This window comes from Kribbella yunnanensis (genome assembly GCF_039529655.1).
In the GTDB taxonomy this organism is placed as follows: Bacteria; Actinomycetota; Actinomycetes; order Propionibacteriales; family Kribbellaceae; genus Kribbella; species Kribbella yunnanensis.
The window spans coordinates 57,672-102,614 of sequence record NZ_BAAANF010000011.1 but is presented as its reverse complement, the minus strand read 5'-3'; the positions used below and the strand labels follow the sequence as shown (position 1 = coordinate 102,614).

The following is a 44,943-nucleotide window of genomic DNA, read 5'->3' as shown; positions in this document are numbered from 1 at the left end:
CACCACCCCCCAACCCGCCACGAAGCCCCCATAGGCCCCGACGACGTCTACGACCAAGAAGCAGACGAAGCCGCCTACAACGAGGCCATGTACCAACCAGCCACCCCACCAGACGACCGCCCCAACAAAAAGGAGCACGTCGCATGAGGTGGCAGCGCCGTGCTCGAACGGCGCTGACCGTCCTGGCCATCTCCACCATCATCAGCAGCCAACTCGCCCTGGCCGCCGACCCCAACCAGGGCCCCACCAACCCCACCGGCTTCGCAGACCTACTACCAACCCCCGACCTGACCCACGGCGACACCCGAACCCTCTTCGAGCAGTACAGCCCGATGGACTACGGGCTCGACTTCGACACCGGGTTGTCGGACACGTTCAACATGATCTTCAACGGTTACGCGTCGATCATCATGATGTACATCCTGGCGATCACACGCGCCGCGATCTCGGTGGGTTGGTGGCTGTTCTCGTTCACCGACGTGAAGCCACTCACTGATGCAACGGCGTCGACGATCGGCGCCACGGGAACGCAGTTGGTTGGTTGGCTGCTGCCTTCGGCGCTCGCCTTCGGTGCGGTCGTGGCTTACACGCAGCGCCGGGCGACGGGAAGCGCCATGGGGCAACTCGTCTGGGTCTTCGTGGCGGGACTGCTGAGCGTCAGCTTTGCTGTGGCCCCGGCGACGTGGCTGCGGGGCGTGGATGGCGCTCGCCAGTTGGGAGCCGGTGCGGTGATGACGGCGTCCTCGGACGCATTGGGCCCGACGATTCAAAGTCCGATTCCATGGCCCGAGCCTGGGTTCACGGGCTCGCCTCGGGACACATTGCTGCGTAAGTCTGCCGATGCGAGCTGGCGAGGCTTCGCCGTCACTCCGTGGTGCATCGCGGAGTTCGGATCCATCTCGGCTTGCGAGCGATATGGCAAGGGCATGCTCACTGCCGGTGTGAGTCACTCGGCAAGGGACGACTACGTCGACAAGGTCATCGCGCCGGCTGAAGGCGGGGCCGATGCGCCGACGGTCAAATGGATCAAGGGCGACAACCCGTTCGGCCGGGTGGCCGTTGTCATGCTGGCAGCCATCGCAGCGACATTGTTCGGCTTCCTCAACATCGGCCTGGCATTCACGGCCTTGATGGCATTCATCGGGGCACTGCTCCTGCTGGTCGTTGGTGTCTTTTTCGCGTGCCTGTGGATCATTCCTGGTCGTCCGCGGCAATGGGGCATGAATTGGTTCGAAGCCTTGGTAGGACTAGTGCTGCAGTCGTTCCTGGCGATGCTTGTTTTCGGTACTGCGCTGACGCTGGTGACGGCAGTCTTCACCCTGACGGGGCCGGTGGGATGGCTACCGGTGACAGGGCTTGCGATTGTCGTGCTCATCGTCGGATTCAGGCTCCGCCGCCTGTTGGACAACCTCACCACGATGATGCGTCCAGGCACGGGCAGCATCATGCTCGGCGGAATGGCTCGCCGAGGGGCGACAACTGCAATCAGAAGGCTTGCTGGCGCTCTGGGCAGTCGCGGTGCGGCTCCGGCTCCGGCCGAACGCACGCGGGATCGAAGCCGAGAAACTGACGCGAGTCCGCAACGAGTCTCATCTGTTCGCATCTACCGGCAGGCTCCAGTAGTCGGGTCGCTGGGGCGCGGCGGGGCGAGTTCGCCGTTCGAGCTCACGGCTGGATCGGAGCGGCGGCCTGATGCGAGCCAAAGCGCCGGTGGCAGTGCTTCAGGCGGACAGGGGGCTGGTGGCCGGCTTGCGGCAAATGCAGCGCCGAGCTCCAGCACGTCCGCATTGAACCTTGCGCGAGCCCGGTCCCAGGCCAATACCGAGAACCGAAGGACGATCTCTGTCTCGGCCGCAGGAGTCGCGACCACCGGAGCCTCGGGCGGCAGTTCGCGGAGTTCAGCCGAGGCTCCGAAGGCACGTCATTCGCGGCGTCCCGCGTCTGCTCCAGCCAGTGAGAGCCGGTTCGAGCCGCGAAACCACTCACAGTCGGCGAGTCTCCGTGAAGGACCGCCGAAGGCTCAGCGGGTTCGACGTAAGTCCACACCGGCGCAGCAGCGGAGCTTTCGTGACTACTCGGCCGTCACCAAAGACGGCGTGACCGTCCACGTCCCGACGCGCAGGTGATGCCGCATGGCTCGAAAGTCCAGATCACCTGACGGCCGTCGCGAAGGCGGCTCTCAGGCTCGGCATCGCGGCGAGGATCAGAGCCGGTACGACGCCGACGCTGAGTCTTACTCAGATCGTCCGCGTCCGGACGCTCCGGATGGCTGGCGGTCGATGATGAGCAATGACTACGACTATCCGGACGAGCTCGACGAGCTCAATGGCAGACAGCGTCGACGGGCCAAGCGCAATTGGCGACGTGAAGACCACGCGCAACGTATGGCGTGGCTGCGTAATCAGCGGCAGGCTGAGCCGACGAGCCCGGCAATTATCGTTGCGTTGGTTGTGATCGTTGCGATTGTCATTCTCGGACTGGGCGGCGGGCTGCCGCGCTTGTTTGGTGGGAAGAGTTCTGACGACAACGCTCCGATCAGTCTTTTGACGCCGGGGCAGTCGGTTGTGCTTCCAACGGCACCGTCCAGTTCTGGGCAGCCGAGCGCTCCGACGAGTTCCACGCAGCTCACCACGCCGCCACTGCAGACACAGCGTCCGTCTGAGGGGGCGGTGACCGCAGCCGGCGACGTTGTTGGTGCTTGGGCTCGGGCTTTCTACACGCGAGACCCCGCCGCTGAGACCTACGCGGCATTGGTCGCGAAATGTTCGAAGTACATGACACCGGAGGTGGCTTCGAGCTTCACTGCCGCGGGTGATCCGACGTACGACGCCTTGAAGACCGACGGTGGTAAGTCGACGGTCATCGCGGCTCCGGTCAGTGCTCCGCCGGCCAACGCGGAGGCGCCGGTCGACACTCCAGAAAGAGTTACCCGGTTCGTCAAGATCACGATCGATGTGACCGGCAAGAATGCTCAGCGCTTTGACGTACCCCTGCTCATCACTCTGTCCAGCCTGAACAACCAGTGGCTCGTCAGCGACGTCTCTGGCGGAACCGGACCATGACAGTAGGGGGTTGCGATGTTCGACGAGCGTGATCTCGGGCGCGGGCTCATGTCGGTGGCGAGCAGGGGCACTCTCGCGAAGGGCGCTGCCGCGTTGGCAATACTCGGGCTGTCGAGCCTCTTGATGCTTGCGCCGTTCGGTGGAGCCAACAAGTCGCAGGCGGCCTGTCTGCCTGGCATTCCGGGCCAGCCTGGTTTGCCGTTCCAGTCAGGGGAGCTGCGCCAGACACAGATCGAGTTCGCCAAGCTGATCGACCAGGTCGCGGTAGCGCGGGGGCTCCCGGGCAGAGCGACTTTGATTGCGCTCATGACTGGTCTGGTGGAGTCGAATCTTCAGAACCTGGACTACGGCGATGCCGACTCCGTAGGGCTCTTTCAGCAGCGGCCGGACGCGGGATGGGGCTCCAAGGAGCAAATCACGGCCACGCCGCCGATCTACGCGATCGAGGCGTTCTTCGGTGGGAAGGACGCGCCGGATCCGCCGGGTCTCGTGGATATCAACGGCTGGCCGTCGATGGCACTCGGAGACGCGGCTCAGCGAGTGCAGGTCTCAGCGTTTCCTGATCGCTATGCCACACGCGAGCGCGAGGCACGCCAGATTGCGTCGGCGGCGGGCATCGATCTCGAACGCCGAGGCAATCCGTACGCGGGCCGCGACGGCCTCCCACCGGGTGCCTCGGGCGGTGATGGGACACCGGACGACGACAACTGTGACAGCGGCGGAGGCTTGGAGAGCGGACAGCCGGTGGACGGCGTTTGGCCGGAGCAGGCCCAGTCTGTCACCGACCCAACGGGAACCGGAGGGCTGCTGACTCCGCGGACTGCGGCATGGGTCGGAGAGGCGCGCAAGAACCTAGGCACCCTCAGCATGAGTTGCTGGGACGCGCATGTCTGGAATCCGACCAGTGACCATCCTCGCGGCAAAGCCTGCGACGTGATGGTCGGCGCCGACGCCAGACGCTCGGCACCTGCACGCGCCCGCGGCGATGAGATCGCCAACTGGACCGTGAAGACCGCAGGCCAAACCGGCGTGCACTACGTGATCTGGTACGGCAAGATCTGGTCCGCCCGCCGAGGCACCTGGATCCCGTACAACGGCGGCGGCGTCTACAGCCCGACCGACGCCACCGGCGGCCATTTCGACCACGTACACGTGTCCATGTGGTGAGTCTGATCATCGTCCGCCATCCCACAGGAGGAGCCCCGAATGACCGGCCCCGGTGACCCCGACAACCAGCACGGTGCCGAGGGGCCGAATCCCGGGTGGGGACCAGAGCCGCCAGGCTATTCGGGGGCCCAACCGAGCATTCCTCCGCAGCAGCCGTGGGGGCAGTTGCCGGTTCCAGCAGGTCAGCCACGTGATGCAGGTGGTAGTCACACACTGCCCGACCCGTCGGCCTGGACGGCTTTGCTGTCGGCTGTGCCCTGGTTCTTCTGGAGCCTTGTTCTCGTTGTCTGGGTCGCGGGCGCTATCGGCTTTCCTTGGGGATGGATCGTTGTCGCGCTCTGGATCTTGTCCGGAGCCTTGATTTTTCTGCCGGCGACCGAGGATCTCCTGGCCAGATACCTCTTTCGGTTGCGTAGACCGACGCTGGTGGAGATGCAGCGCTTAGGGCCCGCATGGCAGCAGTTGCTCCGACGCGCATCGACGCCAGAGGGACGATTCGTCCTGTGGATCCAAGACTCTGATGAGGTCAGCGCGACAGCGACCCCGGGACACACCGTCGCAGTGACGAGGTGGGCGCTTTACACACTTCCACCTCAACACCTTGAGGCGGCACTGGCCCATGAGCTGAGTCATCACCTCGGCGGTCGGGCTTGGTTGAGCCTCATCAACTTCTGGTACGCGATACCGGCGAGGGGCGGCCTGATCGTCGCTCGCGCTGTTGCGCGGTTGATGCGACGTGTGCCCGCACTTGGCTGCTTGATCGGTGGCTTTCTCGTGTTGGCCTATGCAGGTATCGCCCTGGTCGTCATCACCTTTGGGCACGGCTACATCTGGCCGCTGTTGTTCTTGACGCCGTTTGTAGCGCCGCCACTCCTTGCATGGCTCAATCGGTGGCACGTGAAAGAAGCCGACCGCAAGGCAGCGATGCTTGGCTATGGCGCGACGCTGGTTCAGGTCCTCTACGGCTGGCAGATGCAGCATCAGGACTCGTTGGGGCGGGAGACGAGCCGCCGCGCCCAAGTCATGTCGAACACGCCGTCGCTGATTGACCGTGTCCATACCCTTGAACAAGCTGGCGGCATACCTCCGCAGGCCTGGAGCTGAACAAGGCTCCGCGGCCGAAGCCTGATCCGCGTGGTCCGGCCGACGCGGTTCAACCTGTCTGTTGTTCGGTCTGCAGGTTCGTGCAAAATGCGGTGGGGTGGCTTACTTTCGTGGGGGATTGGCCGCAGGCTTGGGGTTCTGCCCAAATGCTGCGGCCCTGAGGGGCCGGTCGTGGAGGAACTGTGCGCCGCGGATTCCGCCTGTTGTTGTTGCCGCTTCTGTTGTCTTTGTTGGTTCCTGGCCTGCTGCCGGAGTGGGTGAGTGCGAGCACTGCGTCGGTCGCTGCGGCGGCTGGGGTTGGGGATCCGGGGGGTGGGGGTGGGCTGTATGTGCCGCTTGCGGCGCAGGTTCGGTTGCTTGATACCGGTACGACGCCTGTTACGGCCAACCCGACTCCGGTGACCTCGACGTTCACCGGGCGTGGGGGGATTCCGGCGACTGGGGTTGCGGCGGTTTCGGTGAATGTGACTGTGGTGAACCCTACTGTTGCTGGGAATCTGGTGGCTTGGCCTGCCGGGCAGGTTCGGCCTTCGGTTTCGGGGATCTTGTTTGCGGCTGGCCAGACTTATGCCAGTGGGTCTTCGGTGTTGCGGCTCAATGCGAGTGGGCAGGCGGCTTTCTTCAACACGAGTGCCGGTACGGTGCGGATCATTGTCGACGTGGCCGGGTACTACACGACCGATGATGCGACCGTGGGCGGGTCTCGGTATGTGCCGGTGAAGCAGACTCGGATTCTTGATACGCGTAACAAGATCGGGGTGCCGACGAACACGGCTGTGCCGGCGAAGACGGCGATCAGCTTTCCGGTTGCGGGGGTTGGTGGGCTGCCGGCGGCGAGTGCGATGACGTCGGTCGCGATCACGCTGACTGGGCTCGTGCCGGCTTCGCCGGCGGGGCCTGCTGGCGGAATGGTTGTGTACCCGGCGGGCGCGACTGCGCCTGGGGTGGCGCATGGCAGTTGGAGTGCGGGGCGGTCCAAGAGCAGCACGGTGGTGACTCGGGTTGCGGCGAATGGCCAGGTGACGTTGACGAATACGTCGGCGGGCGCTGTGCATTTCCTTGCCGAGGTCACTGGGTACTACACCACCCCGACGAACAGTGCCGCGGCGTCGTCGCGGATCAGCATCCTTCCGGTGGCGGCGCGCGTGCTGGACACCGGCGGTACGACGTTGGTCGCGGCGGGTTTCGGTCACACGTTCAAGGTGGCGGGTCTTGGCGGTCTGCCCGCAACGGGGTTGGCGGCCGTCAGCGCGAACCTGATCGTGGCCACCAAGGCGACCAGTGGTGACGTCGTTGCCTATCCGGCCGGCGAAACCGCTCCGGTTGCGACTGATGCGATTGCGCTGCCGACGCATTACTCGTTCAACCAGATTCTCGTGCGTCCCAACGCGGCTGGCGAGATCACGATCTTGAACCGCGGTAACGCCGGAGCCCGGTTCTATCTGGATGTGTCCGGCTATGCGCTCAAACCGAAGGCGCCTGCCGCGCCGACCGACGTACAGGCGACTCCGGCTGACAAGAGCGTGAAGTTGTCGTGGACCGCTCCGCAGGACACGGGCGACCAGACGCTTAAGAGCTATGAGGTGACCAGGTCGCCGGGCAACGTGCTCACCACCGTGACCGGCACGAGTACGACGATCACGGGGCTCGTCAACGACACGACGTACACGTTCAAGGTTGTTGCGGTGAATGCCGCCGGGCGTTCGCCCGCCGCCTTCAGTACGGCGGTGAGCCCTGCGCCGCCCGCTCCGCCGGGGCAGCCGTTCATCACCGCAGTGACGTCTCGCGACAGCGCTGCTGCTGTGTCGTGGGATGCACCAGCGGGGCTACCTGAGGTGATCACCAGCTACGTCGTGACGGCGATGCCCGGGGGCGTCACGATGACGGTGCCTGGTACGGCGCGTGACGCGCTGCTGAAGGGGCTCACGAACGACACGACGTACGCCATCACCGTGAAGGCGACCAACGCGTTCGGTTCGGGAACGTCCGACCCGCGTCCGGCGTACCCAGTCCTCGCGAAGGTGCCGCTGGCGCCACCGATCAATGCGGTGACAGCGTTGGACGAGCGCGTCGACGTGCAGTGGGTTCGGCCCGCGGACGGCGGTGCGGAGGTCGACAACTACGAGGTGACCGCTGATCCGGGCGGCATCACGCAGACCATCGCGGCCGACACCACGATCACGGCGTTGACCGGCTTGACCAACGGGCAGAAGTACACGATCAAGGTGCGCGCTCACAACAAGGCCGGGTACGGCGAAGCTTCCACCACCTCGAGTACGCCGGCGGCCGCGCGCGCACCTGGTGTGCCCGATGACGTCAAGGCGGCTCCGTCGGCCAGCGGCGTCGTACAACTCAGCTGGAAGGCTCCGATCGACATCGGGACCTCCGCGGTCACTGGCTATCGCGTGACCGTGACGCCGGGCGGCCAGGTCCTCGACGTCACTGCGCCGTCGGCGACCGTGAGCGGTTTGGATCCGGCGACCGAGTATCAGTTCACGATCGCGGCGAAGAACGCGGCCGGGACTGGAACTGCCACTGTCCCAACAACCGGCATCAAGCCCGCGTTGACTCTCAAGGTGGCGCCGATCGTCCTGAGTGCGGAGTCCCTGCAGCAGGTCAGCTCGCTGACTCCGACGGCGATCGTGGTCGCGACACCGACCAGTCAGCTGTCCGGTGTGCAGGCGGGCCAGACTGTCATCGCCGACGCCAGTCCGACGACACCGCAGGGCTTCCTGCGCAAGATCACCAAGGTGCAGACCGTCGGCGGCCTGCTGGTTTTCAACACCGAGGACGCTGCACTGACTGACGTGTACGGCGACATGGCGCTGGCCACGCAGTTCAAGGCCACCGCCGACGACGTCGCCGCGTTCGTCCCGGCCGGGCCGGGGATCCGATTGGCCGCACCCACGGCCGGCGGCAAGACCCGGCAGCAGGGTGGATTCACCAAGTCGGTGAATCCGGACGAAGGCAAGTTGTACATCAAGGACGGCAAGCTCGTTGTCGAGGTGGAGAAGGAGATCAAGACCGGCTCGCGGATCACCGGCTCGGCCACTTTCGATCCGAGGTTCGATCTCACGGTCGAGAACGATCTGCTGGCCACCTCGCATTTCCGGATCGCCTTCGACACGGAGTCGTCGTTCCGGGTCGATCTGGCGCTCGGTGGGGCGATGGAGCCGAAGCGGTTCCGGCTGGGGCAGCTGCGGCTGCGGTGCATCACCGTCGGGATCGGCGGCGCTCCGGTCGTCATCTGCCCGGTCGGCGAGCTGGAGCTGGTCATCGAGGCGGACGGCCGGGCGGGGATCGCGTTCGAGGTCACGTACAAACGCAGGCTCGGGATCGAGCTCGAGGTCACCGGTCCGGTGGTGACTGCCGAGCCCATCAACGAGCAGATCGCCGATAACGAGTTGTCGTTCAAGTACCCCCAGGTGTTCGGTAACGCCGCGGCGTCGGCCGGGATCGCGGGCAAGTTCATCGTCGCCTTCTACGGCCAGGGCGGTCCCGAGGTCGAGGTGACTCCCTACCTCGAGGGCGAGATCGACACCGCCGCGGACCCGGCGATCAAACTGGTCTTCGGGGTTCAGATCGGCGGCGGCCTGGAGTTCAACTTCCTGCAGCGGAAGGTCGTCCGCTGGGTCAAACCCGACGTCCTCAAGTTCGAGAAGGTTCTGTGGGACTCGGGCGGCCCGTACTCGGGAGTGGTGATCGATCCCGGTTCGGCCGAGATCGGCACCACCGGTTCGCAGCAGTTCGATGCCAGTCTGGTCGGGTTCCCGGACAGCGAGCCGTTCGCCTGGCGGGTGGTCAAGGGTCCCGGCACCATCAACTCCGTCGGCCTGTACCAGGCGACGGGCGACGGCCTGGTCCAGATCGAGGCGAAGGTCGACCCCAACATCTTGCACGGCGAACTGAAGAACACGGCCAACATCAAGGTGAGTGGCTTCCTGCCGTCGGAGCCACGCAATGTACGGGCGACGGCCGGTATCCGTACCGCTGAGGTCACGTGGGATCCGCAGGAGTTCTCCGGACGGGTGCCGGTCACGCATTACGTCGTCAGCACCTCGCCGGCGACCGGCGCGGTCAAGGTGCCGGTTGCCGCCGGCAACCGGGTGACGCTTCGGAATCTGACGCCTAACACCGACTACACGGTCACTGTGTCGGCTGTGAACGCGGACGGCGTCGGCCTGCCCGGGAGCTCGGGCAGGTTCACACCCCGTACGACGACGTTGGCCGATCCAGGCGGTGGCGACATCACGGACGGGGTCGATGGGGACGAGCCGGGGATCGACGGTGTCGTGTTCTCGGACTCCGGCCGCTATGCGTTCTTCGGCGTCAAGAAGCCCGCCGACCGGCACTTCTATCTGATCCGGCGTGATCTGGCGGACCGCTCGGACCAGATTGTGTCCGTCAAGCCGGACGGTACGACGCCTGAGCCGATCGCGTCGGACTTTCCCGAGGTGGGCAGCCAACTGACTGCCCCGAACTACGCCGTCTCCGGCGAAGGACGGTACGTCGCCTATCGCACGGCAGCCGGCTCGGTGAACACGAACGACCAGATCGCCGTCCGCGATGTGCAGACCGGGGAACACTGGACCTCACCGGTGACCCCGTTCAAGGTGTCGACCTTCAAGCTTTCGGCCGACGGCACGAAGCTCACCTACATCACCGGTAGCGGGGGCACCGCGAACCGCAGAGTCTGGCAGGTCACCAAGGGGCAGGCGAATGCTGTCTGGCTCGACGGCTGCATCGATACGAAGTCGTGCGGCGCGGGTTCACCGCTCAACCTCGGAGTGACGCCTGACGGCAACACCGTGATGTACGACTTCGAGAGCGAGGATCCGGCGAGCCCGTACTACACCGCGACCAACCGCGTGATGGTGCTGGATGTCCGCACCGGTCAGAAGACCACGCCGTACCTGAACAAGGGGTTGCCGTTCCTCGATCCGGTCTACAGCGCCGACGCGTCCTGGATGATCGCCCAGGTCAAACTCGGCGACGACTTCGATCCCCAGTACACGCTCGCCGCGCGGAAGTTCGGCACCGGACCGTTCGTGGTCGCCGACGTCCTCTTCCGAGGTACTTCGGACGGGTTCGACATCAGCAACGACGGCGAACGAATCGCCTGGCGCGACGGCTGGAACACCGGTACCTACCCGGATCCCAAGCGCCTGTACGTGTTCTCACGCTCCACCAAGACCAACTGGACCGCGCCTTCCGTGCCGAATGCCGGCTACTACCGGGACGACCTCGTCGACCTGGCCCCGTCAGGTGCCGCGGTCTCCTGGCGGGCTGTCGACGAGAACAACACTCTCGTTGGCAAACCCTGGGGAGCTGCGGTGGGCTGACCGGCGGCGCTGCCGCTCAGGGCGTCAGGAACTGTAGTTCGTGGGCGGCGGTGGGGTTGGTGAAGGTGAGGAGGGCTTGGGCTTCGGGTTCGATGAGGGCTTGGGTTTTCTTGGACAGCTTTTCCAGGGGTTTGATTTCTAGGGTGATTTGGGACTTGGTGTTTTTGGGGAGGCGCCAGGTGGCGGTGGGGTGGCCGTTGTGGAGGAGGGTGCCTTGGACGTAGAGGGATTGGAGGCGGGTGGTGGGGGTGGGGAGCCAGCGGGAGCGGTCGGCGTGGGAGAGGTAGAGGTTGTCGAATTCGGGGAGGAAGCGGGTGGGGGGCTCGGTGTCTGGGTCGGGGAGGGTTTGGGCGGGGAGGTCGTAGAGGGTGCGGCCGGAGTTGGCGTCGGTGTAGGTGCGGAGGTCCAGGCGGTCGAAGATTTCGGTGAGGTGGGTCAGGCCTGACCAGGATTGGGCGTCCATGACGGAGGCTGGGCCGTAGGCGGCCAGGTAGCGGAGGACCAGGGACTCGGGGTTGGGGGTGGGGTCCAGGTCGGCGTTGAGCCAGAGGTGGGGGAGGGACATGGCGGGGTTGCCGCCTTTGCCCCAGATGCCTCGGGGTGGGGTTTGGATGGTGGGGAGTAGGCAGCGGACGGCGTGGGCCAGGGCTGCGGGGTCGCGGTCGGGCCAGAGGGGGCCCAGGTGTTCGCGGAGTTGTACGGCGGTGGCGTGGCCTTCGGTGATGCGGTCGGTGCCGGCTTGGAGGACGGCGGGCATGTCGAGGCCTTCTAGGCGGTGCCGGCCGTAGGTCATGTTCTGGAAGACCTCGCGGTCCAGCCGGGGCTGGATGAGGGGGCGGAAGGCGAGGAAGTCGGGGCTCGTCATGAGGTGGATGGTGGCGCGCATCATCGAGCCGCGGACGGCTTCGCGGCCTTCGATGAGTTTGACGAGGTCGTCGGGCTGGAACGCGGTGAGGCGGGTCCAGAGGCCGACGTACGGCGCGAGGGGGATCTGGGCCTGCATGCCGACCAGGTGCTCGATGGCTTCCAGGGCGGTGGCGTCGTGGCGTTCGAGCAGCCACTGACGCTGGAGGGTGGCGCGGTTCTGGGCTTGCAAGCTCAACTTCGACATGGCCGATCTTCTCCCGGCCAACGGTTCATTCGCCAGCAGATCGCGATGCGCTGAAGGTGGTCACACGCTCCGTGTACGACGAACGGGCGGTGGGGTCGGCGTGGAGTCCGCGGTCGTCGCCGGCTAGGCGGCGGCCTAGGGACATGAGGCGGGTTGGGACCAGGCCGTCGAGGGTTTTCCAGCCGCCTAGCCAGCGGGGGACGGCTAGCTCGGGTTGGCGGGTTCGGCAGGTGCGGAGGACGGCGGCGGCTACGTCGGTGGGGTCGACGGTGGGAAGCATGCCGCCTAGGCGGACGCCGGAGGAGAGGGAGGTTCGGACGGCGGAGGGGAGGACTGCGCTGGCCGTTACGCCGGTGCCGTGGAGTTCGCGGCGGACGGCGGCGGTGAGGCCGACGGCGGCGTACTTGGAGGCGTTGTAGACGGCCATGCCGGGGAAGGGGATCTTGCCGGCCATCGAGGCGATGTTGACGATGTGGCCGTGGTGGCGGTCGATCATGCCGGGGAGGACGAGACGCATGCCGTGGATGAGGCCCCAGACATTGACGTCCATGGTCGCTCGGCTGATCTCGTTGGGTTCGTCGAGGAAGCTGCCCAGGGGCATCACGCCGGCGTTGTTCACCAGTACGTCGATCCGTCCGGACGAGGTGACGACGGTGTCGATGAAGGCGGCGAACGAATCGCGGGAGGTGACGTCGAGAGGGTGGACCGTGGGATCGCCGGCGGGGTCGAGGTCGCCGCGGTGGACCGTGGCACCGGCGGCGGTGAAGGCCTCGGCGGTGGCTTGGCCGATGCCGCGGGCGGCGCCGGTGACTACTACGACGGCGCCGGTGAGGTCGAGGGGTTTCATCGGACTACCTCCAGGGTCTTGGTGATGGTGTAGTCGGAGGGGGAGAAGCGGCCGACGTCGCGTTGTAGGCGGGCGCTGGACCAGGGCCAGCTGAAGGAGTTGCGGCCGTTGGTGTCGTGGTAGTAGCTGGCGCAGCCGCCGGCCTCGTAGACCGTGCCGGTCAGGGCGGACTGGACCGAGGTGACGAAGGCTTCCTGGACTTCGGGGCGTACGTCGAGACTGGACCAGCCCCGGTTCAGGAGGGTCGAGACAGCCTGCAGGACGTGGTCGAGTTGGGCTTCGAGAATCATGAAGGCCGAGGTGTGGCCGGTGCCCAGATTCGGGCCGAGGAGGTTGAAGGCGTTGGGGAAGCCGCTGACAGCGGTACCGAGGTAGGCCTGGGGTGAGCCTTTCCAGACGTCGTCGAGCGACTCGCCGGCGGCGTTGTGGACTCGGGAGGCGATCGGGAGATCGAGGATCTTGAAGCCGGTGCCGAGGATGACGACGTCGGCCTCGATGCGGGAGCCGTCGGTGCCGATCACCGTGGAGCCGTCGAAGCCGGCGACTGCGGTCGGGTGGACCGAGACGTTGCTCGAGGCAAGCGCCGGGTAGTAGGTGTTCGACATCAGGATGCGCTTGCAGCCGAGCGTGTACGTCGGGGTGAGAACAGAGCGCAAGACTGCAGAGGGGACTGAGCGGCGGAGATGGAGGCGACCGACGGCCTCGACGAAGCGCATCAGCCGCGGATGCCGGAAGCCGAGTCCGAGCGCCTCCATACCGGCGTACTCGACCCGCCGGAGCAAGCGTTGTGCGACTGGGAACCGACGGAACAGCCAGCGCTCGATGGTCGGCACGTAATGGTCCGGCTTCGGCAGAACCCATTGCGCAGTCCGCTGGAAGACATGCATCGAGGCCACTGATGGCTGGATGGCGGGAATGAACTGCACGGCCGACGCGCCCGTCCCGATCACCGCAACCCGCTTACCAGCAAGGGAAACCGAGTGGCCCCAGCGTGACGAGTGAAAGACCGGACCATCAAACACGCCCGGGATCGACGGCATCAGAGGTTCATGCCAAGGCCCGGTCGCGGTGATCAACACTCGGGCTTCGAGCGGTCCGGTCGAGGTCTCCAACGACCACACAGAACGCACCGGATCCCACGAGGCGCGCAGCAGCTCGACACCGAAGCGCAGATGCGGCAGTACGTCGTACCGCGCGGCCGTGTCAGTCAGGTACTGCTGGATCTCGGCCTGCCCAGCGAACGCACGGGTCCACGACGGGTTCGGTGCGAATGAGTACGAATACAACGCCGACGGTACGTCGCACGCACACCCGGGATACGTGTTGTCGCGCCACGTCCCACCGAGTGACGGCCCCTTCTCCAGTACGGCGAAGTTCGTGATTCCTGCCTGTCGCAGCCGGATCGCCGCCCCGAGACCGGAAGCCCCGGCTCCAATGATCACCACGTCCATGGACAACCACCTCCAGAAACCGACAGTATCCGAATACCCAAGGAATTCCAATACCCAAAGATCTAGACTGCACCCATGGCGAGAATGACCCGCGCGGAGAGTCAGGCGCAGACCCGGGATGCCCTGGTGGCGACTGCTACTGAGTTGTTCTTGAACGACGGGTACGCCGCCACATCCCTGGAGAAGGTGGCCGACGAGGCCGGGTTCTCCAAGGGCGCGGTCTACTCGAACTTCCGCAACAAGGACGAGCTCTGCCTCGCCGTCGTCGACGCGATTCGTGAGGACCAGGCGAACAAGCTGGCCCAAGCACTCGAAGGAGCCGAGACCCTCGAGAGCATGCTCGTGGGATTCCAGCAGTGGGCCGACACGACGATCGGTGACGTCGGCTGGACGGTGTTCGAGGTCGAGTTCTCGACCCGGGCGCGGCAGGACGAGAACCTGCGAAAAGAGCTTGCCGAGCGCAACGCGGCGATCCGCAACGCGGCCGCGCTGCTCCTGGGCGCGCACGCGCTGGAGTTCGACATCACGCTGCCGATGCCGGCCGCCGACTGTGCCACAGCCCTGCTGAGTCTCGGTGTCGGGCTCGGCGTGCAGCGTGCGATCGACCCCGGGGTCGGCGTCGACGTACTGCCCAGTGTCATCCGGCTGCTCGCGGGGCGTTGACAAGGTTTTCCCTTGCCACCGCAAGTTGCCGGGAAGTTCTGCTTCCCACCGGGTACCGAAGCGAACTAGGGTCTCGACGGATCGTAGTGGTTGCGTCACGCAACCCTGACGAATCGCCGACTGTGGGAGGGAATGTATGTCGAACCGCCGTAAGGCGATCGTGGCCGTCACCGCCGGGCTGGCCACCATTTCGCTCGGTCTGTCCGTCACCAGCGCCGCGGGGGCAGCGCCGGAGGCCACCACCCTGGGCAGCCTGAAGCTCGTCAAGACCAAGACATCTTTGCTCGGCAAGCACTACTGGTACCAGCAGACCTTCAAGGGCCTGCCGGTGGTCAACGGGTACTACGCGAAGCACGAGACCAAGAGCGGTGTCCAGATCGCCGACGGCCGGGACGCCGTACCGGCGAACCTGGACGTGTCGGCGAAGCTGCCGGCCGCGACCGCCAACACCAAAGCGAGCGAGGCGATCAACGCCAAGGCCGCGCGCGCCCGCATCGCCGGTGCGGACAAGGAGGCCGAGAAGGTTCCGGCCGCCGGCCGCAGTACGGCGCAATTGGCCGTCATCGGTGGTCCGAACGCCCGCCTGGTCTGGGCGGTCACCAGCCGCTCCAACGAGGGTTCGACCCGGAGCCTGGTCGATGCGGACAGCGGTTCGGTCGTCGAGTCGAAGGTGCTCAGCGACAACGCCACCGGTCACGGCTCGGTCTTCGACCCGAACCCGGTGGTCAGCGAGCAGAACGAGCAGCTGACCGACGAGAACGACAAGAACACCGACGCGCTGTTCCTCGCGCAGAAGAACGTCCTGCTGCGCAACCTGGACGGTGACGGCAAGCTCAACGGCACCTACGTCAACATCAAGGAAGCCAAGGGCGGAGTCGCCGAGGACGAGGACAACAGCTTCCTCTACCAGCGCAAGAGCGACAAGTTCGAGCAGGTGATGGCGTACTACCACGTCAACCAGACGCAGGAGTACATCCACAAGCTCGGCTTCACCGAGGTGAACAACGAGTCCCAGGACTTCTCCATCAACACGTTCTCCGGGGACAACTCGTTCTACGACCCCTCGGTCGACATGATCACGATGGGCGAGGGTGGCGTCGACGACGCCGAGGACGCCGAGGTGATCTGGCACGAGTACGGTCACGCGATCCAGGACGACGTCGTACCGAACTTCGGTGAGTCGCTCGAGGCAGGGTCGATCGGCGAGGGCTTCGGCGACTACTGGGCCGTCACGATGTCGATTCCGGTCAGCAAGGGCTTCGAGCTGCCCTGCGTGATGGACTGGGACGCGACGTCGTACACGTCCACCGAGCCGCACTGCCTGCGTCGTACCGACACCGGCAAGACCACCGACGACATCGTCGGTGAGGTGCACGACGACGGTGAGATCTGGTCGAACGCGCTGTGGGACATCCACAAGGCACTCGGCCGACAGAAGGCGAACAAGCTGATCCTCGAGGGCACCTTCTTCTACGCCCCCGACACCTCGTTCGCCGACGCCGCCCGCGTCACGGTGCAGGCCACCCGCCTGCTCTACGGCAAGGCCGACGCGCAGAAGGTCACCGACGCCTTCAAGGCCCGCAAGATCCTGAAGTAGGCACGAAGGGTCAGGGGCCCGCTACGGTGGGCCCCATGACCTGGAGTACGGCGGACATCCCGGACCTGACCGGACAACGGGCGCTGGTCACCGGCGCCACGAGCGGACTCGGCTACGAGACGGCGAAGGTGTTGCTGCAGCACGGCGCCGAGGTGGTGCTGGCGGCGCGCAACCCGGAGAAGACCGCGGAGGCCGCGCGTCGGCTGACTGTTGAGACGCATCGCGTGCCGATCACCGTGGAGCTCGACCTGGCCGACCTCGCGAGCGTGCAGCGCGCTGCCGCGGAGGTGGCTGACCGGTACGACGCTCTGGACGTCCTGGTCAACAACGCCGGTGTGATGGCGACGCCGTACCGGCAGACGATGGACGGGTTCGAGCTGCAGATCGGAACGAACCACCTGGGGCACTTCGCGCTCACCGCCCGGTTGATGCCGCTGCTCCGAAAAGGCCGAGTCGTCACGGTCAGCTCCTTCATGCACAAGTCGGCCAGCGGGATCCGGGAGCTCGATCTGCGGCTGCCGGCGAGCGGCTACTCGAAATGGCCGCAGTACAGCAGGTCGAAGCTGGCCAATCTGCTCTTCATGTTCGAGCTCGGCCGCCGGGTGCCAAGTGTTTTGAGCGTCGGCGCGCATCCGGGCTACGCCTCGACACATCTGCAGGCAGCCGGGCCGGAGCTGGCCGGGGCGAAGCTGCAGGCGCGCATCTGGCAGGGGATCAACCTGTTCGCGCAGTCCGCGGCAGCGGGCGCCTGGCCGAGTCTGTACGCCGCCACTCGGCCGGATCTGCAGCAGGGGGCGTACGTCGGGCCAAGCTTCTTCGAGTATCGAGGGGCTCCGAAGCTGGTGCAGGCGACGCGGGCGGCCCAGAACGCAGAGCTGGCGCGGGAGCTGTGGGCGTGGTCGGTGGAGGCGACCGACGTGGATCCGGCACTCAGCGTGCGGAGCTAGTGACACAGCGGCAATCTTGTGGTTACCCTCGGGTAATTTCCGAGCTGGAGGTCCGCCCGTGCGCAAGCTTGTCGCCGTAGTCGCAGCCGTCGCCCTGACTGTCACAGCCTTCGGGACCCGGGCCGACGCTGCTCAGCCCGGCTTCGCCATCAAGTACGAGCGCATCCAGGGTGCCGGTGGTATTCAGATCGGTGCCGTGGTCCTCACCCCGACCGGTCAGGGGAGCGGCCCGTTCCCGCTCGTGGTGATGCCGTCGAGCTGGGGTGTCCCGAACCTCGAGTACGTCGGTCAGGGCAGCAAACTGGCCAAGTCGGGCTTCCAGGTCATCTCGTACTCCAGCCGCGGCTTCTGGGACACCGGCGGCGGTATCGACGTGGCCGGCCCGCCGACCGTGGCCGACGTCTCCAAGGTGATCGACTGGGCCGCCCTCAACACCCCCGCCGACACTAGCAAGGTCGCCGCGGTCGGAATCTCGTACGGCGCCGGTACGTCGCTGCTCGCGGCCGCCGAGGATCCCCGCATCAAGGTGGTCGGCGCGCTGAGCGGTTGGGCCGACCTGATCAAGTCGATCGACCCGAATGAGACGGTCTCGCTCCAGGCAGTCGCCGGACTACTTGCCGTCGGCAACATCACCGGCCGTCCCGGACCGGAGATGCAGTCGCTGCAGACCAAGTTCCTCACCGGCCGGTACGACGAAGCGATCGCCGAGGCGAAGGTTCTCGGCCCGGTGCGCTCCGCGCAGACCGTGGTCGGCAAGATCAACGCCAACCGGCCGGCCGTCTTCCTCGCGAACGCCTTCGAGGACTCGATCTTCCCGCCGACCCAGTACACCGACTTCTTCACCGCTCTGACCGGTCCCAAGCGGCTCCAGTTCGCCCACGGCGATCACTCCACTCCCGAGGTTCCGGGCGCGATCGGTCTGCCGAACGAGACCTGGGACGAGCTCGTCGCCTGGACGCGCCACTACCTGACCGGCGCGGACAACGGCGCCGACACCGAGAAGCCCGTCCAGCTGAAGTCCCAGCGCAACGTCTGGCGCGGCTACGACAACTGGGCGGCGGTCGGTCAGCCGCGGACGACGTACCTGAGCAAAGGAAATCTGCAGACTAGACCTGCAACCGGCTGGGAGAAGGGCATCGCCGCGGGCGTGCCGACCGTCGCCGACAGCGGCATCGCCTTGGTTTCCGGCGCGCTCCAGGGCTTGCTCTCGATCCCAACAGGCGTGGCCACGCCGCTGATCGATCGATCATTCGCCGGCGTCTGGTCGGGAGAGGTCTATCCCAACCCCACGATCGTCAACGGATCCCCAGAACTGCACTTCACAGCAACACCCTCTGTGAAGGACACTTCACTCTTCGCGTACCTCTATGACGTCAACGCGCTAGGAGTCGGATCCTTGATCTCGCACAAACCGCTCACACTGCGAGGGGTAACCCCCGGCAAAGCCGTCACCATCGATCTGCGCATGGAAGCCACCAGTTGGGAGGTTCCGGCCGGTCATCACCTGGTCCTCGTCGTCGACACCGTCGACCCGCGGTACCTCGGCCGGAGCTCAGTCGGCAGTTCGGTCACGTTCAGTTCGCCGGCAAGCGATCCGGCCCAGCTCACCGTCCCGGTGGCCGCGTGACCACGACGCGCCGGGGATTCCTCGGCCTCACCGCTGCCGCCATCGCCGCCGCACCGCTCAAGGCTCAGGCCGCCGCGCCGAAGTACCTCTACCACGGCCGGTACGGCGACGGTGTCGGCATCGCGTCGTACGACGCAACCGGCAAGATCACGTCGACCGGCGTACTGAAGGGTGTCGGCGACCCGTCGTTCATCATCCGCTCGGGCAACTTCCTGTACGCCGTCAATGAGCAGGAGACCGGGGCTGTCAGCGCCATTGCGATCGATGCCCCCGGCAAACTCCGGCTGCTCAATCGTCAACCCAACAAGGGATCCGGTCCGTGTCATCTAGCTGTTGCCAACGGCTACCTGTTGAGCGCGAACTACGGGTCCGGTGATGTCGCCGTACACAAACTGAAGGTTGACGGGGGCATCGGCACCCAGACCGACCTCGTCAAGCACGCCGGCGACGGGCCGCACGCGCACCAGATCGTCGTCGCAGGCAACTACATCCTGGCCGTCGATCTCGGCACAGACTCGGTCTACACCTACACGCTGACGAGCGGGAAGCTGGCGCTCAAACACCAGCTGACGCTGACGGCCGGTGCCGGTCCGCGGCACCTCGCGTTCCACCCGTCCGGCAAGTTCGCGTACGTGGCGAACGAGCTGAACAGCACGATCACCGTCTGCAGTTTCGCCGACGGCAAGCTCCTCGCGCTGAACACTCAGAGCACGGTCCCGCCCGGTTCGCCGACGAACTACCCGGGCGAGGTGATCGTGTCCCCGGACGGCCGGTACGTCTACCTCACCAACCGCGGTCACAACAGCATCGCGGTCTTCGCGACCTCGGCCACCGGTGACGCGCTCACCTTTAAGGCGACGCCGAACGCCGGTGGCGTGTGGCCGCGGCACTGCATCATCGACCCGACCGGCAGCCTGCTCTTCGTCTCCAACCAGAACTCGGGCAACATCGTCACCTTCGCGGTCGACCTCGCGTCCGGGAACCTGACCCAGAAGAGCTCGTTCAGCACCCCGACTCCGGTGTGTGTAAATGTTTGAGGTCTTGCGTTTTTGAGATGAGAACGTTTCCATTGGAGCGCCTTTCTCCGCCCCGAGAGGAGCTCCAATGCTCAAACTTGTCGTCGCGGCCGCCCTCGCAGCCGCGACCACCCTGATGCCGCAGGCGCAAACGGCCGACTGGCAGCGCGGAACCCCGCCGCTCAGCACACCCTGGACCGACGCAGTCACACCGTCGAACGCACTCCCGGAGTACCCGCGGCCCCAGCTGACCCGCCCCGAATGGCGCAACCTCAACGGTCTGTGGGAGTTCGCCGCCGCAGCACCGGGGGAGCAGCCCCCGATCGGCCGCACGCTCGGCGAGAAGGTCCTGGTGCCCTATCCGATCGAGTCCGCGCTGTCCGGGATCCAGCGGCACGAGGACCGGATGTTCTACCGCCGTACCTTCACCGTCCCGCAGCAGTGGAAGGGCCAACGCCTCGTCCTGCACTTCGGTGCGGTCGACTACGACGCCAAGGTCTGGATCAACGGCCGGCTGGCCGGCACGCACCGCGGCGGGTACGACGGGTTCGATGTCGACGCCACCAACTACCTGCACAGCGGCGGTCCGCAGGAGCTGATCGTCTGGGCCGAGGACCTCACCGACGAGACCTTCCAGCCGATCGGCAAGCAGCGTGAGGTCGGCGATCACGGGATCTTCTACCAGGGCAGTTCCGGCATCTGGCGGACAGTCTGGATGGAGCCGGTGAACACGTCGGCCATCGACCGCCTCCAGCTCACCCCCGACCTCCCCGGCAAGGCGCTCAAGGTCACCGCGGACACGACCGGTCCAACGGGCCTCGACGTCGAAGTGACGGCGTACGACGGTCTTCGTCAGGTCGGCAAGATCCGCGGCAAGGCCGACACCGAGCTGCGCGTGCCGATCCCGAACCCGAAGACGTGGACCCCCGACAAACCGTTCCTCTACGACCTCAAGGTCCGGCTGATCGATCGCCGTGGCAAGACCGTCGACCAGGTCGGTTCGTACGCCGGGATGCGGTCAGTCGGCCTGGTCAAAGGGGCCGACGGCAAGCTTCGGATGGGCCTCAACGGCAAGGTCCTGTTCAACCTGTCCACGCTGGACCAGGGCTTCTGGCCGGATGGCTTGAACACTGCACCGACTGATGCCGCCCTGCGCTTCGACGTCGAGCAGCACAAGCGGCTCGGCTTCAACACCGTCCGCAAGCACATCAAGGTCGAGCCCGATCGCTGGTACTACTGGGCCGACAAACTCGGCCTGATGGTCTGGCAGGACATGCCGGCCTCCAAGACCGCGGAGATCCCGGAGCCGTGGCGCGCGCAGTTCAAGTCCGAGCTGCGCGAGATGATCGAGGAGCACAAGAGCTTCACCTCGATCACCGTCTGGGTCCCGTTCAACGAGGGCTGGGGTGAGTGGGACAAGGCCGAGACCGGCCAGATCGCCGACGCGGTCAAGGCCCAGGACCCGTCCCGCCTCGTCAACGCTCACAGCGGCGTGAACTGCTGTGCCTCCAAGGGCGATTCGGGTCGCGGTGACCTCCTGGATCACCATGCCTACCTCGGCCCGGGCACCCCATCACCGGCCGGTGAGCGGGCCGCGGTCGACGGTGAGCACGGCGGCTTCGGCCTCAAGACGCAGGACCACATGTGGTTCGGGGACGGCTTCGCGTACGAGATGACGCCGGACAAGGCCACGCTGACCAGACGGTACGTCGAGAACCAGCGCGACGTACTGAAGTCGGCAAACCAGTGTGGGATCAGCGGTTCGGTCTACACCCAGATCACCGATGTCGAGGGTGAACTGAACGGCTTCTTCACCTACGACCGGCAGGTCCCGAAGATGGACTTCGCCCAGGTCCGGACGATCAACGAGCAGATCATCGCGCAGGCGGACGGAACCGGAACCGGTGGGCCGAACCCCGGTCCCGGCACACCAGGTGCCGACGGCATCCACTTCTATCCGCTCGACGGAACCGCTGAAGATGCCGTCGGCAACAACGACGCGACCCTGCAGAACGGCGCGATCTTTGCCCCGGGCAAGAACGGCCAAGGCGTTGCCCTGAACGGATCCAACCAGTACGTCGACACTGGCGCCGCGCTGCTGGACACGAGCGGCAACTACTCGGCCAGTGCTTGGGTGAAGCTCAACAAGGTGGACGGTTTCCAGACCTTCGTCAGCCAGGACGGCGATCGCGACAGCGCGTTCTTCCTGCAGTACTCCGGGGCCGACCAGCGGTTCGCGATGAGTTTCCCAGGCGTCCGGGCGCTCGCGCCGACCAAGCCGAACGTCGACCAGTGGTACCACGTGACCGGTGTCCGCGATGCCGCCAAGGGCGAACTCCGCCTGTACGTCGACGGTCAGCCGGTGGCCGCGAAATCCGCCTGCACCCTGGACTCGACCTCGACCGGGAACACGGTGATCGGCCGGGCCAAGTTCGGCGGTAACCAGGTCGACTTCCTCGACGGCACGGTCGACCAGGTGCACCTCTACGACCGCGCCCTCACCGATCAGGAGGTCAAGACCCTGTACCAATCCGGTCGCTGACACTCGGATCCGAGATGCGAGCACGTCGCAAACCACCGATCCTTGACACTACATACTGACGAGGAGGAGGTGGGTGCGATGGCAGCGCCAAGCCACCTGCTCGCGCCTCAGGCCGTCAACAAGTTCCGGCCACCCCGTTTCGGCCTCGGTGGTTCGCGTCTCGGCGAACCACCCGGTCCGGGCGGCGACACCCCCGCGATCGCGACCGTCGACGCGGCGTACCAGGCGGGGATCCGGTTCTTCGACTCCTCACCGGCGTACGGCGACGCCGAAGCCAGACTCGGTACGGCGCTCAGCCGCCGCCCGCGCGGTGAATTCCTCGTCTCCACGAAGGTGGTCGGCGCGGACGCCGAGGAGTCGATGCGCGGAAGTATGCAGCGCCTCGGACTGGCCGTGGATCTCGTGCTCGTGCAGGACTCGGGTGCGAGCGAGGCTGCGCCCGGTCCGGCGGCGTTCGAGGCCGCCCTCCCCGTTCTCGACGGTTTGCGGCGGGAGGGCGTGATCAAGGCGATCGGCGCCGCATCCACCGACTGGCAAGCGCTTGATCGGCTCGTCCGCGACCACGAGCTGGACTGTGTCCTGTTGGCCGGGCGGTTCTCGCTGCTCGACCAGAGCGCGCGTCCGCTCCTCGATCGTTGCCTTGCGCGCGGAGTTTCCGTGATCGTCTCCGGCGTGCTGTCGCCGGAGGTACTGCACACCGACAGCGTTCCGGCCCGGCGGATCTCGGCTGTCTGCGAGCGGTACGGCGTTTCGCTGCCGCAGGCCGCGCTCGCGTTCCCCGCCCGGCACGCCGCAGTCACCTCGGTGCTGATCTCGGCCGCGAGCCCCGCGGAGATCCGGGCCGACGCCGCTCTGGTCCGACAGCCCGTCCCGGCGAACCTGTGGCGGGACCCGGAGTTGCTCCGTTTGCTAGCGTAGGGACCAGGTCCTGCGCTACTGCGGGCCCCGGACGAGTGACGTCGTACCCGGTTGGCGAAAAGACGACGTCCGCCCCCTGGAGGGGCAGTCCCGATGCATGTTGTCGACGTTTTCGAGATCGTCGGTGCGCTGACCATTCTGATCGCCTTCGCGGCCGCCCAGGCCGGGCGGCTGCGGCAGCGCACGCTCACCTACCAGCTGCTGAACTTCCTCGGCTCCACCCTGCTCGCCGCCATCGCACTCCAGCAACAGTCCTGGGGCTTCCTGCTACTGGAAGGCAGCTGGGCTGTGATCAGCCTGATCGGCCTGCTCACACTCCGCCGGAAGCCTGAACCGCAACACGTCTAGAACTTGTCGCCCGGGTTGGTCGAGGACGGGCTGGGCTCACCAGGCGTCCCGGTCGGGAGACTGGCGCTGGGATCCGGAGTGGTCGGCGTATCGGGGCCTGTGCTGTCTGGCGGCGGGGTGGTCGGCGTGATCGTCGTGGTGACGGTGTTCGTCGGCGTCGGGATCACCGGCGGCGGGTTGAGCGGCGGGGAGTCCTTGAACAGCAGCCAAGCCAGCAAGAGCGACAGCGCCATCAGCAGCAGCATCGTGGCCAGCGCGTACCAGATCGCTGCCCAGGAGGCCGGCCGCAGCGCGGTCGGCCACGGCAGCGGCCAGATCCGGAACAGACCAGGCCGCCGACGGCCCTCCCAGTAGTGCAGGAAGTCGGGCCCGCGGCGTCGCCCGGGTTGGGGGATCCGGTCCATCAGGACCGCGGACAGCACGTCCTCGCCGCGGCGCTCGGCCAGCAGCCGCTCGTCCGTCGCGGCGCTGGACCCGTCGTCCTCGCGGATCGGCCCGAACGCGGCCCAGAGCGCGAGATCGTCGTCGTCCTCGTCGTTGTGCGCCAGTACGACGTCCTCGGGCAGCGAGTCGACCGCGAACACGAACCGGTCCCGGGCGGCCGCGTCGTCGGCCGAACCCTCGGTCATCATCGCGACCACGGCGTTCCGGCCGCGCTCGTCACTGGCTGTGTACAGATAACCGGCGGCATTCGCGCCCAGCCGCCCGCGCAACCAGAACTCGCCGACCCGCGGCGGGTCCTCCGGCTGCAGCGGAAGTGCGGCAGGAATCAGCGACACAGGCGCGTCCACCGGCCGCTCGGCCGGCTGCACCTCCGTCTGGGATTCGGTCGCAGTCATCGCCCCAATCCCACCACATCCCTGGTAGCACTGCCCAACTCCCCGTGATTTGAGTCGCCGGGGAGGATGGGCTCGGTGGGCCGTGGAGCGGCGGACCCGGGGATCTGATGGAATGGCCGGTGTCGAACGCATCGGGGAGTGACAAGGTCCGCACTGTGGACCCCGGAAGGACAGGCATGACCGAAACCACTGTGCCGGCTGCAAGCGTGGCGCAGCAGTCCCGGCTGATCGGCGAGGCACTCAGCGAGGTCAAGCGAGTGATCGTCGGTCAGGAGCACATGGTCGAGACGCTGATGGTCTCGCTGCTGGCCAAGGGTCACTGCCTGCTCGAGGGTGTGCCGGGTGTCGCCAAGACGCTCGCCGTGCGGACCTTCGCGAGTGTGGTCGGCGGCACCTTCGCCCGGATCCAGTTCACCCCCGACCTGGTCCCCTCCGACATCGTCGGGACCCGGATCTACCGGCAGACCCGCGAGGCGTTCGACATCGAGCTCGGCCCCACGTTCGTGAACTTCGTCCTGGCCGACGAGGTGAACCGAGCGCCGGCCAAGGTGCAGTCGGCGATGCTCGAGCTGATGGCCGAGCGGCAGGTGTCGATCGGCGGCCAGACCTTCCCGATGCCGAAGCCGTTCATCGTGATCGCGACCCAGAACCCGATCGAGTCCGAGGGCGTCTACCCGCTGCCGGAGGCGCAGCGGGACCGGTTCCTGGTCAAGATCGACGTGCCGCACCCACGTGGGCACGAGGAGTTCGAGATCCTCCGCCGGATGAGCGTGGACCCGCCCGAGCCGCGGCCGGTGCTGCAGCCGGAGACGATCATGGAGCTGCAGCGGACGGCCGAGCAGGTCTTCGTGCACAACCTCGTCGCGGAGTACGCCGTACGTCTGGTGATGGCGACCCGGACGCCGACCGACTTCCACCTGCCCGACCTGGAGCCGATCATCGAGCTCGGCGTCAGCCCACGGGCGACGCTCGGCCTGGTCTCGGCCGGCCGGGCCCTGGCGCTGATCCACGGCCGCGACTACCTGCTGCCGAGTGACATCCAGACCGTCGCGCTGGACGTGATGGGTCACCGGATGGGCCTGACCTTCGACGCGGTTGCCGACAACATCGACCCGCGCGCAGTCGTCGAGCGCATCCTGGCCACCGTCCCGCCGCCGCAGCCGGTGTGGCGCGACGGCAGCGACGGCCAGGGCCGCCCGGAGTTTGTGTAGTGGCAAACCGTCAAGACCCGCGAGCTGCGATGACGATCTCGCAGCTCGCGCCCGAGCGGGCGTTGCGGCGGCTGGAGCTGACCGTCGTACGGCGTCTCGAGGGGTATCTGCACGGTGAGCACATGGGCCTGTTGCCGGGGCCCGGGACCGAGCTCGCCGAAGCACGGGCCTACCAGGTCGGCGACGACGTCCGGCGGATGGACTGGGCGGTGACCGCGCGGACGACGATCCCGCACGTGCGAGACCTGATCGCGGACCGCGAGCTGGAGACGTGGGCGATGGTTGACCTGTCCGGCTCGATGAACTTCGGTACGTCGACCTTGGAGAAGCGCGAGCTCGCGGTCGCCGCCGTGGCCACGGTCGGGTTCCTGACCCACCGGCTGGGTGACCGGTTCGGCGGCCTGATGCTGCGCGACTCGTCATTGCGGCGCTGGCCGGCGCGTTCCGGCCGCCTCGCCTTGTACGGTCTGCTCCGGGCGTTGCTGGCCGAGCAGTTCACCGCCGAGCAGTCGGCGCACCGCAGCGACCTGGCCGCGGCCCTGGAGTCGATGGCTCGGACGCAGCGCAAGCGGGGCCTGCGGGTGATCGTTTCTGACTTCCTCACGCCTGAGGACGGCGAGATCGACAGCCGCCTGGAGCCTTCCTGGGAGCGTGCGATGCGCAAGCTGACCGCGCAGCACCAGGTGCTGGCCGTGGAGATCGTCGACCCGCGCGAGCTCGAACTGCCGAATATCGGCGTCGTCATGATCGGCGACCCCGAGACCGGCCAGGTCCGCGAGATCGACACCCGCCGCCGCAAGGTTCGGGAGGCCTTCGCCACCGCCGCGCTGGCACAGCGGGAACGAACCCGGATCGCCCTGCGTAGGGTAGGTGCGGGCCATCTGGTCCTGCGGACCGACCGCGACTGGGTCGCCGACACCGTGCGCTTCGTGCTCGCCTACCGGCGGATGGCACCGCGTCTGCACCAACCGCCGAAGGGAGTGGCGCGCTGATGGAGTTCCTGTCTCCGAGCAGGTTGTGGTTCCTGCTGCTCATCCCGGTGGTCGTCGCGGCCTACCTGTACCTGCAGCACCGCCGCTCGCAGTACGCGCTGCGCTTCACCAACATCGCCCTGCTCGACCGGGTCGCGCCGCGCCGTCCGCAGTGGCGCCGGCACCTCGCGGTCACCTTCGCGCTGCTGGCGTCGATCTCCTGCATCGTGGCGTTCGCGCAACCCAAGGACAAGGTCAAGGTGCCGCGCGAGCGGGCCACGATCGTGGTCGCGATCGACGTCTCGCTGTCGATGATGGCCACCGACATCGACCCGAACCGGCTCGAGGCGGCGAAGAAGTCGGCGAAGAATTTCGTCAACCAGCTGCCTGGCAAGTTCAACGTGGCCCTGGTGAACTTCGCCGGCTCGGCCTCGATCATCGTGCCGCCGACCACCGACCGGGCGACCGTGCTGCGGTCGATCGACGGTCTGGACCTGGCCGAGTCCACCGCGACCGGTGAAGGCATCTTCACCTCGCTGCAGGCGCTCACCCAGGTCCCGCCGGACCCCGACCACCCGAACGACCCGGCTCCGGCGCGCATCGTGCTGCTCTCGGACGGCAAGCGGACGGTCGGCCGGACCGCGCAGGAAGGCGCCCAGGCGGCCAAGGCCAAGAAGACGCCGGTCTACACGATCTGCTTCGGCACTGACTCCGGCTTCATCGAGATGGACGGGATCCGGCAGCGGGTCCCACCGGACCGGGCCGAGCTCCGCAGCGTCGCCGAGATCAGCAACGGCAAGGCCTACACCGCGGAGTCGGCCGGTGAGCTGGAGGACGTCTACAAGGACATCGGCTCCTCGGTCGGCTACGACGAGGTGGACAAGGAAGTCACCTCACGGTTCGCCGGGATCGCCATGCTCTTCACGCTGGCCGCGGCCGGTGCCTGTATCGCGATGGCGTCCCGGTTCCCCTGATCGACGAGCGCTGACAGCAGGCTGTCAGTGAACTGAAACCGCCCGTGGGTTCGATGGACGAAATTCCATTCCGAACCTTCGGAGGTTTCACTCATGAAGACAGTTCTGCGTTTGGCATTGACCGGACTCGGATCGGTGGCCCTGCTCGGCGGTGGGCTGGCGACGGCTTCGGCGGCACCTGTGTACGACGGCGCCGAAGCGGGTCCGCTGACGGTCGCAGCGACCTCGTCGTTCGTCGCCTACTCCGGCTCAAGTTGGAGCGGTTTCTCCAAGGACATCAACGGCTGTGGCCTGCACCGGATCCCGTACAGCGGTTCCTACCGCTGGTACGCCCGCGGCCAGAGCGGGCATCTGTTCAACAACACCACGGGCACCGGCGTTCCGCACACGCGGCTGCCCTCAGATGCCAACAAGTCGTCGGCCAGCGGGTTCGGGTGGAAGAGCATCCTGATCGTCTGCTGATCACCGACACGCCGAGCCCGGCCCTTCACCAGGGCCGGGCTCAGGCGTTTCTCAGACCTCGTCCGCGTACGTCGTCAGCCAGGCCAGCGCCGAGTTCCAGTTCACCGCGACCTCGTTGGTCGAGTACGAACCGATCTCGTCGATGTAGCACTTGGCCGGCGCGCAGCCGACAAGGTTGCGCTGGGCAACGGGGTCCTGCAGCCCGGAGTTCGCGCCGCCGGCCAGCGAGCCCGGGTACGGCGAGGGATACGCCGGGTTCAGCGAATGGGACCAGAACCGGTGGTGCTGGTTATGGCTGTCCCGCTCGCCGTACCCGGTCACGTAGGACTGGTTGATCGCGTTCCGCCCGAGCAGGTAGTCCAGCGACTCCAACGCTGCCGATCGGTACGACGGGCGCCCGGTCAGGTCGGCGGCGATCGCGAGAATCATCGCGTTGTTCGCCGTACCGCTGTTCGATCCCCACACGTAGTGGCCGTTCGCCGGCTTGTACGGATTGGCGTAGCCCTGGGATCGCAGATCGGCAAGGTAGCTGTCGGCAACGGTCGCGATCCGGCGGATGAGATGGATCCGCTCCACAGCGGGGAGCCGCCAAGGCACCCGGGCGAGCGCGAGATCCGCGAGCCCACCGGTCTCCTGCCACGAGAATCCGTCGGCCGCCTTCAGCACAGTACTGATACGACGCTTGTACGACGCCTTGCCAGTCGCGGCGAACAATTCGGCCGCGGCCCACGAGAACTCGTCGGTCACCTTCACATCGTCGTACGCGCCACCACCCACGCCACCCGTCGGCGCGTAGATCGCCGGGTGCAGCTCAGCGGCCTTCCAAGCCGTCTGCGCGGCCGAGAGGCAGCGAGCAGCCAGCGCGTGGTCCCAGCGGGCGTACACGCGGGCGCAGCGCGCGCCGATGGCGGCAAGGTTGAGGGTCGCGGCGGTCGACGGCGGGTAGAGGTAACGCTGCTGCGGGTCGGCGGCCGGGGCGAGCGCCATGCCGGTCCACGCTTCGTCGTGGATCTTGTGGTGGACCATGCCGGCCAGCGGCTGACCAGCCGGAACCTGCATGCGGAGCAGGAAGTCGATCTGCCACTTCGCCTCGTCCAGCACATCCGGCACCCGGTTCGCGTTCTCCGGGATCTTCAGGCTGACGTTGCGATCCGACTCCTCGTACAGGTCGAGCAGCTGCCACGCCGCGAGCGCCCCGTTGACGACGTACTTGCCGTGGTCGCCGGCGTCGTACCAGCCGCCGCGGACATCGAGGCTGTAGTCGCAGCTGCCGGGAACACAGGGGACCGACGTGTCACCCTTGTTGGGCGCGACGCCGACATGACCGGCCGCGCGGGCCCAGGCGTCGCCGACGTACTTCGCCTCGATCGGGATCCCGCTGCGGTTGTTGTAGAAGTACTCGAGCGAGTCCTGTCGCAGGGCGGAGTACAGGTTCTTCGCGATATCGAACGGCTCGCTGACGTCTTCGCCGACGACGAGCCTGAAGCCGGTGCCGGTCGTCCGGAAACTCCCGAAGTCGATCAGCTGCACGCTGTCGCCCGACAACGCATCCGGCCCGTACGGCGTGGTCTTGCCGACGGCAACCGTCTTGTTGCCGGAATCAACGAGCTTCCAGTCCAGCGGAGTCGTCGCCGTCGTCACGTACGTCGCCCGATGTGGACCGCCTGGCAGATACCCCAGCTGGTTGACCCGGACCGGTGAGCCGAAGTCCCGGATCCCGCCCGGCGGCAGGATTCCGCCGGTGATCGAGATGTTGTCCAGGCACAGCGTGTACGCCTCGGCCGCGCCACCGGCCTGGAACGACATCTGACCGTGCGTGTCGGTCACCGGCGAATTGTTGGTGAAGCTGAAACTCTGCATCGTCGTACCGGCCGTGACGGTCTGACCGATGACCGTGCCGTACGGCGGCCCCTGCTGCTGCAGAACCGCCTTGAACTGGATCGGCTTGCTGGCCGACGCGTCGAACTTCAGCGTGTACGGCTGCCCCTGCTCCAGCGGTACGTCGTCCTGGCCGATCATCGAGTCCCAGGGATTGGCGGTGCCGGCCGGGATCTGGGCACACAGCCGCCCGTCGGTGACCGCGGACGGCGTGGTCGAGCTGGACCACCAGGGTTCCCGCTCGGTGTCGAAGGTCCCGTTCAGGATCCGCTCGTACGGCGGATCGGCCGCGGTGGCCGGGGTTCCGATCAGGGTCGCAGCCAGGACGGTGAGCGCGGCGGAACCGGCGATCAGGGCGGATCGTCGTGCTGAGGGCATGGGCACTGCCTCCGGGAGAAGCTGGGAGCGGTTGCAGAACCGGGCGGAAGCTGCAGCCAAACGTGGCGCCATGCTCCCCAGGCATCAGTGCCGTGTCAAGACTCAAACAGGGGGTTCACAAACGTTCAGCCATCGCTTACCTTCTGCTGGAAGCGCTCCCAGTTTCTTCCAGTCGAGGAGGGTCAAGGATGTCGGCAAAGTGGTGGGCAGCAGCAGCGGCGATCGGACTGGTGGCGGTGGCCGGATGTGGAGGCTCGGGGAACGACGAGGCGGCCGACGGCACGATCACGCTGACCGTGAAGACGTTCAGCGAGTTCGGCTACGAGGACCTCTACAAGCAGTACGAGGACTCGCACCCGGGGATCAAGATCAAGGCCGACAACATCGCCAAACTCGCCGACTACACGCCGAAGCTGCAGCAGTGGCTGACCGCCGGTAGCGGCGCGGGTGACGTGGTCGCGCTGGAGGAGGGCATCCTGGTCAAGCTGATGGCCAAGCCCGACCAGTTCGTCAACCTGCTCGACCACGGTGCCGGCAGCCTGAAGGGCAACTTCCTGGACTGGAAGTGGAACCAGGCGCTCACCACGGATGGTTCGAAGCTCATCGGTCTCGGGACCGACATTGGTGCCCAGGGCATGTGTTTCCGCAGCGACCTGTTCGCCAAGGCCGGGCTGCCGACCGACCGGGAGAAGGTCGGGGCACTGTGGCCGACCTGGGACCAGTACCTTGCCACCGGCAAGAAGTTCGGCGGTGCGAACACCGGCGCCAGCTTCTTCGACACCTCGGGTGCGATCTACCAGAACATCCTCATGCAGCAGGGCGATACGACGTACTTCGATCGCAGTAACAAGCTGATCGTCGACACCAACCCCGGCGTCCGCAAGGCATGGGACCAGACCGTGCAGATGGTCGACGCCGGGCTGTCCGGCAAGCTGCAGATGTGGAGCCCGGCCTGGAACGCCGGTTTCAAGAAGGGCACGTTCGCGACCATCCCGTGCCCGGCGTGGATGCTCGGCATCATCCAGGACCAGGCCGGTCCGGAGAACGCCGGCAAGTGGGACGTCGCCCGGGTACCGGGGGAGGGGGCGGTCCGCGGTGGCTCGTTCCTCGCCGTACCCGCGCAGAGCAAGCACCAGAAGGAGGCTGCCGAGCTGGCGAAGTTCCTGACCAGCCCGGAGGGGCAGACGGCCGCCTTCAAGGCGAAGAACAACTTCCCGTCCGCGCCGAAGGCGATCGACGACCCGGCCGTGGCCGGGGCGAAGAGTGAGTACTTCAACAACGCGCCGGTCGGCAAGATCTTCGGTCAGTCCGCCAAGGAGCTGAAGCCGGTCTACCTCGGCCCGGAGAACCAGCAGGTCGGTGACGCGATCGGGGATGCGCTGACCGCGATCGAGCAGGGCAAGCTCAAACCCGAGGAGGCCTGGACCAAGGCCCTCGCCGACTCCCAGCGGGCCGTCGGCAAGTGAATCGGCTGAGTCGCTGGAACCGCTTCGATCTGCACGGATCGCCGTACGTCTTCATCGCGCCGTTCTTCCTGCTCTTCACCGTCTTCGGTCTCTTCCCCCTGCTCTACACCGCGTGGGTGTCATTGCGGTCCTGGGATCTGACAGGAGACGCCGGGTTCGTCGGGCTGGACAACTACACCCGCCTGCTCGGCGACCCGGACTTCTGGAACGCGCTCGTCAACACCCTCGGGCTGCTCGTCCTCGCGACGGTTCCGCAGTTGATCCTCGCGCTGATCGTGGCAGCCCTGCTCAACCGGCCGTTGCGAGCACTGCTCTTGTTTCGGCTCGGTGTTCTCGCACCGATCGTCACGTCGGTCGCCGCGGTGGCGATCGTCTTCGGTCAGCTCTACGGCCGCGACACCGGTTTGGTGAACGGCGTCCTCGGGCTCTTCGGTGTGGACGCGATCGACTGGCAGGCCAGCAAGGCAACGTCGTGGATCGCGGTGTCGAGCATGGTCAACTGGCGCTGGACGGGGTACAACGCGTTGATCTACCTGGCGGCGATGCAGGCGATCCCGCGGGATCTCTACGAGGCCGCGCAGATCGACGGTGCCGGTGCGATCCAGCAGTTCCGCAAGATCACCGTGCCGCTGATCCGGCCGGCGCTGATCTTCACCGTGGTGATGTCGATCATCGGTGGGATGCAGTTGTTCACCGAGCCGCTGCTGTTCGGGCAAGGTGATGTGTCCGGCGGCAGTCTGCGGCAGTTCCAGACGATCGCGATGTACATGTTCGAGCAGAGCTTCCAGAACTTCGACTACGGATACGGCTCCGCGGTCGCCTGGATGATCTTCCTGCTCACCGTGCTCGTCGGGGTCGTCAACCTGCTGATCGGCCGCCGGATCCGGGGAGGTACGCAATGAGGCAACCCCGCAACACCCTCGTCTACCTGACCTTGCTGATCAGCCTGGTGCTGTCGGTGTTCCCGCTGTACTGGTTGTTCGTGGTCGCGACTCGCTCCAACGATGTGGTCGGCCAGTTCCCGCCGCCGCTCGTGCCGGGTGGCAACCTCGGCGACAACATCCAGCGGCTCTTCGGTCCGGAGGCGGAGGAGGCGCACTTCGCGCGCGGTCTGCTCAACTCCGCGATCGCGTCGGTCTGCGTCACGATCTCGGTGGTGTTCTTCTCCTCGCTGGCCGGGTTCGCGTTCGCCAAACTGCGGTTCCGCGGCCGCAACGCACTGCTGATCTCGGTGCTGGCCACGATGATGGTTCCGGTGCAGATGGGCATCGTGCCGCTCTACATGGTGATGGTGAAACTCGGCTGGCAGAACCACCTGCAGGCGGTCATCGTCCCGTTCCTGGTATCGGCGTTCGGCGTGTTTCTGATGCGCCAGTACGCCGAACGCGCCGTACCGGACGAGTTGATCGAAGCAGCCCGCCTGGACGGCTGTACGACGTTCGGGCTGTTCGTCCGGGTGGTGTCGCCGGCGTTGCGGCCGGGCGCCGCCGTACTGGGGCTGTTCACGTTCATGGGGACCTGGAACGAGTTTCTCTGGCCGCTCGCGGTGCTGGAGGCGGACAATCCGACCGTCCAGTTCTCGCTCAGCCAGCTCGCTTCGCAGTACTACACGGACTACACGCTCATGTTCACCGGCACGCTGATCGCGACCGTGCCACTGCTGCTGGTCTTCATCCTGTTCGGCCGACAGCTGATCAGCGGCATCATGGACGGCGCTGTCCGGTCCTGATGACTTACTCTCTATCCACTCTCATGTTAAGGACCACCAGGTGACAGACCCGCACAAACGCCAAGTGACGCTCGACGAAGTCGCCGAGCGGGCCGGTGTGTCGCGGTCGGCCGCGTCCCGGGTGATCAACAACGCGCCGCATGTCAGCAAGGCCAAGCGGGACGCGGTGCACCGGGCGGTCAGCGATCTCGGATACGTGCCGAACGCAACGGCCCGCGCGCTGGCCACTCAGCAGGTCGGGGCTGTCGTGCTGGCGATCTCGAGCGACAACCCGCAGGTCTTCACCGACCCGTTCTTCGCCGACGTCGCGGTCGGGGTGAACTCGGTGCTCGAGGAGACCGATCTCGAGCTGATCCTGCAGCTCGCGACCTCCACGCGCGGGCAGACCCGGCTCGAACAGGTACTGCGGACCCGGCAGGCCGACGGCGTGATGCTGATGTCGATGCACGGTGAGGATCCGCTCGCGCAGATCGCCGAGAAGTCCGACGTACCGGTCGTCTTCGGTGGTACCCCGGCGAACTTCGAACCCCGGTACTACGTCGATGCCGACAACCGCGGTGGGGCCCGGCTGGCCACTGAGCACCTGGTCACGACCGGGCGCACGCGCATCGCCACCATCACCGGCCGAATGGACGAGGGCGCCGGCACCGCGCGGTACAAGGGTTATCAGGAAGCACTCGCGGTAGCCGGCCTGGACGCGAGCCGCGTCGTGTACGGCGACTTCAGCGAGGAAGGCGGTGGCCACGCCATGGAGCAGTTGCTGGCCGAGCACCCGGACCTCGACGCGGTCTTCGTCGCCTCGGATCAGATGGCGATCGGCGCGATGCGAGTGCTGAAGGATGCGGGGCGAACGATCCCGGGTGACGTCGCGGTCGTCGGCTTCAACGATGTCGTGCTCGCGCGACACACCGAACCGCCGTTGAGCACGGTCAGTCAGCCGATCCAGTCCCTCGGCCGCGAGATGGCGCGGATGCTGCTCGCGCTGATCGCGGGGGAGTCCCCGACGCCGTTGATCCTGCCGACGCGACTGGTCGTGCGGGCGTCCAGCTGACAGACGCACGAAGGGCACGGACCCTGAGATCCGTGCCCTTCAAGTGGTGCGGCCGCTGTTTGCTACCACCGGGGGTGTCCCGACACCCGGTGGCCCAGCGGCCACGGCCCCTCCACCCTTGTGGAATGTCTGATGCTCACTCTGCCGGAAAAGTTCGATGTTTGTCTGTGCCCTTTAAGGCTTTCTTCTCAAGTTCTCAGCAAGCACTCAGACGACCTGATGCAGCCACCGAACCGGAGCGCCGTCTCCGGCGTACCGGAAGGGTTCGAGCTCGTCGTCCCACGGCCGGCCGAGCAAACGCTCGACCTCTTCGGTCAGATCGGCCTCGCCGGTGGCCGCCTTCAGCATCGCTGCCTTCAACCGCTCCTCCGGCACCATGATGTCGCCGTGCACCCCGGTGGTCGCATGGAAGATGCCGAGCGTCGGCGTGAACGAATAGCGCTCGCCCTCGACGCCGTTCGTCGGTTCCTCGGTCACCTCGAAACGCAGCTTCTGCCAACCGCGCAGGGCAGACGCCAGCTTCGCCGCCGTACCGGCCTCGGCCTGCCAGGACAGCTCAGCCCGATACGTGCCCTGTGCCGCGGGCTGCGGCGTCCAGTCGAGTTTCACAGGCACGCCAAGTACGCCGCCTGCGGCCCACTCGACATGCGGACACAACGCTGACGGCACCGTGTGGACGTACAAAACGCCACGAGTCGTCGCCACCGGGACCTCCTGTGTTCGAGGGGCGCCTTCCCCAGCGATCTCGAGCACAACTCCGGCCATCCCAGCAGATGACTGGGTCCATCTTGCACCACGACCCCCACGAACACCAGTAACCTCGCCGTGTCAACCACATCACGGCCGTGTCGTGACATCACGCCCGCACCTTTGGCAGGTGCGGGCGTGATGAGAGGTGGGTCAGACCGTCTTGAAGGCGATCGCGGCGTTGTGGCCGCCGAAGCCGAACGAGTTGTTCAGTGCGGCCAGGTCGCCGTCGGCCAGCTCGCGCTGTTCGGTGGCGATGTCCAGCTCGATCTGGTCGTCGAGCTTGTCGAGGTTGATGGTCGGCGGTACGACGCGGTGGTGCAGCGCGAGCACTGTCGCGATCGACTCGACTGCGCCGGCCGCGCCGAGCAGGTGGCCGATCATCGACTTCGGTGCCGTGGCGATCGCGTTGTCGGTGGCGCTGCCGAGCGCGAGCCGGATCGCCAGCGACTCGGCGATGTCGCCCTGCGGGGTCGACGTGGCGTGCGCGTTGATGTGCTTGATGTCGGTCGGGCTGAGGTCGCCCTCGGCCAGCGCCCGCTCCATGGCCCGGCGTGCGCCGGAACCGGTCGGGTCGGGCTGCGCGATGTCGTGACCGTCGGCGGAGATGCCGGCACCGGCGACCTCGGCGTAGATCTTCGCGCCGCGCGCGACCGCGTGCTCGTAGGACTCCAGCACAAGTACGCCGGCGCCCTCACCAAGCAGGAAGCCGTCGCGGTCGGCGTCCCACGGCCGGGAGGCGCGCTCGGGCTCGTCGTTGCGCTTGCTGAGCGCCATCATCTGGCCGAACGCGGCGAGCGGCAGCGGCATGATCGTGCCCTCGGTGCCACCAGCCAGTACGACGTCCGCGCGGCCGAGCCGGATCTGATCCAGGCCGAGCGCGATCGCTTCGTTGCCGGAGGCACAGGCCGAGACCGGGGTGTGCACACCGGCTTTCGCGCCGAACTCGAGGCCGACGTACGCGGCGGAGGAGTTCGGCATCAGCATCGGGATGGCCAACGGTGAGACGCGGCGCGGGTTCTTCAGCAGCGCGTCGTAGTTGGACAGGGTGGTGTGCAGGCCACCGATGCCGGTGGCAACGGCCACACCGAGCCGCTCCTTGTCGAGCCCGGAGTCCTCCAGGCCGGCGTCGGCCCAGGCCTCACGAGCGGCCACCACGGCCAGTTGGGCGTTGCGGTCGAGGCGGCGGGCCTTCACGCGCTCGATGACCTCGGTCGGCTCGACGGCCACCGGGGCGGCGATCTGGACGGCCAGGTTCTGCACCCAGTCGTCGGTCAGCCGGCGTGCGCCGGAACGTCCGGCCAGCAGGCCTTCCCAGGAGCTGGCCACATCGCCGCCGAGCGGGGTGGTGGCTCCGAGCCCGGTGATCACGACTCGGGTTTTCGACATCTGTACCTCATCCTTCACGAGATCTGGGGGAGTTTTGGGAGGGCCGGCCGGTGGTGCTCATCGGTTCTGAGCCCGACGAGCACCGGCCAGCACGGGAACGGCCTGGATCAGCCGTTCAGGCCACGCTCGATGAACGCGACGGCGTCGCCGACGGTCTTCAGGTTCTTGACCTCGTCGTCGGGGATCTTCACGTCGAACTTCTCCTCGGCGGCCACGACGACCTCCACCATGGAGAGCGAGTCGACGTCGAGGTCGTCGGTGAAGGACTTGTCCAGCTGGACGTCCTCGACCGGGATACCGGCGATCTCGTTCACGATCTCGGCGAGGTCGGAACGGATCTCTTCGGTGCTGGCCATTGCGGTGTTCCCTTCGAATGATGTGATTCAGCCGGTGCGGCCACCTGAGCCGCCCCGGACAACTATGTCCGACTACCAGTGCAGCCGGATGGCTAGGGCAGGCGGATGACCTGGGCGGCGTACACGAGGCCGGCGCCGAAGCCGATGACGAGGGCGAGGTCGCCGCTCTTGGCTTCGCCGGACTCGCGCATCGCGGTGATCGCGAGCGGGATCGACGCGGCGGACGTGTTGCCCTGCCGTTCGATGTCGCGGGCAACCTTCACGTGCTCGGGCAGTTTGAGGGCGCGGCGCATCGCGTCGGTGATCCGCATGTTCGCCTGGTGCGGCACGAACAGGTCGAGCTCGTCGGCCGCGACGCCGGCCACGTCGAGCGCCTGCTGGGCGGTCTTGGCCATCTCGAACGACGCCCAGCGGAAGACCGGGTTGCCTTCCATCGTGAGGTGCGGCCAGTTCTGGGTGCCGGCCGCCTCCTGCCAGGACTCCTTCTGACTGATCACCGCGTGCTGGGTGCCGTCGGAACCCCACACCACCGGACCGATGCCCGGCTCGTCCGCCGGGCCGACCACGGCCGCACCCGCGCCGTCGGCGAAGATGAACGCCGTACCGCGGTCGTTGCGGTCGGTGAGGTCGCTGAGGCGCTCGACGCCGATCGCCAGCACGTACTTGGCGCTGCCGCCGCGGACCATGTCACTGGCCAGCGCGAGGCCGTAGCAGAACCCGGCGCACGCCGCGGAGACGTCGAACGCGGCCGCCGTCGGGGCGCCCACCTCGACGGCGATCCGGGTCGCGATCGCGGGCGTCTGGTAGAGGTGCGTGACGGTGGAGACCACGACACAGCCGATCTGGGCCGGATCGATCCCGGACTCCTTCAGCGCGTCCTTGGCCGCCTCGACCGACATCATCAGCACGGTCTCGTCGTCGGAGGCCCAGCGGCGCTCCTTGATCCCGGACCGGGTCTGGATCCACTCGTCACTGGAGTCGATCTGATCGACGATCTCCGAGTTCGGCACGACCCGGCGCGGCCGGTACGACCCGATCCCCAGAACTGCGGCGTACTGCGAGCCGGTCGGCGAAGTGATTGCGGTCATGCGGTGCCTCCGTGCTTGGCGACGAATGCGCGGGCGTCATCGAGCTGGTCCGGGGTCTTCAGGGCGAAGGTCTCGACGCCCTTCAGGTTGCGCTTGGCGATCCCGACCAGCGTGCCGGCCGGCGGCAGCTCGAGGATGCCGGTGACACCGAGGTCGGTGAAGGTCTGCATGCACAGGTCCCAGCGGACGGGGGAGTTCACCTGGGCGACGATCCGCTGCAGGGCGTCCTGGCCGTCGGTGACGACCTGGCCGTCGCGGTTGGAGAGCAGCTTGGTGGTCGGCTCACCGGTCCCGATCGCCGTCGCGTACTTCGCGAGGGTCTGGACGGCCGGCTCCATGTGCTTGGTGTGGAACGCACCGGCCACCGACAGCGGGATCAGCCGGGACTTCGCGGGCGGGTCCTCGGCGAACGCGGCGAGCTCCTCGACCGTGCCGGCCGCGACGATCTGGCCGGGGCCGTTGTCGTTGGCGGGCGTCAGCCCGTACTCCGCGAGCTTCGCGAGCACCTCGTCGCGGTCACCACCGAGGACGGCGGTCATCGATGTCGCGGTCAGCGCGGCCGCACCGGCCATCGCCTTCCCGCGCTCGCGCACCAGCACCATCGCCTGCTCGACGGTCAATGCACCGGCCAGCGCGGCAGCGGCGAGCTCACCGACACTGTGACCGGCGAGTGCACCGACCTGGGCCGGGTCCGTGAACAGCGCCGGCGCTGTCGCCAGCCCGGCCGCGACCAGCAGCGGCTGCGCGATCGCGGTGTCGCGGATGGTGTCGGCATCCGCCTGGGTGCCGTAGTGGGCGAGGTCGAGACCGGCGACCGCGGAGAGCCAGTTGAGCCGGCTCTCGAACGCGGGATCGGCGAGCCACGGCTCGAGGAAACCTGGGGTCTGGGCACCCTGACCGGGCGCGACGATGACGAGCACGTGACCACTCTCCCTGTTCCAAGCCGTTCGCGGGCCGGAAAGCAGCACGAATTCTGACCGGCCCTGTTTGTGGAGATCCTACAAAACGGGGTTTCCCGGTTCCGGATTGAGCAGGCGGCCGAGGGCGAGTGCGACACGCAAGGTGAAAGCGTCGCGGGGATTCAGCGGCTGGTAGCCCGTGAGATCGGCCACACGCTTCAACCGGTACCGGACGGTATTGGCGTGGATGAACATCGCCCGGGCCGTCGCCTCGATCGAACCACCGGAGTCCAGGTACGCCGAAACAGTGTCGAGCAGCACGCCTTCGCCCACTGTGAGCGGGCCGTAGACCTCAGTCGCCAGTTGCCGGCGGGCATGGCCGTCTCCGGAGAGTGACCGTTCGGGGAGCAGTTCGTCGGCCTGGACCGGCCGTGGAGCCGCGGGCCAAGCCGGTACGGCGCGGAGTCCGGCGACCGCCGCCCGAGCCGACGTCACGGCCGCCATCAGGTCTTTCACCACCGGTCCGACCACGATCGGGCCGGGTCCGAACCAGTGGGCGAGCCTTTGTACGATCTCCACAGGTTTGCTGGTACCGCCGAGCACCACCACCAGCCGATCGCCCTGGATCGCGCACAGAGCGTCAGCACCCGCCTCACGAGCGGCGTGCCGGACGGCGTCGGCCACGTTCGCGTTGCCCTCAGCCGCCGGCGCGCGGCCGACGACCACGGCGACTTCGGCGGATCCCGTCGTACCAGCGGCTCCGGTCCAGCCCAGGGCGGACGCGCGCGAGCGAACCGAATCGTCGGCCTCGCCGCGGATCACCGAGTCCACCACGAGCGCTTCCAGCCGCGCGTCCCAGGCCCCACGCATCTCGGCGGCCTGCGCGTAGACGGTCGCGGCCGCGAACGCGACCTCACGCGCATACCGCTGCATCGCCTCCCGCACGGCCGGTACGTCGTCGGCCGGCAACAGGTCGTCGAACGCCGTCTCCATCATCTCGATCGTCGTCCGAACCAGGTCGACCGTCTGATGCAGCGAGATCACCCGGGTGAACTCCCGCGGCGCGGACCCGAAGATCCGCGTCGGCATCGACGAGTGCTCCTCAGGATCCCGGAACCAGTCGACGAACGCGGTGATCCCCGACTGCGCCACCAGCCCGATCCACGACCGATCCTGCGCCGACAACCCCCGGAACCACGGCAGCTTCTCCTCCATAGCCGCCGTAGCCGCAGTAGCCAGCGCCCCCGTCTGCCCCTGCAGCCGATCAGCGCGAGCCAAGTGCGCCCTGGTCTCCGCCTTGCCCACCCCCCGACCCTAGCCCCACCACCTGCCCCGCCCCCGCCCCGCCGCGAACCATTTGCTGGGTTCACCCACGAGCTTGTGGGTTCCCCACCCGCATGCGGGTGCAGAACCCACCACCTGATGGGTGAACCCACGAGATGGTGGGTTCAAGAGGGGGGAATCGGGTGGGGCAACCCGCCACCTGGTGGGTCTACCCACGAGATGGCGCGATGATGGGGGGATGACGGACAAGGCTGGGGTGGATGCTGCCGTTGAGGCGTTGCGGGCTATTGGGTATTACCTGGAGCGGGATCGGCAGCCTACGCATCGGGTGAAGGCTTATCGGCGGGCGGCGGACACGATCGAGGCGTTGCCGGCGGCGGAGGTGCGGGCGCGGCGGCGGGCCGGGACACTGACCGAGTTGCCGGGGATCGGGCCGAAGACCGAGGCGGTGATCCTGGAGGCGATGGACGGCGCCACGCCGTCGTACCTGACCAAGCTGGAGGGGTCGGCCGGTGAGCTGACCGATGAGGGTACGGCGATGCGCGCGGCACTGCAGGCCGATCTGCATCTGCATTCGGAGTGGTCCGATGGTGGCAGCCCGATCGAGGAGATGGCGCGTACGGCGCATCGTCTCGGGCACAAGTACATGGCGCTCACCGATCATTCGCCACGCCTCACGGTCGCGAACGGGTTGTCGCGGGAACGACGGCTGCAGCAGCTCGAGGTGGTTGCCGAACTCAACAAGAAGTTGTCCAAGGAGCTCGACGGGTTCACCATCCTCAACGGGATCGAGGTCGACATCCTCGACGACGGCTCGCTCGACTGCGACTCCGAGATCCTCGCCCGCCTCGACCTCGTCGTGGCCAGCGTGCACTCCAAACTCCGGATGGCGTCCGAGCCGATGACCGAGCGGATGGTTCGCGCGGTCGCCAACCCGCATGTCGACGTACTGGGGCATTGCACCGGCCGGTTGATCACCGGCGACCGCGGTACCCGGCCCGAGTCCGAGTTCGACGCCGAGGTCGTCTTCGAGGCCTGCCGCCAGTTCGGTACCGCGGTCGAGATCAACTCCCGCCCCGAACGCCTCGACCCGCCGAAACGCCTGCTCGCCCTGGCCGCCGAGATGGACTGCGTGTTCAGCATCGACACCGATGCGCACGCACCCGGTCAGCTCGACTGGCAGGTCTACGGCTGCGAACGCGCCGAAGCCTGCGACATCACCCCGGAACGCGTCATCAACACCTGGGACCGTGACGAGCTGCTGGCCTGGACCGCCCAGTGACCTACTTGCTTCCCGACCTGCCCACGTCGGGCGGGTGCACTGTCACCCCACTGATCGACGGCGCCGAGCACTCGGCCACAATTCGCGAGGCGCTGGAATCCGTCGGCCCGGGCGGGTTCGTGTACCTGACCGGCTGGTGGCTGGGCCTCGGCCGCGGTGGCTTCGAACTGCTCCCGAACGGCGACGCCCGGCTGACCGACGCGCCGCCGTACTGCGTTGATCCGTGGCCGAACGGGGAGCCCTTCGTCGACCCGGCAAATGAAGAGTCCGCGCTGGTGAAGTTGCTGGCGGCAAGGATCACCGCCGGGGCAGAGGTTCGCGCGCTCGGCTGGGTGTCGGCCTCGGCCGTTCGCCACCCGCGGGTGACCAAGCTCAGTGGCGCGGCGCACGTGACGGCGATCAACACCCTCACCCTGCGCTCGCTCCGTGAGCTGCGCGCGGTGGGCGCGGAGGCGCTGCCGAGCACGATCGGCCACCTGGCCGGTTCGAGTCACAGCAAGCTGGTGCTGATCTCGGACGGGCAGAACGCCGTCGGGTTCACCGGCGGCCTCGACCTCGAGCTGAGCCGCTGGTCGCGTCCGGAACACGAAGGGCGGCAGATCTGGCACGACGTCGTCGCTCGCGTCGAAGGCCCAGCCGTCCAGGGCTTCTACGACCACTTCCGCACGCTGTGGGAAGCCAGCCGCTCAGGCCGCCCGCAGAACCTCCCCCTCGACAACGATCGGTTCGTGTCGATCCCATCCGGTACGACGTCGCTGCCGCCGCGCGCCGTCCCGGTCCGCGCGCCCGACGGAACGCAGTCCGTGCAGAACCTCCGCACCCTGCCGTCGACCAAGTACCCCTGGTACGTGCCGACCCGGCCCAAACCGTTGCCCGAGGCAAACGTCTTCGAGTACCGCGATGCGCTACGTCACGCGATCGGTCAGGCGCAGAAGTACGTCTATCTAGAGGACCCGCTGATGTGGTCCGGCGAGGTGATGACCTGGGTCCGCGACGCCGTGCGCCGGTGCCCGGACCTGCGCGTGATCCTGCTGACCGCCGGTGTCGACGACCCGAACGACCCGCCCCTCCCGCATCCGGAGTACTTCTGCCAGGCCGTCAACCACGCGCTCCTGGCCGGGCTGGACGACAGCGAGCGGGCGCGCATCTCGGCGTACCGGCGTCGTGGTGTCGTGGTCCACGCCAAGACCGTGCTGGTCGACGACGAGTGGGCCTGCATCGGTTCCTGCAATCTCGCGCAACGGTCGTTCTACACCGACATCGAGCACGGCATCGCCTTCACCGGCGACATCCCGTCGTACCGCGAGAAGCTCTGGAGCCACCACCTCGGTACGACGCCCGCCGGGGCCCTGCCGGCCTGGCTCGACGCCTGGCCAACCGCCGAGCCGCTCGACCCGATCGCGCTACCGGTCGACGAGGTCCCGTTCAGCGCCCGCCAGCGCCGGCGCTATCAGGACTTTCATGATCCGGATTCCCGGGAGTGGCAGGTCCGGATTCTTTGACCAGCCAGTCGACGTAATCGACGTGGCGGAAGCGGTAGCTCGCCCCCGACTGTTGCAGGATGCCGCGGCGGCGCGCGTCCTCGAGGAACGTGAGCAGCCGCCAAGGAAGGTCGACCGGGGTGTGCGAGCGCCACAGCAGCTTGGCCAGGAAGAAGCGGAACCACGCGACCGCTCCGGCTGAAGGATCGACGTCCTCGGACTTGAACAGCAGATGCACCACTGCCCAGGGCAGGCCGTTGAACATCCCGCCGGACAGACCGGCGAAAATGCCGAGGGAGAGTGCCAGCACCGGTCCGGACAGAATCCAGCAGGCAATCGCGCAGGCGAGACCGTAGGCGATGAAGTACGCGAGCACGAACATGCGCTCGCGCTTCAGGACGCCGGCCGGGCTGACCGCGTCCTCGACCTTGACCGTGCTCGTGAGGCCGTAGACGATTCCGAGCGGCAGGCCGAACCCGGCCAGCGCCCAGACCGCGGACAGGTCGTGCTGCAGGACGAACACCGCCCCACCGCCCACCAATCCGACCAGCAGCCCGCCTGCGAGCCCAACCACGAAACGACCTCCGAAGCGGAACTCGACCGTGGTCGGCTTGAGCCGCGAGTGCGCCGCACTCACCCCGATGACCGTGCCGACCGCGACACCGAAGAAGAGTCCGATCTCCGGGCTGAACAGGTAACCGACTCCGATACCGACGCCGACACCTGTGGTCAGCAGTGCGGTGAGCGCGGCCAGCCGGCCGACGACCGGCTCGGCGGCGTCCGCGAGGCGCCACCAGGAGATCAGGTCGTCCGCAGTCTCGCCGGAAGTCTTCGTCCGGCGCCGCCGGTCGACGTCGCGGGCGAGGTAGGTGATCCAGCGCGTGACGGCCTGCACATCCCAGGTCCGGGCATTCGGTCCCCACCGCGGGTGCTTGGTGAACCGGGCCGGGATCAGGGCTTTGAAGACCTTCTCCTTGATCTGCTTCGCGGTCACCCCCTGCCCGGTCAGGGCGCCCGGATCGCCTGCGAAGGTGACCGAGGCGAGCCACACCATCAGCGGGGTCGACAAGGCGTCGGCGAGCGGCTTGTGCTCGCGCAGTTCGGCCGCCCAGGCCTCGGGCGCGCTGTCCCGGACATCGCGCAGATACTTGACGATGTCGTCGACGAGCAGCGGCTGGATCTCGACCACCGCCGTCCCGGCCACGCCGAGTCGGCCGTGCCTGCCGCGCACGGCATCGCCGTACTCCTCCGGCCGGCTGGTCAGCACGAACTGGAACTCCCGGTCATGCTCCGACAGCAGTTCCAGCGCTGTGACCCGCCGCGGCGCGGGCATCTCGTCCAGACCGTCGAACATCGGCAGGACGCGTTCACGGACCAGCCGGAGCAGATCGGCGCGGCGGTCGTCCTTCTTCCGGCCGCGCGAGAACTTCAGGCCGGAATAGGTGTCGAGCAGGAAGTCGGCCAAGAAGTCGTCGACGTCCTTGCGGACGTCCCAGGCCGACAGCGGGACGAGCACCGGAACCCGGCCGCCGATCCTGTCCGGTGCCTTGAGCAGCTGCTGCATGAGCTCCAGTAGCAGGCCGCTCTTGCCCGCACCACCTTCACCGAGAATCACCCAGCGACGCCGCCGCAGGCGCAGGAACTGCTCGGTGACGTCGTCCCATTCGCCGGCCAGCGAGCTGCGCATGACCTTGCGTCCGTCGCTGTCCATCAGAT

Annotated in this window: 35 protein-coding genes and 1 riboswitch (1 of these 36 cut by a window edge); of the genes, 23 read left to right on the top strand and 12 right to left on the bottom strand. The window is 67.1% G+C overall.

Annotated elements, in window-relative coordinates:
- The first annotated feature begins 143 nt into the window (after nt 1-143).
- From ABD231_RS17425 to ABD231_RS17405, 5 genes are all read left to right on the top strand, one after another.
- Nucleotides 144-2,126, top strand: coding sequence for a hypothetical protein (locus ABD231_RS17425; protein ID WP_344152370.1), 1,983 nt, complete (start codon nt 144-146; stop codon nt 2,124-2,126).
- 6 nt (nt 2,127-2,132) lie between these two features.
- Nucleotides 2,133-3,062: a hypothetical protein gene (locus tag ABD231_RS17420; RefSeq protein ID WP_344152368.1), complete on the top strand. Its 930-nt coding sequence runs from the start codon at nt 2,133-2,135 to the stop codon at nt 3,060-3,062.
- Nucleotides 3,063-3,077: 15 nt separating this feature from the next.
- Nucleotides 3,078-4,229 (top strand): VldE C-terminal domain-containing protein, encoded by a 1,152-nt coding sequence (locus tag ABD231_RS17415; RefSeq protein WP_344152365.1) that lies wholly within the window; start codon nt 3,078-3,080, stop codon nt 4,227-4,229.
- Nucleotides 4,230-4,481: 252 nt separating this feature from the next.
- On the top strand, nt 4,482-5,333 hold the full coding sequence (locus ABD231_RS17410; RefSeq protein WP_344152362.1) for a M48 family metalloprotease: 852 nt from the start codon (nt 4,482-4,484) through the stop codon (nt 5,331-5,333).
- Nucleotides 5,334-5,662: 329 nt separating this feature from the next.
- Nucleotides 5,663-10,675 (top strand): fibronectin type III domain-containing protein, encoded by a 5,013-nt coding sequence (locus ABD231_RS17405; protein ID WP_344152359.1) that lies wholly within the window; start codon nt 5,663-5,665, stop codon nt 10,673-10,675.
- Between the two features lie 16 nt (nt 10,676-10,691).
- On the opposite strand, the gene ABD231_RS17400 is transcribed toward ABD231_RS17405, so the two are convergent.
- Genes ABD231_RS17400 through ABD231_RS17390 form a run of 3 tightly spaced genes read right to left on the bottom strand, consistent with a single transcriptional unit; the run spans nt 10,692 to nt 14,084 of the window.
- Complete coding sequence (locus ABD231_RS17400) at nt 10,692-11,786, bottom strand: winged helix DNA-binding domain-containing protein (protein ID WP_344152356.1); 1,095 nt, start codon at nt 11,784-11,786, stop codon at nt 10,692-10,694.
- A 25-nt stretch (nt 11,787-11,811) separates the two neighbouring features.
- Nucleotides 11,812-12,633, bottom strand: coding sequence for an SDR family oxidoreductase (locus tag ABD231_RS17395; protein WP_344152353.1), 822 nt, complete (start codon nt 12,631-12,633; stop codon nt 11,812-11,814).
- Nucleotides 12,630-14,084, bottom strand: coding sequence for a flavin-containing monooxygenase (locus ABD231_RS17390; protein ID WP_344152350.1), 1,455 nt, complete (start codon nt 14,082-14,084; stop codon nt 12,630-12,632). Before ABD231_RS17390 ends, ABD231_RS17395 begins: the two co-directional genes overlap by 4 nt.
- 75 nt (nt 14,085-14,159) lie before the next feature.
- On the opposite strand from ABD231_RS17390, the gene ABD231_RS17385 reads away from it, so the two are divergent.
- The 8 genes from ABD231_RS17385 (at nt 14,160) to ABD231_RS17350 (ending at nt 23,742) form a co-directional block, all read left to right on the top strand.
- Nucleotides 14,160-14,747: a TetR/AcrR family transcriptional regulator gene (locus tag ABD231_RS17385; RefSeq protein ID WP_344152347.1), complete on the top strand. Its 588-nt coding sequence runs from the start codon at nt 14,160-14,162 to the stop codon at nt 14,745-14,747.
- Nucleotides 14,748-14,883: 136 nt separating this feature from the next.
- Entirely contained in the window at nt 14,884-16,344 is a 1,461-nt protein-coding gene (locus ABD231_RS17380) for a M36 family metallopeptidase (protein ID WP_344152344.1), read from the top strand.
- Between the two features lie 35 nt (nt 16,345-16,379).
- Entirely contained in the window at nt 16,380-17,291 is a 912-nt protein-coding gene (locus ABD231_RS17375) for an oxidoreductase (protein WP_344152341.1), read from the top strand.
- Nucleotides 17,292-17,349: 58 nt separating this feature from the next.
- A complete protein-coding gene (locus ABD231_RS17370; protein WP_344152338.1) occupies nt 17,350-18,918 on the top strand; it encodes a CocE/NonD family hydrolase in 1,569 nt (522 codons plus the stop codon).
- The gene (locus tag ABD231_RS17365; RefSeq protein ID WP_344152336.1) at nt 18,915-19,955 is read left to right on the top strand and encodes a lactonase family protein; all 1,041 of its coding nucleotides are present in this window, start codon (nt 18,915-18,917) and stop codon (nt 19,953-19,955) included. The genes ABD231_RS17370 and ABD231_RS17365 overlap by 4 nt, the downstream gene beginning before the upstream one ends.
- Before the next feature lie 67 nt (nt 19,956-20,022).
- A complete protein-coding gene (locus ABD231_RS17360) occupies nt 20,023-22,476 on the top strand; it encodes a LamG-like jellyroll fold domain-containing protein (RefSeq protein WP_344152333.1) in 2,454 nt (817 codons plus the stop codon).
- Between the two features lie 78 nt (nt 22,477-22,554).
- Nucleotides 22,555-23,394: an aldo/keto reductase gene (locus ABD231_RS17355; RefSeq protein ID WP_344152330.1), complete on the top strand. Its 840-nt coding sequence runs from the start codon at nt 22,555-22,557 to the stop codon at nt 23,392-23,394.
- A gap of 4 nt (nt 23,395-23,398) precedes the next feature.
- A riboswitch (guanidine-III (ykkC-III) riboswitch) is annotated at nt 23,399-23,466 on the top strand.
- A gap of 21 nt (nt 23,467-23,487) precedes the next feature.
- Complete coding sequence (locus tag ABD231_RS17350; RefSeq protein ID WP_344152327.1) at nt 23,488-23,742, top strand: CBU_0592 family membrane protein; 255 nt, start codon at nt 23,488-23,490, stop codon at nt 23,740-23,742.
- On the opposite strand, the gene ABD231_RS17345 is transcribed toward ABD231_RS17350, so the two are convergent.
- Nucleotides 23,739-24,581, bottom strand: coding sequence for a hypothetical protein (locus tag ABD231_RS17345; protein ID WP_344152324.1), 843 nt, complete (start codon nt 24,579-24,581; stop codon nt 23,739-23,741). The two genes, ABD231_RS17350 and ABD231_RS17345, sit on opposite strands and share 4 nt — an antisense overlap.
- 176 nt (nt 24,582-24,757) lie before the next feature.
- Between ABD231_RS17345 and ABD231_RS17340 the strand changes: the two genes are divergently transcribed.
- The 4 genes from ABD231_RS17340 (at nt 24,758) to ABD231_RS17325 (ending at nt 28,199) form a co-directional block, all read left to right on the top strand.
- The gene (locus ABD231_RS17340) at nt 24,758-25,792 is read left to right on the top strand and encodes an AAA family ATPase (protein ID WP_344152321.1); all 1,035 of its coding nucleotides are present in this window, start codon (nt 24,758-24,760) and stop codon (nt 25,790-25,792) included.
- A 29-nt stretch (nt 25,793-25,821) separates the two neighbouring features.
- A complete protein-coding gene (locus tag ABD231_RS17335; RefSeq protein ID WP_344152319.1) occupies nt 25,822-26,784 on the top strand; it encodes a DUF58 domain-containing protein in 963 nt (320 codons plus the stop codon).
- The gene (locus ABD231_RS17330) at nt 26,784-27,737 is read left to right on the top strand and encodes a VWA domain-containing protein (RefSeq protein WP_344152317.1); all 954 of its coding nucleotides are present in this window, start codon (nt 26,784-26,786) and stop codon (nt 27,735-27,737) included. Before ABD231_RS17335 ends, ABD231_RS17330 begins: the two co-directional genes overlap by 1 nt.
- A gap of 93 nt (nt 27,738-27,830) precedes the next feature.
- On the top strand, nt 27,831-28,199 hold the full coding sequence (locus ABD231_RS17325) for a MiAMP1 family antimicrobial peptide (RefSeq protein ID WP_344152314.1): 369 nt from the start codon (nt 27,831-27,833) through the stop codon (nt 28,197-28,199).
- A 51-nt stretch (nt 28,200-28,250) separates the two neighbouring features.
- On the opposite strand, the gene ABD231_RS17320 is transcribed toward ABD231_RS17325, so the two are convergent.
- Nucleotides 28,251-30,455, bottom strand: a complete 2,205-nt coding sequence (locus ABD231_RS17320) for a glycoside hydrolase family 9 protein (RefSeq protein ID WP_344152312.1) — start codon at nt 30,453-30,455, stop codon at nt 28,251-28,253.
- A gap of 188 nt (nt 30,456-30,643) precedes the next feature.
- Between ABD231_RS17320 and ABD231_RS17315 the strand changes: the two genes are divergently transcribed.
- Genes ABD231_RS17315 through ABD231_RS17300 form a run of 4 tightly spaced genes read left to right on the top strand, consistent with a single transcriptional unit; the run spans nt 30,644 to nt 34,701 of the window.
- The gene (locus ABD231_RS17315) at nt 30,644-31,921 is read left to right on the top strand and encodes an ABC transporter substrate-binding protein (RefSeq protein WP_344152310.1); all 1,278 of its coding nucleotides are present in this window, start codon (nt 30,644-30,646) and stop codon (nt 31,919-31,921) included.
- Nucleotides 31,918-32,823 carry a carbohydrate ABC transporter permease gene (locus tag ABD231_RS17310; protein ID WP_344152306.1) on the top strand — a complete coding sequence of 302 codons (906 nt, stop codon included), beginning with the start codon at nt 31,918-31,920 and terminating at the stop codon, nt 32,821-32,823. Before ABD231_RS17315 ends, ABD231_RS17310 begins: the two co-directional genes overlap by 4 nt.
- Entirely contained in the window at nt 32,820-33,650 is an 831-nt protein-coding gene (locus ABD231_RS17305) for a carbohydrate ABC transporter permease (RefSeq protein WP_344152303.1), read from the top strand. Before ABD231_RS17310 ends, ABD231_RS17305 begins: the two co-directional genes overlap by 4 nt.
- Nucleotides 33,651-33,690: 40 nt before the next feature.
- Complete coding sequence (locus ABD231_RS17300; RefSeq protein WP_344152300.1) at nt 33,691-34,701, top strand: LacI family DNA-binding transcriptional regulator; 1,011 nt, start codon at nt 33,691-33,693, stop codon at nt 34,699-34,701.
- Between the two features lie 207 nt (nt 34,702-34,908).
- Here the strand turns inward: ABD231_RS17300 and ABD231_RS17295 are convergent, their stop codons facing one another.
- The 6 genes from ABD231_RS17295 to ABD231_RS17270 all read right to left on the bottom strand — a co-directional run bounded on the left by ABD231_RS17295 (nt 34,909) and on the right by ABD231_RS17270 (nt 40,485).
- The gene (locus ABD231_RS17295; protein ID WP_132174216.1) at nt 34,909-35,406 is read right to left on the bottom strand and encodes a DUF3145 domain-containing protein; all 498 of its coding nucleotides are present in this window, start codon (nt 35,404-35,406) and stop codon (nt 34,909-34,911) included.
- A 195-nt stretch (nt 35,407-35,601) separates the two neighbouring features.
- A complete protein-coding gene (gene fabF, locus ABD231_RS17290; RefSeq protein ID WP_344152294.1) occupies nt 35,602-36,837 on the bottom strand; it encodes a beta-ketoacyl-ACP synthase II in 1,236 nt (411 codons plus the stop codon).
- A 107-nt stretch (nt 36,838-36,944) separates the two neighbouring features.
- Nucleotides 36,945-37,193 carry an acyl carrier protein gene (locus ABD231_RS17285; RefSeq protein WP_132170617.1) on the bottom strand — a complete coding sequence of 83 codons (249 nt, stop codon included), beginning with the start codon at nt 37,191-37,193 and terminating at the stop codon, nt 36,945-36,947.
- 92 nt (nt 37,194-37,285) lie between these two features.
- Complete coding sequence (locus ABD231_RS17280) at nt 37,286-38,281, bottom strand: beta-ketoacyl-ACP synthase III (RefSeq protein WP_344152285.1); 996 nt, start codon at nt 38,279-38,281, stop codon at nt 37,286-37,288.
- A complete protein-coding gene (locus tag ABD231_RS17275) occupies nt 38,278-39,201 on the bottom strand; it encodes an ACP S-malonyltransferase (RefSeq protein WP_344152282.1) in 924 nt (307 codons plus the stop codon). Before ABD231_RS17275 ends, ABD231_RS17280 begins: the two co-directional genes overlap by 4 nt.
- A 78-nt stretch (nt 39,202-39,279) precedes the next feature.
- Nucleotides 39,280-40,485: a PucR family transcriptional regulator gene (locus ABD231_RS17270; RefSeq protein WP_344152279.1), complete on the bottom strand. Its 1,206-nt coding sequence runs from the start codon at nt 40,483-40,485 to the stop codon at nt 39,280-39,282.
- Between the two features lie 217 nt (nt 40,486-40,702).
- Between ABD231_RS17270 and ABD231_RS17265 the strand changes: the two genes are divergently transcribed.
- Entirely contained in the window at nt 40,703-41,746 is a 1,044-nt protein-coding gene (locus ABD231_RS17265; RefSeq protein ID WP_344152276.1) for a PHP domain-containing protein, read from the top strand.
- Nucleotides 41,743-43,248, top strand: a complete 1,506-nt coding sequence (locus ABD231_RS17260; RefSeq protein WP_344152273.1) for a phospholipase D-like domain-containing protein — start codon at nt 41,743-41,745, stop codon at nt 43,246-43,248. Before ABD231_RS17265 ends, ABD231_RS17260 begins: the two co-directional genes overlap by 4 nt.
- Here ABD231_RS17260 and ABD231_RS17255 read toward each other — a convergent pair.
- Nucleotides 43,172-44,943: the 3' portion of an NACHT domain-containing protein gene (locus tag ABD231_RS17255; protein ID WP_344152270.1), read on the bottom strand. The gene runs 292 nt beyond the window's last position; only the last 1,772 of its 2,064 coding nucleotides appear in the window; its start codon lies off the right edge, out of view; the stop codon is at nt 43,172-43,174. The two genes, ABD231_RS17260 and ABD231_RS17255, sit on opposite strands and share 77 nt — an antisense overlap.

Bases quoted from the DNA above. Each gene is read 5' to 3' on its own strand.
- ABD231_RS17415 (WP_344152365.1), top strand. From the start codon at position 3,078: ATGTTCGACGAGCGTGATCTCGGGCGCGGGCTCATGTCGGTGGCGAGC.
- ABD231_RS17305 (WP_344152303.1), top strand. From the start codon at position 32,820: ATGAGGCAACCCCGCAACACCCTCGTCTACCTGACCTTGCTGATCAGC.
- ABD231_RS17285 (WP_132170617.1), bottom strand. From the start codon at position 37,193: ATGGCCAGCACCGAAGAGATCCGTTCCGACCTCGCCGAGATCGTGAAC.
- fabF (WP_344152294.1), bottom strand. From the start codon at position 36,837: ATGTCGAAAACCCGAGTCGTGATCACCGGGCTCGGAGCCACCACCCCG.
- ABD231_RS17420 (WP_344152368.1), top strand. From the start codon at position 2,133: ATGGCTCGAAAGTCCAGATCACCTGACGGCCGTCGCGAAGGCGGCTCT.
- ABD231_RS17360 (WP_344152333.1), top strand. From the start codon at position 20,023: ATGCTCAAACTTGTCGTCGCGGCCGCCCTCGCAGCCGCGACCACCCTG.
- ABD231_RS17265 (WP_344152276.1), top strand. From the start codon at position 40,703: ATGACGGACAAGGCTGGGGTGGATGCTGCCGTTGAGGCGTTGCGGGCT.
- ABD231_RS17325 (WP_344152314.1), top strand. From the start codon at position 27,831: ATGAAGACAGTTCTGCGTTTGGCATTGACCGGACTCGGATCGGTGGCC.
- ABD231_RS17395 (WP_344152353.1), bottom strand. From the start codon at position 12,633: ATGAAACCCCTCGACCTCACCGGCGCCGTCGTAGTAGTCACCGGCGCC.
- ABD231_RS17335 (WP_344152319.1), top strand. From the start codon at position 25,822: ATGACGATCTCGCAGCTCGCGCCCGAGCGGGCGTTGCGGCGGCTGGAG.
- ABD231_RS17390 (WP_344152350.1), bottom strand. From the start codon at position 14,084: ATGGACGTGGTGATCATTGGAGCCGGGGCTTCCGGTCTCGGGGCGGCG.
- ABD231_RS17385 (WP_344152347.1), top strand. From the start codon at position 14,160: ATGGCGAGAATGACCCGCGCGGAGAGTCAGGCGCAGACCCGGGATGCC.
- ABD231_RS17375 (WP_344152341.1), top strand. From the start codon at position 16,380: ATGACCTGGAGTACGGCGGACATCCCGGACCTGACCGGACAACGGGCG.
- ABD231_RS17315 (WP_344152310.1), top strand. From the start codon at position 30,644: ATGTCGGCAAAGTGGTGGGCAGCAGCAGCGGCGATCGGACTGGTGGCG.
- ABD231_RS17345 (WP_344152324.1), bottom strand. From the start codon at position 24,581: ATGACTGCGACCGAATCCCAGACGGAGGTGCAGCCGGCCGAGCGGCCG.
- ABD231_RS17355 (WP_344152330.1), top strand. From the start codon at position 22,555: ATGGCAGCGCCAAGCCACCTGCTCGCGCCTCAGGCCGTCAACAAGTTC.
- ABD231_RS17400 (WP_344152356.1), bottom strand. From the start codon at position 11,786: ATGTCGAAGTTGAGCTTGCAAGCCCAGAACCGCGCCACCCTCCAGCGT.
- ABD231_RS17330 (WP_344152317.1), top strand. From the start codon at position 26,784: ATGGAGTTCCTGTCTCCGAGCAGGTTGTGGTTCCTGCTGCTCATCCCG.
- ABD231_RS17380 (WP_344152344.1), top strand. From the start codon at position 14,884: ATGTCGAACCGCCGTAAGGCGATCGTGGCCGTCACCGCCGGGCTGGCC.
- ABD231_RS17280 (WP_344152285.1), bottom strand. From the start codon at position 38,281: ATGACCGCAATCACTTCGCCGACCGGCTCGCAGTACGCCGCAGTTCTG.
- ABD231_RS17425 (WP_344152370.1), top strand. From the start codon at position 144: ATGAGGTGGCAGCGCCGTGCTCGAACGGCGCTGACCGTCCTGGCCATC.
- ABD231_RS17340 (WP_344152321.1), top strand. From the start codon at position 24,758: ATGACCGAAACCACTGTGCCGGCTGCAAGCGTGGCGCAGCAGTCCCGG.
- ABD231_RS17350 (WP_344152327.1), top strand. From the start codon at position 23,488: ATGCATGTTGTCGACGTTTTCGAGATCGTCGGTGCGCTGACCATTCTG.
- ABD231_RS17320 (WP_344152312.1), bottom strand. From the start codon at position 30,455: ATGCCCTCAGCACGACGATCCGCCCTGATCGCCGGTTCCGCCGCGCTC.